Raw genomic sequence first — 57099 nt, forward strand, 5'->3', positions numbered from 1 at the left:
GCTGGTAAGAGAGCCTTACAGGCGCATCTGAAAAACCTCCGGCTATGCCGGAGGATATTTATTGGTGCATAAGCCGTTGCGGAACAGGCGCATAAATGCATACTTAATCGATTTTTATGCAAAATAAACCGGCTGACAAGGTAGAATGCTTTGCCTTGTCGGCCTGATTAATGGCACGATAGTCGCATCGGATCTGTAAAGATCTCCTGGAAAGACAGTCTGTTGAGGATAGTTATGAAAAAACTGGCGTTATCCCTTTCTCTGGTGCTGGCATTTTCCAGCGCTACCGCAGCATTTGCCGCTATTCCACAAAAGATTCGTATCGGTACCGATCCTACATACGCGCCGTTTGAATCCAAAAATGCACAAGGTGAATTGGTCGGCTTTGATATCGATCTGGCCAAAGAGCTGTGCAAACGTATCAACACACAGTGTACGTTCGTGGAAAACCCGCTGGATGCGCTGATTCCGTCTTTAAAAGCGAAGAAAATTGATGCCATCATGTCCTCGCTGTCCATCACTGAAAAGCGCCAGCAGGAAATCGCGTTTACCGACAAGCTTTACGCCGCTGATTCCCGTCTGGTGGTGGCGAAGAACTCTGATATTCAGCCGACCGTCGCGTCGCTGAAAGGCAAGCGCGTCGGCGTGCTACAGGGGACGACGCAGGAGACCTTCGGCAATGAGCACTGGGCGCCGAAAGGGATTGAGATCGTCTCTTACCAGGGGCAGGACAACATTTATTCCGATCTGACGGCTGGCCGTATTGATGCGGCGTTCCAGGATGAGGTCGCGGCCAGCGAAGGTTTCCTTAAACAGCCTGTCGGAAAAGACTATAAATTCGGCGGCCCGGCGGTGAAAGATGAGAAGTTATTCGGCGTAGGAACCGGTATGGGGCTGCGCAAAGAGGATAACGAGCTGCGCGAAGCGCTGAACAAAGCCTTTGCTGAAATGCGTGCTGACGGTACTTACGAAAAGCTGGCGAAAAAGTACTTTGATTTTGATGTTTATGGCGGTTAATCACCGTCGGTGCAGATAAAGCCCAAAGAATGTTGACTGTCTGCATTGCCTGATGGCGCTGTGCGTGTCAGGCCTACGGGGAGCATCGTAGGCCGGGCAAGGCACAGCCGCCATCCGGCGTGATGTGAGGCAAAAATGCAAAAGAGGCTTCTTACTTCACCACACACAACAGGACAGGCTGAATGTTGTACGGGTTTTCAGGCGTAATTTTACAGGGCGCGATCGTCACGCTGGAACTGGCGCTCAGTTCCGTTGTGCTGGCCGTGCTTATTGGTCTCGTCGGCGCGGGGGCGAAGCTTTCGCAAAACCGGGTAACGGGGCTTATTTTTGAAGGGTACACCACCCTGATTCGCGGGGTGCCGGATCTGGTCTTAATGCTGCTGATATTTTACGGATTGCAAATCGCGCTTAACGTGGTGACCGATTCGCTGGGTATCGACCAGATAGATATTGATCCGATGGTGGCCGGTATTATCACCCTTGGTTTCATCTACGGCGCCTATTTTACCGAAACCTTTCGCGGCGCGTTTATGGCGGTGCCGAAAGGCCATATCGAGGCGGCGACGGCTTTTGGTTTTACCCACGGGCAAACCTTCCGGCGGATTATGTTCCCGGCGATGATGCGTTACGCCCTGCCGGGGATCGGCAATAACTGGCAGGTGATACTCAAAGCGACGGCGCTGGTGTCGCTGCTGGGCCTGGAAGATGTCGTCAAAGCCACGCAGCTTGCCGGTAAAAGCACCTGGGAGCCTTTCTATTTTGCCGTGGTCTGTGGACTTATCTACCTGGTATTTACCACCGTTTCCAATGGTGTGCTGCTCTTACTTGAGCGTCGCTATTCCGTGGGCGTGAAGAGGGCCGATTTGTGATTGAGATCATTCAGGAGTACTGGAAATCCCTGCTGTGGACGGATGGCTATCGTTTTACCGGCGTGGCGATTACGCTGTGGTTGTTAATTTCATCGGTGGTGATGGGCGGTCTTCTGGCGGTGGTTCTGGCGGTAGGTCGCGTTTCCAGTAATAAATTCATCCGTTTTCCCATCTGGCTGTTTACGTATATTTTTCGCGGCACGCCGCTGTACGTACAGCTACTGGTGTTCTATTCGGGGATGTATACGCTGGAGATAGTCAAAGGCACCGATCTTCTTAACGCGTTTTTCCGCAGCGGACTGAACTGTACCGTACTGGCGCTGACGCTGAATACCTGCGCGTACACCACGGAAATTTTCGCCGGGGCGATTCGCTCGGTGCCGCACGGTGAAATTGAAGCGGCACGGGCCTATGGCTTCTCGTCATTTAAAATGTATCGCTGCATTATTTTGCCGTCGGCATTACGCATCGCCTTGCCTGCCTACAGCAACGAAGTGATTTTAATGCTGCACTCTACGGCGCTGGCGTTTACCGCGACGGTGCCGGATTTGTTGAAAATCGCCCGCGATATTAACTCAGCGACTTACCAGCCGTTTACCGCGTTTGGCATTGCCGCCGTGTTGTATTTACTCATTTCGTATGTCCTGATAAGCCTGTTCCGTCGGGCGGAAAGACGCTGGTTGCAGCACGTGTCCTCTAAATAATTCGAGTAACATGATGTCAGAAAATAAATTACACGTTATCGATTTGCACAAACGCTACGGCGGTCATGAAGTGCTGAAAGGGGTATCGCTGCAGGCCCGCGCCGGAGATGTGATTAGCATCATCGGCTCGTCCGGCTCCGGTAAAAGCACTTTTTTGCGCTGTATTAACTTCCTCGAAAAACCGAGCGAAGGCGCGATTATCGTGAACGGTCAGAACATTAATCTGGTGCGCGACAAAGACGGGCAGCTCAAAGTGGCGGATAAAAATCAGCTACGCTTGTTGCGTACCCGCCTGACGATGGTGTTTCAGCACTTTAACCTCTGGAGCCACATGACGGTGCTGGAAAATGTGATGGAAGCGCCGATTCAGGTACTGGGATTAAGCAAGCACGACGCGCGCGAGCGGGCGTTGAAATATCTGGCGAAGGTGGGGATTGATGAGCGCGCTCAGGGCAAATATCCCGTCCATCTCTCCGGCGGCCAACAGCAGCGCGTTTCTATTGCGCGCGCGCTGGCGATGGAACCTGACGTTTTACTGTTCGATGAACCCACTTCGGCGCTCGATCCTGAACTGGTCGGCGAAGTGTTGCGCATCATGCAACAACTGGCGGAAGAAGGCAAAACGATGGTGGTGGTCACGCATGAAATGGGCTTCGCTCGCCATGTCTCTTCGCACGTTATTTTTCTGCATCAGGGGAAAATTGAAGAAGAGGGCGATCCGGAGCAGGTGTTCGGCAATCCGCAAAGCCCGCGTTTACAGCAATTCCTGAAAGGCTCGCTGAAATAAAAGAAGCCCGGCGGCGCATCGCTTACCGGGCAGGATACGGCGCTTTGGGAACTAGCGAATCACATCCGCCAGCGCCTCTTCTAAATCATACCAGCGAAATGCGAATCCGGCGGCTTCAAGCCGTTTTGGCAGCGCCCGCTGTCCGCCCAGCACCAGCACTGACGACTCTCCCATCAATAAGCGAATTGCCGTCGCCGGAATGCGAATAATCGCCGGACGACGCAGCGCGCGACCCAGCGCATGAGCAAAATGCTCATTATGGACGGGATACGGCGAGACCATATTGAAGGGACCGCGAAGATCGTTATCCAGCAGCCACAGAATACCGTTGACCATATCGTCGATGTGAATCCAGGCCAGATATTGCCGACCATTACCCACCGGACCGCCGAGTCCGAGGCGAAACGGCGGAACCATTTTCCCCAGAATCCCGCCTTGCGGCGCCAGGACAACGCCGGTACGCAGCAGGCAGACGCGGGTCTGATCGCTCTGCGCACGACAGGCAATCTGTTCCCAGCGGGCGCAAAGTTTATGCGTAAATTCGTTGTGCGGCGGCTCATCTTCAGTGACGACAACGTCGCCCAGATCGCCGTAATAGCCCGTGGCGGAGCCGGATATCAACACCGAGGGCGGCGTAGCGCTGGCATGAATTAAATCCACCAACTTTTGCGTGATAGCCCAGCGGCTTTGGCACAACCGTTCTTTTTGTTGCAACGTCCAGCGCTTGTCGGCAATCGGTTCGCCCGCCAGATTGATGATGGCATCAATCTCATTGAGGTGCTCACGTTCCGCCAGCCCTTTCCATAATGTCACTCTGGAATCGAGAATCTGACGCGCGTTATCGGGATTGCGCGTAACGACCGTCACCTGGTGCCCCAGTGTTAACAGCCGGGGAATGAGATGACGACCTATCAGGCCCGTACCGCCGGTAATCAGAATCTGCATATGACCTCCAGAGTAGGGAGGATTTCCTCTTCCCTAATGTCAGTTTTTTAATACGAATAAGGGTGCCGGACGCAGGTTTTTTCCGTGTATACACCTCTACATCATACATGATGTATGCTACCGCGTTACGCTTTCGTACTGTTACAGTGCAGTTGCGCTTGTAACAGTGCGCGCGCTGTCGCAGGACGCGTGCGAATGCGTTCAAACCAGTTATACACCGCCGGGTAGGTATCAAGATCGATTCGCTGACGCTGATGTGCGTTAACCCACGGCCAACTGGCGATATCCGCAATACTGTAGTGGTCGCCGCCCAGCCACGGGGAGGTTTCCAGGCGTTTATTCAGGACGTTGTATAAGCGTTGCGTTTCAACCTGATAGCGTTCAATCGCATAGGGGATGGCCTGCGGCGCAAAGTGGTTAAAGTGGTGATTCTGGCCCAGCATCGGCCCTAACCCGCCGACCTGCCAGAACAGCCATTGCAGCGTGGTATGGCGTTCACGCAGCTCCCCGCTAAGCAGTTTGCCGCTTTTTTCCGCCAGGTAGAGAAGAATTTCGCCGGATTCAAAAAGACTAAGCGGTTGACCGCCGTCTGCCGGGGCGTGATCGACGATGGCAGGAATTTTATTATTGGGAGAGATAGCCAAAAAATCAGGGCGAAACTGATTGCCCTTGCTGATATCTATTTTTAGCAAACGATACGCCAGCTCCGCCTCTTCCAGAAACAGCGTTATTTTATGCCCGTTGGGCGTGGGGGCGTAGTAAAGGTCAATCATTTTGGCTCCTGCATGTGCGTAAAGAGTCTGGGCTGAATTAAGTATAGAAAGCCTCCTGATGTGTGTGAGTTTTCATCAGGTGACAGCAGGCGAAAGACGCTATATTTTGGGAAGAAACTTAATACGCCCTCAAGAGGACATTATGAGTAAGCCTGTTATTGTGCTGTGGTCGGATGCGAACTTTTTCTCTCCCTACGTCTTGTCCGCCTGGGTGGCATTACAAGAAAAAGGGCTTTCCTTTACTCTGAAAACCCGCGATCTGGACCAGGGAGAACATCTGCAACCTGGCTGGCGGGGATATGCGCTGACGCAGCGCGTACCGGTGCTTGAGGCCGACAATTTTGAGCTGAGCGAGTCGTCCGCTATTGCGGAATACCTGGAGGAGCGTTTCGCACCGCCGCAGTGGGAGCGTATCTACCCGCACGATTTACAAAAACGCGCCCGCGCGCGACAGATTCAGGCGTGGCTACGCAGCGATTTACTGCCGCTTCGCGAAGAACGGCCTACCGACGTGGTGTTTGCCGGGGCGAAAAAAGCGCCGCTAAGCGAGGCTGGAAAAGCCAGCGCGGCAAAACTGTTTGCGACGGCTGAAGCGCTATTGGGGCAGGGGACGCAAAATTTATTTGGTGAATGGTGCATTGCCGATACCGATCTGGCATTGATGATCAATCGTCTGGCGCTGCATGGCGATGACGTGCCGGCGTCGCTGGCGGCGTATGCGACATTCCAGTGGCAGCGTGCTTCCGTACAGCGTTTTATTGCGCTTTCCTCGAAGCGTTCAGGCTGAAAATCTATTCATATTCCAGTATCATAACGCCGTTTTTCACAACGAGGAGTGAGCGATGAAACTGATGTTCGCATCGGACATTCATGGTTCTTTACCCGCCACGGAACGCGTGCTTGAGCGGTTCGCGCAAAGCGGCGCGCGTTGGCTGGTGATATTAGGCGATGTCCTTAACCACGGGCCGCGAAATGCGCTGCCTGAAGGCTATGCGCCCGCCCAGGTCGCCGAACGCCTGAACGCGGTGGCGACGCAAATCATTGCCGTGCGCGGCAACTGCGATAGCGAAGTGGATCAGATGCTGCTGCATTTCCCGATAACTGCGCCGTGGCAGCAAATATTGACGCAAGAGAGGCGGCTATTTTTAACGCATGGGCACCTCTTCGGGCCGACGAATCTGCCCGCTCTGCATACTGGCGATGTGTTGGTTTATGGTCATACGCATCTGCCGGTGGCGCAACAGCAGGAAGGACTGTATCACTTTAATCCTGGGTCAGTGAGCATCCCGAAAGGCGGGTATGCGGCAAGCTACGGTATTCTGGATGATAATGTGTTGAGCGTAATCGCACTCAATGATCAAAGTATCATTGCGCAGGTTGCAATTAACTCGTAATTTACCTCACAAACGTAAATGCGCCGTAAGAGCGCCAGAAATAAGAAGGTTTCCTGATGGTGGAACAGCGTCGTTTGGCAAGTACGGAATGGGTGGATATTGTGAATGAAGACAATGAAGTCATTGCACAGTCCAGCCGGGAACAGATGCGTGCGCAACGCTTACGGCATCGTGCGACGTATATCGTCGTTCATGATGGTATGGGTAAAATTCTGGTGCAGCGTCGTACCGAAACAAAAGATTTTTTGCCCGGTATGTTAGATGCTACCGCAGGCGGCGTGGTCCAGGCTGATGAGCAGCTACTGGAATCTGCCCGCCGCGAAGCGGAAGAAGAGTTGGGTATTGCAGGCGTGCCGTTTGCCGAACACGGTCTGTTTTACTTTGAAGACCAACATTGCCGGGTTTGGGGCGCGCTGTTTAGCTGCGTTTCCCACGGGCCTTTCGCGCTTCAGGAAGATGAAGTCAGCGAAGTGTGTTGGCTGACCCCGGAGGAGATCACCGCGCGCTGTGATGAGTTTACGCCAGATTCGCTCAAAGCGCTGGCGCTGTGGATGACCCGCAACGCCAAAAACGAAGCCGCGCTCCAGGAGAAACCGGAAGAGACGGAATAAGCGTTTTAGCAGCTTTCCCGCATACATAAACTGGAGGCGATGGATTTCCGATCGCTCCAGTTTCCCTGATTTAACCTTTCCAACAGCGCCCGTCCGGCTTCACTGCCAATCTTACGGTGCGGTACGGCCATGGTGGTTAACGGCGGCTGGCAGACCCGGCTGACATCGCTATCGCCAAACCCGACCACCGCTAAATCGTCCGGAACTTTGATCCGCCGTCGTTGGCACTCGTATAACGCGCCGCAGGCCAGCTCATCCGATACGCATACCAGCGCGTCTAGCTCCGGCCACGCCAGTAAAAACTCCGGCAGTTGCGACGCGCCGGTAGAAAAATTGGGCGGCAAGGCGGCATTAATCACCCGGTTTGGCGACATATGGTGGCGAAGCATCGCTTTGTACCACCCGTGCAGATGTTGCTGAAAAATCCACTGCTCCTGATTGGCGCATAGCAGCCCGATATTCTGATAACCGCGCTGAATCAGCATTTCCGTCAGCTCATACATTGCCGCAACGTTATCAATACCGATATTCATATCAATAGGATCGCTGCGAATCGCGCCCATCTCCATCACCGGGATAGAGGCATTTTTCAGCCACTGGCGCACGGTAGTGCTATGTTCGACGCTAAGCAGAATCGCCGCGGCAATGTTGGAGGCCAGCAGCGTTTCGAGCAGCTTCTCCTCTTGTTCCACGCGATGCTGCGATTCCGCCAGCATAATCTGGTAGCCAGCGGGCTGTAAAATTTGTTGCAGCCCGGCGAACATTTCAGAACACCCCGCTTCCGCAAGGTTCGGTACGACCATTGCGATGGTGTGCGAGGAGGCAGACGCCAGCGCGCTGGCGGCGAGATTAGGCATATAGCCCAGCTCATGCACTGCCGCTTCGATTTTTTCCCGGAGTTTATCAGAGACCTGTTCCGGCGTGCGTAAGGCTCGTGATACGGTCATCGTGCCTACACCGGCAAGTTGGGCTACATCGGCGATAGTCACTTTACCGGTACTGCGCCGTTTACGGGGTATCGACATACAAATTCCTGCGTCATTACAACATGTTGAGATGCTTTTTTATTGTCGTTCTTTGCTTCGCATGACTGGCAGTATACGCCTTAAATCCGCTTTTTTGCTGTGATTTCACACCATGATTTTAATTTGATAGCGCTATCACAATTCTGAGTAATAGTCGCTGGTAGCGCTATCTTTGTGATAACGATCGCAGCTAATATCGAATGGCTTGAATAAAGTTTGTTCATAATTTCATACACCGTGGGGGCGAATAACATGCTGGGAACCTGGTTATCTGACGCAACCATCACGCTACGGGAGAGCGTGGAAACGTGGCCGCAGGCGCTGGAAATTTGCGGCAAACCCCTGCTGGACGCAGGTGTTATCGCACCGGAATACCTTACGGCGATTGTTCAGCAGCACCAAAAGCTTGGGCCGTATTATGTATTAGCGCCAGGGTTAGCGATGCCGCATGCGAGGCCGGAAGAGGGGGCGAAAGGGTTAGGTTTATCGTTACTGAAACTACAGCGCGGCGTTTCATTTGGCGCAGACGAATTTGATCCGGTTGACATCATTATTATGCTGGCGGCGCCTGATAAGCACAGTCATATCGAAATGATATCGGCGCTGGCGGAATTATTTTCCAGTGATGTAGATATGGAAAAATTACATCAGGCAAAAAACCTGGAGGACATTAAAACGATTATTGACCGTTTCTGATTTTATTCCATTTTCTTGCGGTAAATAACATTGCGCCCGTGCGTGATGCAGACCAACTCTACTTTTAAAAGGTGACAATAATGAAAATCATGGCAATTTGCGGTTCCGGCCTGGGTAGTAGTTTTATGGTAGAAATGAACATTAAAAAAGTATTAAAGAAACTCAATATTGACGCTGAAGTGGAACACTCCGATCTCTCATCGGCCACGCCCGGGGCCGCCGATCTTTTTGTAATGGCCAAAGATATTGCGGCCAGCGCTAGCGTACCGGAAAGCCAACTGGTGGTGATCAATAACATCATCGACATCAACGAACTGGAAACGCAGCTGCGCGCATGGTTCGCTAAACAATAATTATTGCTGGCGAGGTGGATATGTTTATCCTTGAAACGCTGAATTTTGTTGTTGATATTTTAAAAGTGCCCTCGGTGCTTGTAGGATTAATTGCGCTGATTGGTCTGGTGGCGCAGAAAAAAGCGTTTTCCGATGTGGTAAAAGGCACGATTAAAACCATTTTAGGTTTTATTGTGCTTGGCGGCGGCGCAACCGTACTGGTGGGTTCATTAAATCCGCTAGGGGGTATGTTTGAACACGCTTTTAATATTCAAGGCATTATTCCTAATAATGAAGCGATAGTTTCAATCGCGCTGGAGAAATATGGCGCGTCCACGGCGTTAATTATGGCATTTGGTATGGTGGCCAATATTGTCGTGGCGCGCTTTACGCGTCTTAAATATATCTTTTTGACCGGGCATCACACCTTTTACATGGCCTGTATGATTGGCGTAATCCTGACCGTGGCGGGGTTTGAGGGCGTAGGGCTGGTCTTCACCGGATCGCTGATCCTGGGGCTGGTGATGGCCTTCTTCCCGGCGTTGGCCCAACGTTATATGAGGCGGATTACCGGTACCGATGACATTGCGTTTGGTCACTTCGGTACCCTGGGATATGTGCTTTCCGGCTGGATTGGCAGCCTGTGTGGTAAAGGCTCCCGCTCCACGGAAGAGATGAACCTGCCGAAAAACCTCAGTTTTTTACGCGACAGTTCTATCTCGATTTCGCTGACCATGATGATTATCTATCTGATCATGGCAGTCAGCGCAGGGCGTGAGTATGTCGAAGCGACGTTTAGCGGCGGGCAAAACTATCTGGTGTACGCCATCATCATGGCAATCACCTTCGCCGCCGGCGTATTCATCATTCTGCAAGGCGTCCGTCTGATTCTGGCGGAAATTGTTCCGGCCTTTACCGGCTTTTCAGAAAAACTGGTGCCAAACGCGCGTCCGGCGCTGGACTGCCCGGTGGTGTATCCCTATGCCCCTAACGCGGTACTGATTGGCTTCCTGTTCAGTTTTCTCGGTGGGCTGGTGGGGCTGTTCCTGCTGGGACAGATGAAGCTTGTGTTAATCCTGCCAGGCGTTGTGCCGCACTTCTTTACCGGCGCGACCGCAGGCGTCTTTGGCAATGCCACCGGCGGTCGCCGCGGGGCGATGATCGGCGCATTTGCTAATGGTCTATTAATCACTTTCCTGCCAGTACTGTTACTGCCGGTTCTCGGCGCGATCGGCTTCGCCAATACCACGTTCTCGGATGCTGACTTTGGCGTAATCGGTATTTTGCTGGGTAACCTGGCGCGTTATCTGTCGCCGATGGCTATCACGGGGCTGGTGGTGGCGCTATTCGCGCTACTGGTGGCGTACAACGTGTTGGCCAAAAACAAAAAAGTGAATGCCGAAGTGCAGGAAAATAGCGGAGCGAAAGAATGAACGTAACCGAAATCACCCAACTGGCGCGCGACATTCGCGTCGCCACGCTCAAATCCTTAAACCATCTTGGCTTTGGTCACTATGGCGGCAGCATGTCGGTAGTGGAAACTCTGGCGGTTCTGTACGGCGCGGTGATGAAAATCGACCCTGCCGACCCGGACTGGCCGGAGCGCGATTACTTCGTACTGTCGAAAGGCCATGCGGGCCCCGCGTTGTACAGTACCCTGGCGATTAAAGGCTATTTCCCGCGCGAAGAGCTGAATACGCTTAACCAGAACGGCACCCGTCTTCCCAGCCATCCGGATCGGCTAAAAACGCGCGGCGTGGACGCCACGACCGGCTCACTGGGACAGGGCATCTCTATTGCGGGCGGTATGGCGCTGTCGCATAAACTGGCGCGGCGATCCAACCGGGTATTTTGCATTGTCGGCGATGGCGAGCTCAATGAAGGGCAGTGCTGGGAGGCGTTTCAGTTTATTGCCCACCACCGCCTGAATAATCTGACCGTTTTCATTGACTGGAATAAACAGCAGCTTGACGGCGAACTGGAGGAGATTATCAATCCATTCGATCTGGAAGGGAAATTCCGCGCGTTTGGTTTCGATGTCGTCACCGTCAAAGGCGATGATATCGCCGGACTACTGGCGGTGGTTCAGCCAGTGCCGCCCGCTGATGCCCGGCCAAGGGTAGTGATCCTTGACAGCATTAAAGGGCAGGGGGTGCCATGCCTGGAGCAGTTAACGAATTCTCACCACTTACGCCTGACGGATGGCATGAAGCAGACGCTCAATGAGGCCATTCATCAACTGGAGGTCATGCATGATTAAGCTTGCGCCCGCAGGGCTTAAAGACGATATCGAAATGCGCAAAGTTTACGCCGGTTTTGTCGCCGGGCAGATTGAGGCCGGAAGCCCAATTATTGCGCTTGAGGCTGATTTAATGAGCTCAATGGCGATGGACAGCGTGGCGCGTGACTACCCGCAGCATGTCATTAACTGCGGTATTATGGAGGCGAATGTGATTGGCACTGCGGCGGGGCTGGCGCTGACCGGCCGCAAACCGTTTGTGCATACTTTTACCGCTTTTGCCAGCCGTCGCTGTTTTGATCAGCTCTTTATGGCGCTGGATTATCAGCGTAACAACGTCAAAGTGATCGCCTCCGATGCCGGAGTGACGGCGTGCCATAACGGCGGCACCCATATGTCTTTTGAAGATATGGGGATTGTTCGCGGGCTGGCGCACTCCGTAGTACTGGAGGTGACGGATGCGGTGATGTTCGCGGATATTTTACGCCAGCTAATGGACCTGGACGGTTTTTACTGGCTGCGTACCATCCGTAAGCAGGCGCGGAGTATCTATGCGCCAGGCTCTACCTTTACCATTGGCAAGGGCAACGTACTGCGCGAGGGCGATGATATTACGCTTATCGCCAACGGCATTATGGTGGCGGAGGCGCTGGAGGCGGCGCGCCAACTGGAGCAGGAAGGCGTGAGCGCCGCAGTCATTGATATGTTCACCTTAAAGCCTATCGATCGCATGTTGGTGAAAAACTACGCGGAAAAAACGCGGCGTATCGTCACGTGTGAAAACCACAGCATCCATAATGGACTGGGATCAGCGGTGGCGGAAGTGCTGGTGGAAAACTGCCCGGTGCCGATGCGCCGTGTTGGCGTCAAAGAGCGTTATGGGCAGGTAGGAACGCAGGATTTCTTACAACAAGAGTACGGACTCACCGCCGCAGCGATTGTAGAAGCCGCGAAATCACTGCTTTAATCATGGAGATATTGCCGGATGGCGCTGATGCTCATCCGGCATTTTAGATCAATGATATCCCATCATCTGCGCGCCAATGACGACCACGCTGGACATAATAAACAGTAGTCCCAGCAGCGACGCCCCCACTTTCAGCCAGTTGCGAAAATCGACCCGGCACACGCCCAGTGTGGCCATCAGCGAGGCCGATGTCGGATAGATAATATGGCTGAAGCCATCGCCAAACTGGAAGGCCAGAACAGTCACCTGACGGTTAACGCCGACCAGATCGCCGAGCGGCGCCAGTAATGGCATGGTTAATGCCGCCTGACCCGAACCGGACGTGACAAAGAAATTAAATACCGCCTGGAAGAGCAGCATAAACCAGGCGGCGATAGCATTATTAAGCCCGCTGATGCCATGCGCGATACTGTTAAGCAGCGTATTGAGCACGCTGGGTTCCCCGGCTTCGCCGTTGCCGACCAGCAGCAGAATGCCTTTGGCAAAACCCACCAGCAAGGCGGGCGCGATCATCATCCTCGCCCCTTCGGTGAATGAGGACGCCATCACGTTGATCGTCATACCGTTGAGGCGGAAGATAACGCCAATGAGGCCGATCACCACGCCCATGGTGAAAAACTGGCTGGCGATCTCCGGAATAAACCAGGCGTGGACAATCACGCCCCAGACGACCCAAATCATTACGCCGGTCAGGACCAGCAGTACCAGCCAGTCACCGAAGGTGAAAGGGCGCTGGACGACTTCATCCTGCTGTTCGCGGAAATAGCGATCGGATTCGTGGACGCGGGAAAGCAGCGGATTCTTTTTCACGCGTGAGGCGTAGACCAGCGTAAAAACCAGCCCAATCAGCGTGGCGACAATCCAGACCACAATACGCAGCCCGGAGCCGGAAAGTACCGGCACGCCGGCAATCCCCTGGGCGACGACTACGCAAAAAGGGTTCATCCACGAACTGGCAAAGCCAATTTGGGTGGCGATATAGGTCACCAGGACGGTGGTAATGCTGTCATAGCCCAGCCTGACCATCAGCGGGGCTATGATAATTGCAAAGGCGACCGCCTCTTCGCCCATGCCAAATACGGCGCCCCCTAACGAAAAGAGGACAAATAGCACCGGAATAAACAGGACTTCGTTGCCCCGCGTGTGGCGAATAAGCGCCAGAATGCCGTTATCCACGGTGCCGGTACGCATCACGATGCCGAATGCGCCGCCAATCACCAACATAAACATAATAATGCCGACGGCAGTGCCGAATTTCGATCCGGATGTTAACCCTTCAAACGGAAAATTCATCAGCCCTGGTCTTTCATCGCCGGTAGTGAAAAATTGTACGCGATGATACTGCGCTTCCCCGGCCTCATTGGTCACAATGCGAAAAGAGTGCGGGTCGACGACTTTGCGGGTTTTTGTCTGACCATCGACCTGATACTGCACTTCCTGGCTATCAAACATCCCAACGGGGACGACCCAGGTGGCGATACTGGTTAAAATGGCGACAAAAAAGATGATGACCAGCGTATCGGGCATTGCCCATTTTCTGGCTGTTTTTGATTCTGTAACGACAGACATGACAGACTATCCCTGTTGCAAAGCAAAGAGGCTAAGTATGAGAAGAAGGGAATAGTTATTCATTGATGCAGCGCAGTTAAGCAAAAAATTCCGCTTTGCAGGGTAAATAGCAGAATGCCGGATGGCGATGCTAACGCGTCTTATCCGGCCTACAACGGTATTTCACCTGTAGGCCGGACAAGGCGTTCACGCCGCTATCCGGCATTATCTTTTACTGTTACTGCTGCTGTTGAGAAGCCTGGATCGCCGTCAGGGCGATGGTGTAGACGATATCGTCAACCAGCGCGCCACGGGACAGGTCGTTCACCGGCTTGCGCATACCCTGCAGCATCGGCCCGATGGAGATCAGGTCGGCAGAACGCTGTACCGCTTTGTAGGTGGTGTTACCGGTGTTCAGATCCGGGAAAATGAACACGGTAGCGCGACCCGCAACCGGCGAGTTCGGCGCTTTGGATTTCGCTACGTCAGCCATGACCGCGGCGTCGTACTGCAACGGACCGTCGATCATCAGGTCAGGACGTTTTTCCTGCGCCAGACGCGTCGCTTCACGTACTTTCTCTACGTCGCTGCCCGCGCCAGAGGTGCCGGTGGAGTAGGAGAGCATTGCCACACGCGGTTCGATGCCGAAGGCAATGGCGGAATCCGCAGACTGAATCGCGATTTCTGCCAGCTGCTCTGCAGTCGGGTCTGGGTTGATTGCGCAGTCGCCGTAAACGTAAACCTGTTCCGGCAGTAGCATAAAGAACACAGAAGAGACCAGGGAGCTACCCGGCGCCGTTTTAATAAGCTGCAGCGGCGGACGGATGGTGTTGGCGGTGGTATGAACCGCGCCGGAAACCAGACCGTCGACTTCGTCTTGCTCCAGCATCAGCGTGCCGAGCACCACGTTGTCTTCCAGCTGTTCGCGGGCAACCGGTTCGGTCATGCCTTTGCTCTTACGCAGCTCAACCAGGCGAGCGACATAGCTTTCACGCACCACTTCCGGATCGACGATTTCAATACCTGCGCCCAGCTCAACGCCCTGAGATGCCGCGACGCGGTTGATTTCATCCGGGTTGCCCAGCAGTACGCAAGTGGCGATGCCGCGTTCAGCGCAGATTGCCGCCGCTTTGACGGTACGCGGTTCGTCGCCTTCCGGCAGCACTACGCGTTTACCGGCTTTACGCGCCAGCTCAGTCAGTTGGTAGCGGAACGCCGGCGGAGAGAGACGACGGCTACGCTCGGAAGTGGCGGTCAGCGACTCGATCCAGTCAGCGTTAACGTAGTTCGCGACGTATTCCTGAACTTTCTCGATGCGCTCATGGTCATCAACCGGGACTTCCAGATTGAAGCTTTGCAGGCTCAGCGAAGTCTGCCAGGTGTTGGTGTTCACCATAAAGACCGGCAGACCGGTGGCGAATGCGCGTTCGCACAGTTTAGAAATGCGCGCGTCCATTTCATAGCCGCCGGTCAGCAACAGGGCGCCGATTTCTACGCCGTTCATCGCGGCCAGGCAAGCTGCGACCAGTACGTCCGGACGGTCAGCGGAGGTCACTAACAACGATCCTGCGCGGAAATGTTCCAGCATATGCGGAATACTACGCGCGCAGAACGTGACGGATTTAACGCGGCGGGTTTTGATATCGCCTTCGTTAATGATGGTGGCGTTCAGGTGACGCGCCATATCGATAGCGCGGGTCGCAATCAGGTCGAAGCTCCACGGCACCGCGCCCAGAACCGGCAGCGGGCTGGATTCCTGCAGTTTAGCAGGATCGATTTTGATCACCTGTGCTTTGGAAGAGTCGTCAAAAATCTCCGACAGATCCGGGCGAGTACGGCCTTGTTCATCAACCGGCGCATTCAGTTTGTTGATGATAACGCCGGTGATGTTGGTGTTTTTCGCGCCGCCGAAGCTGCTGCGCGTCAATTCGATACGCTCGTTCAGCTGTTCTGGCGTGTCGGTCCCCTGAGACATGACAAAAACGATTTCCGCATTCAGCGTTTTCGCGATTTCATAGTTCAGAGACTGAGCGAACTGATGTTTACGGGTCGGAACCAGACCTTCAACCAGCACCACTTCCGCGTCTTTGGTATTCGCATGGTAGTTCGCGATGATCTCTTCCATCAGCACGTCTTTCTGGTTGCTGGAGAGCAGAGATTCAACGTGGCTCATCTTCAGCGGTTCAGCCGCCGGCAGGGTAGAGTTCGCGCGAACGATAGTGGTGGTCTGGTCAGGCGCATCGCCGCCAGCGCGAGGCTGGGCGATAGGCTTAAAGACGCTCAGACGAACGCCTTTGCGTTCCATAGCACGGATGACGCCGAGGCTGACGCTGGTCAGGCCGACGCTGGTTCCGGTAGGGATCAGCATAATAATACGGGACACGGTTTATCCTCTTTCGTTACCGTCTTTTGGGGACGGGTTACAAAACAGCACCGCCAGCGAGGCTGGCGGTGTGAAATCAGGCAGTCAGACGGCTCGCGTCCTGCGCGATAACCAGTTCTTCGTTGGTTGGGATCACCACCGCCGGACGGGTACCTTCTTTGTTGATGAAACCAGATTTGCCGAAGCGGGCCGCCAGGTTACGTTCGTGGTCGACTTCAAAGCCCAGCACGCCCAGTTTACCCAGAGACAGTTCGCGAACCATCGCGGCGTTTTCACCGATACCGCCGGTGAACACGACTGCATCCAGACGACCGTCCATCAGAGCGGTGTAAGAACCGATGTACTTCGCCAGGCGGTGGCAGTAAACGTCCATCGCACGTTTAGCGTCTTCTTTGGTGGCGTAGTTGTCTTCAACATAACGGCAGTCGCTGGTCACTTCAGTCAGACCCAGCAGACCGGACTCTTTGGTCAGCATTTTGTTGATCTGATCCACGCTCATGCCCAGAGTGTCGTGCAGGTGGAAGATAATCGCAGGGTCGATATCGCCGGAACGGGTACCCATGACCAGGCCTTCCAGCGGGGTCAGACCCATAGAGGTATCCACGCATTTACCGTTACGGATAGCGGAAACAGAACCGCCGTTGCCCAGGTGGCAGGTGATAATGTTCAGTTCTTCTACCGGCTTGTTCAGCATTTTTGCCGCTTCCTGAGTTACATAGAAGTGGCTGGTGCCGTGTGCGCCATAGCGACGAACGCCGTGTTCTTTATACAGGCTGTACGGCAGGGCATACAGGTAAGATTCTTCCGGCATGGTCTGATGGAAGGCGGTGTCGAATACTGCAACGTTTTTATCTTTCAGCTGCGGGAAAGATTTCAGCGCTTCGGCGATACCAATCAGGTGAGCCGGGTTATGCAGCGGTGCGAAAGAGGCGGAATCTTTGATGCCCTGAATGACGGACTCATCAATGACTACGGAACTGGTATACTTCTCGCCGCCGTGTACGATACGGTGACCAATTGCAGTTAACTGCGCAGACAGTTCTGGTTTTTGTGCCAGAATAGTGTTAACGATAAAGTTCAGCGCTTCACTGTGAGCGGCGCCTGCACCTAAAGCCGCTTCTTGTTTACTGCCGTCCATTTTCCATTTGATGCGTGCTTCTGGCAGATGGAAACATTCGGCTAAACCAGAAAGGTATTCATCACCATTAACTGCATCAATAATTGCAAATTTCAGTGAAGAACTACCGCAGTTCAGAACCAGTACTAACTTACTCGACATGGAAGTACCTATTTATGATACGTGGCTAAAAAAACGTCAGTGAGCCATAGAGCGTAGCGCATGATAGCCCTGACATTTATGATTAACATCATGCGCAGGAGTTTTTTTGGGCATGATGGAAGAAATACCTTTGAGTCTATGCCATTTTGCGTATTTTTCAGCCAATGGCATACTATGTGTAATATTGACGACTCAATGATTTTAAACTACCGGCCTTTGACAGGCCGACACAGGATACCTGATAGTGGGTATCGAAGACAAAATGTTTTGAACGTTGTCCCTCGCAGTTGTTGTTTTGCACAAATTTTTTAAATTTTATATGTGAAGTTGAGGTAGGCCATGTCGACACCGGATAATCGCTCCGTAAATTTTTTTAGCTTATTTCGCCGGGGGCAGCACTACGCGAAGACGTGGCCGATGGAAAAACGGCTGGCGCCCGTTTTCGTCGAAAACCGCGTCATTCGTATGACGCGCTATGCCATACGATTTATGCCGCCTGTCGCCGTTTTTACATTATGCTGGCAGATAGCGCTGGGCGGTCAGTTAGGTCCGGCCGTGGCGACCGCCCTGTTCGCCCTGAGCTTGCCTATGCAGGGATTATGGTGGTTAGGGAAACGTTCCGTGACGCCGTTGCCGCCTTCAATCCTTAACTGGTTTTACGAAGTTCGCGGTAAATTGCAGGAGGCTGGACAAGCGCTGGCACCGGTAGAAGGAAAGCCGGATTACCAGGCATTAGCTGACACGCTTAAGCGCGCCTTCAAACAACTGGATAAAACTTTCCTGGATGATTTGTAATTGACCCCGGATTACGCATATAAAAGAAGGCATACCAATGCCTTCTTTTTTTCATCGCTATAGCGTGATACAGGAGTTCAAAATGGAAATGACCAACGCGCAACGTCTGATTTTGTCTAACCAGTACAAAATGATGACGATGCTCGATCCCACCAACGCCGAGCGTTACCGTCGCTTACAAACAATTATTGAACGCGGCTACGGCCTGCAGATGCGCGAGCTGGATCGCGAGTTTGGCGAGCTGACGGAAGAGACCTGTCGTACCATCATCGATATTATGGAGATGTACCATGCGCTGCACGTCTCCTGGACCAACCTCAAAGATACGCAAGCCATCGACGAACGTCGCGTCACCTTCCTGGGGTTTGACGCTGCGACGGAAGCGCGTTACCTCGGCTATGTCCGTTTTATGGTGAATATAGAAGGACGCTACACTCACTTTGACGCCGGGACGCACGGCTTTAATGCCCAGACGCCGATGTGGGAAAAATACCAGCGGATGTTGAATGTCTGGCATGCCTGCCCGCGTCAGTACCACCTGAGCGCGAATGAAATCAATCAAATCATTAATGCCTGAGGAGGCTCGCGTGCAGTGTAAAGGTTTTCTGTTTGATCTGGATGGAACGTTGGTTGACTCATTACCTGCCGTCGAACGCGCGTGGTGTAGCTGGGCCGATCGTTTTAACCTTGCTCATGATGAGGTGCTGGGCTTTATTCATGGCAAACAGGCGATCACCTCGTTGCGGCATTTTATGGCGGGTAAATCGGAGGCGGAAATTGCCGCTGAGTTTACGCGCCTGGAGCAAATAGAAGCCACTGAAACCGCAGGGATCACCGCGTTGCCGGGGGCAGTCGATTTACTCAATCACCTGAATAAAGCGGGCATTCCGTGGGCTATCGTCACTTCCGGTTCAATGCCGGTCGCGCGTGCGCGCCATCAGGTCGCGGGCCTTCCAGCGCCAGAGGTGTTTGTCACCGCCGAACGAGTCAAACGCGGCAAACCGGAGCCGGATGCGTATTTGCTGGGCGCACAACTGCTTGGCCTGGCCCCTCAGGAGTGCGTCGTAGTAGAAGATGCCCCGGCTGGCGTGCTGTCCGGGCTGGCTGCGGGCTGCCACGTCATTGCGGTCAATGCGCCGGCCGACACGCCGCGTCTGGCGGATGTTGATTTTGCGTTGGATAGCCTGACGCAATTATCGGTCGCTAAACAACCAAACGGCGATGTGGTGGTGTTAAGAAAGACCTGATCATGATATCGCCCCGCTTTGGCGGGGCATATTTATGGCAGAATCGCGTTATCTTCTCATCTGACAAGGATATGTTGTGAACGGTGAATTGATTTGGGTTCTCTCTTTACTGGCGATTGCCGTCGTGTTGTTTGCGACGGGCAAAGTACGTATGGATGCGGTGGCTTTATTCGTCATTGTTGCTTTTGTCCTTAGCGGTACCTTGACCCTTCCGGAAGCCTTCTCCGGCTTTAGCGATCCGAATGTCATTCTTATCGCCGCCTTATTTATTATTGGCGACGGCCTCGTGCGCACCGGCGTTGCGACGGTGGTCGGTACCTGGCTGGTTAAAATGGCGGGCAGCAGTGAAATCAAAATGCTGGTTTTACTGATGATCACCGTCGCCGGACTTGGCGCTTTCATGAGTTCAACCGGCGTGGTGGCGATTTTTATCCCCGTTGTTCTTAGCGTTTCTATGCATATGCAGACCTCGCCTTCGCGCCTGATGATGCCGCTGAGTTTTGCCGGGCTTATCAGCGGAATGATGACGCTGGTGGCGACGCCGCCGAACCTGGTGGTTAACAGTGAACTGCTGCGTGAAGGCCTGCACGGGTTCAACTTTTTTAGCGTGACGCCGCTGGGGATAGTGGTGTTGGCGCTCGGCATTGTTTATATGCTGGTGATGCGCTTCATGCTAAAAGGCGATGCGCCCGGACAACAGGCCGGTAAGCGTCGCACTTTCCGCGATCTTATCCGCGAGTACCGTCTGACGGGGCGCGCTCGGCGTCTGGCGATTCGCCCCGGTTCGCCGATGGTGGGACAGCGGCTGGACGACCTTAAACTGCGCGAACGTTACGGCGCCAATGTCATCGGCGTTGAACGCTGGCGGCGCTTTCGGCGGGTTATCGTCAATGTGAACGGCGTATCGGAGTTTCGCGCTCGCGACGTTCTGCTGATTGATATGTCGGCGGCGGAGGTTGACCTCAGAGAGTTCTGCGCCGAGCAACTGCTGGAACCGATGGTATTGCGTGGAGAATATTTTTCCGATCAGGCGTTGGATGTTGGCATGGCGGAAATTTCGCTTATTCCGGAGTCTGAACTGATAGGCAAGTCGGTGCGTGAAATCGCCTTCCGTACACGTTACGGGCTGAATGTGGTCGGCCTGAAACGCGACGGCGTCGCGCTGGAAGGATCGCTGGCCGATGAACCGTTATTGATGGGCGATATCATTCTGGTTGTGGGGAACTGGAAGTTAATCAGCCTGCTGGGGCAAAAAGGCCGCGACTTTGTGGTGCTGAATATGCCGGTCGAGGTCAGCGAAGCCTCTCCTGCGCACAGCCAGGCGCCGCACGCCATTTTCTGCCTGGTACTGATGGTGGCGCTGATGTTGACCGATGAAATTCCCAACCCGATCGCGGCGATTATCGCCTGCCTGCTGATGGGTAAATTTCGCTGTATTGATGCTGAAAGCGCGTATAAAGCGATCCACTGGCCGAGTATTATCTTGATTGTGGGTATGATGCCATTTGCGCAGGCGTTGCAAAAAACCGGCGGCGTCTCTCTGGTCGTGCAAGGGTTAATGAATATCGGCGGCGGCTATGGGCCGTATATGATGCTGGGATGCCTGTTCGTGCTGTGTGCCGTCATAGGACTGTTCATTTCTAACACGGCAACGGCGGTGCTGATGGCGCCGATTGCGCTGGCGGCGGCGAAATCGATGGGGGTGTCGCCCTATCCGTTTGCGATGGCGGTGGCGATGGCGGCATCCGCCGCCTTTATGACGCCGGTTTCATCGCCGGTCAATACTCTGGTTCTGGGGCCGGGAAACTATAGCTTTAGCGATTTTGTGAAGCTTGGCGTGCCGTTCACGCTTATTGTGATGGCGGTTTGTATTGTGATGATTCCGATGTTGTTTCCGTTTTAACCCCAGGCTGGAAAAGGCCTGATGGCGCTGCGCTTATCAGGCCTACGGGAAGAACGGTAGGCCGGATAAGGCGTTAGCCGCCATCCGGCAACTAAAGCGGTGAATCCTGGCTTATCTCGTCAAGAGAGAGATGGAAACTTGGTACGAACACCGCCATAAAATAGTCCATCTCCTGGCTGCGACGTAATTCCAGCGTTTTTTCCAGCCGCGTTTTTGCCAGTCCAAACTCATTGTTTCCCGCCGATAGCTCCTCCAGGCATTTCAGGTAGGCGCAAAGCGCATCGGCCTGTTTTACGATTGCCTGTTCTTCTTCGCTCCAGGCATTCTCATCAATAAGCGGTGCGAAAATATCGCGTAATTCATCCGGCGCCATATCAACCAGCTTTTGCTGGGCGATTTTTTCGATCGCTTTATATTCCTGGGCTATCTGGGAATTAAAATATTTTACCGGCGTCGGCAGATCGCCGGTCAGTACTTCCGAGGCATCATGATACATCGCCAGAAGCGCGATGCGTTCAGCATTGAGCTGACCGCCAAATTTACGGTTTTTTATCGCCGCCAACGCATGGGCGACCATCGCCACCTGCAGACTATGTTCGGAGACGTTTTCCGTACGCACGTTACGCATCAGCGGCCAGCGGTTAATCAACTTCATGCGGGAGAGATGGGCGAAAAAATGGCTCTGCTTCATAGATTACCTTTTGTTTTCACTGCGGCAGACTTCATTGTGCGGGGAGGGGGATGAAGATGCAATTCAGGCTACCGAAGTAGCCTGAATTTAAGATTATTGATGGTAACCGGAGAGGAAACGCCCAAAGCGGTTGATGGCCATCTCCAGGTCATCTTCACGCGGTAGCGTCACAATGCGGAAGTGATCCGGCCACGGCCAGTTAAAGGCGGTACCTTGCACCAGCAGCACCTTTTCCTGTAGCAGGAAGTCCAGCACCATCTTCTGGTCGTCGTGAATATTAAAACGTTTAGCGTCGATCCTGGGGAACATGTACAACGCGCCGCGCGGTTTTACGCAGGAAACGCCGGGAATATCGTTAATCAACTCCCAGGCTCGGTTACGCTGTTCATACAGTCGACCGCCCGGCAGAATAAATTCGCTAATGCTTTGATAGCCGCCGAGCGCGGTCTGAATAGCATGTTGCGCCGGGACGTTGGCGCACAGGCGCATTGAGGCTAACATCTCCAGCCCTTCAATATAGCCTTTCGCATGTTTTTTCGGCCCGTTCAGCACCATCCAGCCCTGGCGGAAGCCGGCGACGCGATAGGTTTTAGACAAACCATTAAAGGTGATGGTCAGCAGATCAGGCGCCAGTGCGGCGATAGAGTGATGCTCGGCATCGTCATAGAGAATCTTGTCATAAATTTCATCGGCGAAGATGATGAGATTATGCTCGCGCGCAATGTTGACAATTTCCATCAACAATTCTTTAGAATAGACGGCGCCAGTAGGGTTGTTTGGATTAATAATGACAATACCACGCGTACGTGGGGTGATTTTGGCGCGGATATCGTCAAGGTCCGGGAACCAGTCGGAAGATTCATCGCAAAGATAATGTACCGCCTTGCCGCTGGAGAGCGATACCGCCGCTGTCCATAACGGATAATCGGGCGCGGGAACCAGCATTTCATCGCCACTGTTAAGCAACGCCTGCATCGCCTGAACGATCAGCTCGGAAACGCCGTTACCGATATAGATATCTTCCACGGTTACATCGCGCATTCCACGGGCCTGATAATGCTGCATAATCGCTTTACGGGCGGAATAAAGCCCTTTCGAGTCGCAATATCCTTGCGCCGTCGGCAAATTACGAATGACATCGACCAGAATTTCGTCCGGCGCTTCGAATCCGAAGGGGGCGGGGTTGCCGATATTCAGTTTAAGAACTTTATTACCTTCTTCCTCAAGGCGTTTCGCTTCTTTCAGAACGGGGCCACGAATGTCATAACAGACATTTTCGAGTTTGCTGGATTTTTCAATGGGGGACATGAATCTTGACCTTTTAGCTGTTATTGCCACTCCCTGCCGTGGAAGTCAGCACGAAACAATGTACTCCCACGACGGTGAGTTTTGAAGAGTGAACAGAAGAAGATTTTGTTTATTTTTAACGCGCTTTCGTGCTGTTTAAAACTTCATAAAATCATTTGGTTAGATGCATTTTCTATTTTTGTCTGTATGTGTAGTGTTTTATTCTATATGATTGCGCGTAATGTGGTTTTTTATGTTGTCAGAAATTATCTGTTTTATGAGAGATAAGCATTCATCATTAGTGTCGCGCTGGCTATTTCGGAAATACTGAGTATTAAAGGTAAAATGAGAAGGTTAGACCTTTCCGGCGGCGGGGGGTGTGAAACTATTGTTAAGTATAATTAATGAATGGTAGAAATCTTAATTAATTATTATTTAATATTTAAAAAGCATTTACTAAAGTCGTAATAATATCTTTCTGGTCCGATTAGTATAACATATCCAAGGTTAAGATTATTCGTAATAATACTTATAAATATAGCGGTTTTAGGTTAAGATAATGATCCGAAACGGGGGCGTAGTCTGCGTTGTCTGCTAATTATCATGACGCGATTTTATACATAACCTATTGTTCAATATATTGTTTTTGTATCTGTGCGTCTCGGTAAACTATTTGACGCTTGTTACAAGATTTACACGTCCATCATTAGCAGAAATCTGTAGACGCCTAAAGGTATGACACATTCTCTTTGATATATCCCAATCAGTTGCATTTGGTATTATATCAGTAAGTAAGAGAAGTGTTTTGGTCGTATTTTCAATTACATTCTAACATTTACCTGGGTAACCAGGCGGTACTGCGAAGGATGCACATTACAAATGGAATTGCTTGTTTCTGAATGCACAGCATTAACCAGGTCAGCCCGATATGACCCGCCAGTAAGTGAAAAATTATGATAAATGCAAATCGTCCGATAATTAACCTCGATCTCGATCTGCTGAGAACGTTCGTGGCCGTTGCCGATCTGAACACCTTCGCCGCGGCGGCGGCGGCGGTATGTCGTACTCAGTCTGCGGTCAGTCAGCAAATGCAGCGTCTTGAGCAACTCGTGGGAAAGGAATTGTTCGCCCGCCATGGTCGTAACAAACTTTTGACCGAACACGGTATCCAGCTTCTGGGGTACGCCAGAAAAATCCTGCGTTTTAATGATGAGGCGTGTTCATCATTAATGTTCAGTAATCTTCAGGGAGTGTTAACAATCGGCGCTTCTGATGAATCAGCTGATACTATCCTGCCTTTTTTGCTTAGCCGAATCAGCTCGGTTTATCCGAAACTCGCGCTTGATGTACGGGTAAAACGCAACGCCTATATGGTGGACATGGTTAAATCGCAGGAAGTAGATTTGGTGGTGACGACTAACCAACCTCATTCGCTGGACTGTCTGAATTTGCGGACCTCGCCCACCCATTGGTATTGTGCGGCTGAGTATGTTTTGCAAAGGGGAGAGCCCGTACCATTAGTCCTGCTGGACGATCCCAGCCCATTCCGCGATATGGTGCTGGAGACGCTAAATGCAGCGGGTATTCCCTGGCGGCTGGCCTATGTGGCGTCTACATTACCGGCGGTACGCGCGGCCGTTAAAGCCGGTCTTGGCGTAACGGCTCGACCTGTCGAAATGATGAGTCCCGACCTTCGCGTGCTGGGCGCGGCAGACGGATTACCGCCTTTGCCGGATACGGAATATCTGTTGTGCCGCGATCCCAATAGCCAGAACGAGCTGGCGATGGTGATTTTCCATGCGATGGAAAGCTATCAAAACCCATGGCATTACAACCAGTTTTCTGCAGAGGGCGGAGATGATCCGCTGATGGTGGAAGGGGGTTTTGAGTAGCTCGCAGGCAAAAGGCGCTAAGTCGTAAATGTAAAAAAGAGCCGCTGGCGATGAAAAAACGCTCAGTGGCTCTTTTTTTGTGCCCATCTGTACGCGCTTAACCGCACAAATTGTAAAAGTTGCGGTAAATCAGCCAGTAGCGATTCGCAGTTCAATGTGGGTAAAAAATAACCAGAACATCCATTTTATGAATTTGCATGTTAAAAAACTAGAGAAATTGTTGCTGTTTTAGGGGGTGAATTAACAAAAGCGTGTCACAGATCAAGAAAATACTCCCATTTAGGGGGAGGCATCTTCACAAATTCCTGTCAAAATAGGTGTGTGTTATTTCTTTTGCTTCACAACGGACACGATTCAACAACATAAAATCCCCCCTGGTCGAAGAGTCATTTTCTCCAGGATGGCACTTAATGTTAATGATGATGAATTGATGTAAATTAATGTGAAGGAACTTTTGTTAAAGTTGACAAAAGGTTATAGAAAGGAGTAAAAAACCACATCAATTAGCTGTTTTTATCATTTTCTACAGTAATTGTAGGGTTTTTTTTATTCCTCCCCATGAATCGATGTGGCGCCCATCTGCCGTAAAGAGCAGAGAAACTGGCGCTACTTTTGATGAGTAAGCAATGAGTATGTCAACATCCACTGAAGTCATCGCTCATCACTGGGCATTCGCTATCTTTCTTATCGTTGCCATTGGCCTGTGCTGCCTGATGCTGGTAGGCGGTTGGTTTTTGGGCGGTCGCGCACGCGCGAGGCACAAGAACGTTCCGTTTGAATCAGGTATCGACTCGGTCGGCACCGCCCGCTTACGCTTGTCTGCCAAGTTTTACCTGGTAGCCATGTTCTTCGTTATCTTCGACGTTGAAGCGCTGTATCTGTTCGCATGGTCGACTTCTATCCGCGAAAGCGGCTGGGTTGGCTTTGTGGAAGCTGCAATTTTTATTTTTGTGTTACTGGCTGGTCTGGTTTATCTGGCGCGTATTGGCGCGTTGGACTGGACGCCCGCGCGTTCACGCCGCGAGCGTATGAACCCGGAAACGAACAGTATCGCTAATCGTCAACGCTAACCGCGAGGCATTAAGATGGATTATACGCTCACCCGCATAGATCCTAACGGTGAGAATGACCGTTACCCCCTGCAAAAACAGGAGATCGTAACTGACCCCCTGGAGCAGGAAGTTAACAAAAACGTGTTCATGGGCAAACTGCATGACATGGTTAACTGGGGCCGTAAAAACTCAATTTGGCCCTACAACTTCGGCCTTTCTTGCTGCTATGTAGAGATGGTGACCTCTTTTACCGCAGTGCATGACGTCGCCCGTTTCGGCGCGGAAGTGCTGCGTGCGTCGCCACGTCAGGCTGACCTGATGGTGGTGGCCGGTACCTGCTTTACCAAAATGGCCCCGGTTATTCAGCGTCTGTATGACCAAATGCTGGAGCCAAAATGGGTCATTTCTATGGGCGCCTGCGCCAACTCCGGCGGCATGTACGATATTTATTCGGTAGTGCAGGGCGTTGATAAGTTTATCCCGGTGGATGTGTATATCCCTGGCTGTCCGCCGCGTCCGGAAGCGTATATGCAGGCGTTGATGCTGCTGCAAGAATCGATTGGCAAAGAGCGCCGTCCGCTCTCATGGGTGGTGGGCGATCAGGGCGTGTATCGCGCCAATATGCAGCCAGAACGCGAACGTAAACGCGGCGAGCGTATTGCCGTCACGAACCTGCGTACCCCGGACGAGATTTAATTTGCGCCTGTCGGCAGCAGCACTTCACTTCGCTAACCACTATTTTAATAGCGCGAAGCACTGCCGACCACCACGGACCATTTGCAATGGTGAACAATATGACCGACTTAACCGCGCAAGACGCTGCATGGAGTACCCGCGATCATCTTGATGATCCGGTTATCGGCGAACTGCGCAACCGTTTTGGGCCGGATGCCTTTACCGTTCAGGCGACCCGCACCGGTATCCCCGTTGTTTGGGTCAAGCGTGAACAACTACTGGAGGTTGGCGATTTCTTAAAGAAACTGCCGAAACCTTACGTCATGCTGTTTGACTTACACGGCATGGATGAACGCCTGCGTACGCACCGTGACGGGTTACCCGCCGCGGATTTTTCCGTTTTCTACCACCTGATTTCCATTGAGCGTAATCGCGATATCATGCTCAAGGTGGCGTTGTCTGAAAACGACCTGCGCGTGCCGACCTTCACTAAACTTTTCCCTAACGCCAACTGGTACGAGCGTGAGACCTGGGAGATGTTTGGCATTGATATCGAAGGCCACCCGCACCTGACGCGCATCATGATGCCGCAAACCTGGGAAGGCCATCCGCTGCGTAAAGATTATCCGGCGCGCGCGACCGAATTCGACCCGTTTGAGCTGACCAAAGCTAAGCAGGATCTGGAGATGGAAGCGCTGACCTTTAAGCCGGAAGACTGGGGGATGAAGCGCGGGACTGACAACGAGGACTTTATGTTCCTCAACCTCGGCCCGAACCACCCGTCCGCGCACGGTGCGTTTCGTATTATCCTGCAACTTGACGGTGAAGAAATCGTCGACTGCGTGCCGGATATCGGTTATCACCACCGCGGCGCCGAAAAAATGGGCGAGCGCCAGTCCTGGCATAGCTACATTCCCTATACCGACCGTATCGAATATCTCGGTGGTTGCGTCAATGAAATGCCGTACGTGCTGGCGGTAGAAAAGTTGGCAGGGATCACCGTCCCGGATCGTGTGAACGTCATCCGCGTGATGCTCTCCGAACTGTTCCGCATTAACAGTCATCTGCTGTACATCTCGACCTTTATTCAGGACGTCGGCGCGATGACGCCGGTCTTCTTTGCCTTTACCGACCGGCAGAAAATTTATGACCTGGTGGAAGCCATTACCGGTTTCCGTATGCACCCGGCCTGGTTCCGTATCGGCGGCGTCGCGCACGACTTGCCGCGCGGTTGGGATCGCCTGCTGCGAGAGTTCCTTGAGTGGATGCCGAAGCGTCTGGATTCTTACGAGAAAGCCGCGCTGCGTAACACCATTTTGAAAGGGCGTTCGCAGGGCGTTGCCGCTTACGGCGCGAAAGAGGCGCTGGAGTGGGGCACCACCGGCGCAGGGCTGCGCGCGACCGGGATCGACTTCGACGTGCGTAAATGGCGTCCATACTCTGGCTACGAAAACTTTGACTTTGAAGTGCCGGTGGGCGGCGGCGTTTCCGACTGCTATACCCGCGTGATGCTGAAAGTGGAAGAGCTGCGCCAGAGTCTGCGCATTCTTCAGCAGTGCCTCGATAACATGCCGGAAGGCCCGTTCAAAGCGGATCACCCGCTGACCACGCCGCCGCCGAAAGAGCGCACGCTGCAACATATCGAAACCCTGATCACCCACTTCCTGCAGGTCTCCTGGGGCCCGGTGATGCCGGCGCAGGAGTCCTTCCAGATGGTGGAAGCGACGAAGGGGATTAACAGTTACTACCTGACCAGCGACGGCAGCACTATGAGCTACCGTACCCGCGTGCGCACGCCGAGCTTTGCGCACCTGCAGCAGATTCCCTCGGCGATCCGCGGTAGCCTGGTTTCCGACCTGATTGTCTATCTGGGTAGTATCGATTTTGTTATGTCAGATGTGGACCGCTAATTATGCACGAGAATCAACAACCACAAACCGAGGCTTTTGAGCTGAGTGCGGCAGAGCGTGAAGCGATAGAGCACGAGAAGCACCACTACGAAGACCCGCGTGCGGCGTCCATTGAAGCGCTGAAAATCGTTCAGAAGCAGCGTGGCTGGGTGCCGGACGGCGCGATCTACGCTATTGCCGATGTGCTGGGTATTCCGGCGAGCGACGTCGAAGGCGTCGCCACATTCTACAGCCAGATCTTCCGTCAGCCGGTCGGTCGCCACGTGATTCGCTACTGCGACAGCGTGGTGTGCCATATCACCGGCTATCAGGGGATTCAGGCCGCGCTGGAAAAAAATCTCAACATCAAACCGGGGCAGACGACCTTTGATGGTCGCTTTACGCTGCTGCCGACCTGCTGCCTGGGGAATTGCGATAAAGGGCCGAACATGATGATTGATGAGGATACTCACAGCCATCTGACCCCGGAAGCCATTCCTGAACTACTGGAGCGGTATAAATGAAAAACGTTATCCGTACTCCCGAAACCCACCCGCTGACCTGGCGTCTGCGCGATGACAAACAGCCGGTCTGGCTGGATGAATATCGTAGCAAAAACGGCTACGAAGGCGCGCGTAAGGCGCTGACCGGCCTGTCTCCGGATGAAATCGTCAGCCAGGTAAAAGACGCCGGTCTGAAAGGGCGCGGCGGCGCGGGCTTTTCCACCGGTCTGAAGTGGAGCCTGATGCCGAAAGATGAATCCATGAACATCCGTTACCTGCTGTGTAACGCCGATGAAATGGAGCCGGGCACCTATAAAGACCGTCTGCTGATGGAACAGCTGCCGCACCTGCTGGTGGAAGGTATGCTGATCTCCGCGTTCGCGCTGAAAGCGTATCGTGGTTACATCTTCCTGCGCGGCGAATATATCGAAGCGGCTGTACATCTGCGCCGTGCGATTGCTGAAGCAACCGAGGCCGGGCTGCTTGGCAAAAATATCATGGGCACCGGGTTCGACTTTGAACTGTTTGTCCACACCGGGGCAGGGCGTTACATCTGTGGTGAAGAAACGGCGCTGATTAACTCCCTCGAAGGCCGCCGCGCGAACCCACGCTCCAAGCCGCCCTTCCCTGCGACCTCCGGCGTATGGGGCAAACCGACCTGTGTGAATAACGTCGAAACGTTGTGCAACGTCCCGGCAATCCTCGCCAACGGCGTGGAGTGGTACCAGAACATTTCGAAAAGCAAAGATGCGGGTACCAAGCTGATGGGCTTCTCAGGCCGCGTGAAGAATCCGGGCCTGTGGGAATTACCGTTCGGCACCACCGCGCGCGAGATCCTCGAAGACTACGCGGGCGGTATGCGCGATGGCCTGAAATTCAAAGCCTGGCAACCGGGCGGGGCGGGAACCGACTTCCTGACCGAGGCGCATCTTGACCTGCCGATGGAGTTCGAAAGCATCGGTAAAGCAGGCAGCCGTCTGGGCACCGCGCTGGCGATGGCGGTAGACCACGAAATCGGCATGGTGTCGCTGGTGCGTAACCTGGAAGAGTTCTTTGCCCGCGAATCCTGCGGCTGGTGTACGCCATGCCGCGACGGGTTGCCGTGGAGCGTGAAAATTCTGCGCGCGCTGGAGCGTGGCGAAGGCCAGCCGGGGGATATCGAGACACTTGAGCAACTGTGTCGTTTCCTCGGACCGGGTAAAACCTTCTGCGCGCATGCGCCGGGCGCGGTTGAGCCACTGCAAAGCGCAATTAAGTATTTCCGCGAAGAATTCGAAGCTGGCATCAAGCAGCCGTTCAGCAATACCCATTTAATCAATGGTATTCAGCCGAACCTGCTCAAAGAGCGCTGGTGAGTTAACGATTTTTAATTTGGAAGCATGCTAATGGCTACGATTCATGTAGACGGCAAAGAATATGAGGTCAACGGCGCGGACAACCTGCTACAGGCATGTCTGTCCCTCGGCCTTGATATTCCGTATTTTTGCTGGCACCCGGCGCTGGGAAGCGTCGGTGCTTGCCGCCAGTGTGCGGTGAAGCAATACCAAAACGCGGAAGATACGCGTGGTCGCCTGGTGATGTCCTGTATGACGCCAGCCACCGACGGTACCTTTATCTCTATTGACGACGAAGAAGCGAAACAGTTCCGTGAAAGCGTGGTGGAGTGGCTGATGACTAACCACCCGCACGACTGTCCGGTCTGTGAAGAGGGCGGTAACTGCCATCTTCAGGATATGACCGTGATGACGGGGCACAGTTTCCGTCGCTACCGTTTCACCAAACGTACCCACCGCAACCAGGATCTGGGGCCGTTCATCTCGCACGAAATGAACCGCTGCATCGCCTGCTACCGTTGTGTGCGTTACTACAAAGATTATGCCGACGGCACCGATCTGGGCGTCTATGGCGCGCATGACAACGTCTACTTCGGGCGTCCGGAAGATGGTACGCTGGAAAGCGAATTCTCCGGTAACCTGGTCGAGATTTGCCCGACCGGCGTCTTCACCGATAAAACGCACTCCGAGCGTTACAACCGTAAATGGGACATGCAGTTTGCGCCGAGCATCTGCCAGCAGTGTTCCATCGGCTGTAACATCAGCCCGGGCGAGCGCTATGGCGAATTACGCCGTATCGAAAACCGTTACAACGGTACCGTTAACCACTACTTCCTCTGCGACCGCGGTCGTTTCGGCTATGGCTATGTGAACCTGAAAGACCGTCCGCGTCAGCCGGTTCAGCGCCGTGGCGACGACTTTATTACTCTCAACGCCGAGCAGGCGATGCAGGGCGCGGCGGATATTCTGCGCCAGTCGAAGAAAGTGATCGGTATCGGTTCGCCACGCGCCAGCATTGAGAGCAACTTTGCGCTGCGTGAGCTGGTTGGTGCGGAAAACTTCTACACCGGTATCGCGCGCGGCGAGCAGGAACGTCTGCAACTGGCGCTGAAAGTGCTGCGTGAAGGCGGAATTTACACCCCGGCGCTGCGGGAGATCGAATCTTATGACGCGGTACTGGTCTTGGGTGAGGATGTCACTCAGACCGGCGCGCGCGTTGCGCTGGCGGTACGCCAGGCGGTGAAAGGTAAAGCGCGTGAAATGGCGGCGGCGCAGAAAGTGGCCGACTGGCAGATTGCGGCCATCCTTAACATCGGCCAGCGTGCCAAACATCCGCTGTTCGTGACCAACGTGGACGACACCCGTCTGGATGATATCGCCGCCTGGACCTATCGCGCGCCGGTGGAAGATCAGGCGCGCCTGGGCTTTGCGATTGCCCATGCGCTGGACAATACAGCGCCTGCGGTTGACGGTATCGACAGCGACTTGCAAAACAAAATTGATGTCATTGTGCAGGCGTTGGCCGGCGCGAAAAAACCGCTGATTATCTCCGGCACTAACGCCGGTAGCAGTGAGGTGATTCAGGCGGCCGCCAACGTGGCGAAAGCGCTGAAAGGCCGTGGCGCCGACGTCGGTATTACTATGATTGCTCGCTCCGTGAACAGCATGGGGCTGGGAATGATGGGCGGCGGTTCGCTTGACGATGCGTTGGGCGAGCTGGAAACCGGCAGCGCGGACGCGGTGGTGGTGCTGGAAAACGATCTCCACCGTCATGCAAGCGCTACGCGCGTGAACGCCGCGCTCGCCAAAGCGCCGCTGGTGATGGTGGTTGACCATCAGCGCACGGCGATTATGGAAAACGCGCATCTGGTGCTTTCCGCGGCAAGCTTCGCCGAAAGCGATGGTACGGTCATCAACAACGAAGGCCGCGCGCAGCGCTTCTTCCAGGTTTATGATCCGGCCTACTACGATAACAAGACGATTATGCTGGAAAGCTGGCGCTGGCTGCATTCGCTGCACAGCACCGTCGAAAACCGCGAAGTGGACTGGACTCAGCTTGACCACGTGATCGACGCGGTCATTGCCGCCATGCCGCAATTTGCCGGCATTAAAGACGCCGCGCCGGATGCGACCTTCCGCATTCGTGGGCAGAAGCTGGCGCGCGAACCGCATCGTTACAGCGGTCGTACGGCGATGCGCGCCAATATCAGCGTGCATGAACCACGTCAGCCGCAGGATAAAGACACCATGTTCGCCTTCTCAATGGAAGGGAATAACCAACCGACTGCCCCGCGATCTGAAATTCCGTTCGCCTGGGCGCCGGGCTGGAACTCCCCGCAGGCGTGGAACAAATTCCAGGATGAAGTGGGCGGCAAACTGCGTCACGGCGATCCGGGCGTGCGTTTGATTGAAGCGACTGAGGGCGGTCTGGATTATTTCACTACCGTGCCGGCAAGCTTCCAGGCGCAGGACGGTCAGTGGCGTATTGCGCCGTATTACCACCTGTTTGGCAGCGACGAATTGTCTCAGCGTTCTCCGGTCTTCCAGAGCCGTATGCCGCAGCCGTATATCAAACTTAACCCGGCGGATGCCGCGAAGTTGGGCGTCAATGCCGGGACGCGCGTCTCCTTTAGCTACGATGGCAATACGGTGACGCTGCCGGTTGAAATCTCTGAAGGGTTAGCGGCAGGGCAGGTAGGGCTGCCGATGGGTATGCCTGGCATCGCGCCGGTTCTGGCTGGCGCGCGTCTTGAAGATCTGCGGGAGGCGCAACAATGAGTTGGATTACACCGGATCTGATTGAGATCCTGCTGAGCATTCTCAAAGCGGTGGTGATTCTGCTGGTGGTCGTCACCTGCGGGGCCTTCATGAGCTTTGGCGAACGTCGTCTGCTGGGTCTGTTCCAGAACCGTTATGGACCAAACCGCGTTGGCTGGGGCGGCTCGCTCCAGCTGGTCGCGGATATGATCAAGATGTTCTTTAAAGAAGACTGGATCCCGAAATTCTCGGATCGCGTCATCTTTACCCTGGCGCCGATGATCGCGTTTACTTCGCTGCTGCTCTCCTTCGCCATTGTGCCGGTTAGCCCTAATTGGGTGGTGGCCGATTTAAACATCGGGATTTTGTTCTTCCTGATGATGGCCGGTCTGGCGGTTTACGCGGTACTGTTCGCCGGGTGGTCGAGTAACAACAAATACTCGCTGCTCGGCGCGATGCGCGCGTCTGCCCAGACGGTGAGCTACGAAGTGTTTCTTGGTCTTTCCCTGATGGGCGTGGTGGCGCAGGCCGGTTCATTTAATATGACCGATATCGTCAATAACCAGGCGCATCTGTGGAACGTGATTCCGCAATTCTTTGGGTTTGTTACTTTCGCCATCGCGGGCGTAGCGGTCTGTCACCGTCACCCGTTTGACCAGCCGGAAGCCGAGCAGGAACTGGCGGACGGTTACCACATCGAATATTCCGGGATGAAATTCGGTTTGTTCTTCGTGGGGGAGTACATCGGCATCGTCACCGTTTCCGCGCTGATGGTAACGTTGTTCTTCGGTGGCTGGCATGGCCCGTTCTTACCGCCATTCGTCTGGTTCGCGCTGAAAACCGCGTTCTTCATGATGATGTTCATTTTGATTCGTGCGTCGTTACCGCGTCCGCGTTATGACCAGGTAATGTCCTTCGGCTGGAAAGTTTGCCTGCCGCTGACGCTCATCAACTTGCTGGTAACGGCGGCTGTCATTCTGTGGCAGGCGCAATAAGGGACACAAAGACCATGACCTTAAAAGAATTATTAGTAGGTTTCGGCACTCAGGTACGTAGTATCTGGATGATCGGCCTGCATGCGTTCGCCAAACGCGAAACGCGGATGTATCCGGAAGAGCCGGTCTATTTACCGCCCCGTTACCGTGGTCGTATCGTGCTCACGCGCGACCCGGACGGTGAAGAGCGCTGCGTTGCCTGTAACCTGTGCGCGGTAGCCTGTCCGGTAGGCTGTATCTCTCTGCAAAAAGCGGAGACCAAAGATGGCCGCTGGTATCCGGAATTTTTCCGCATTAACTTCTCACGCTGCATCTTCTGCGGCCTGTGCGAAGAAGCGTGCCCGACCACGGCGATTCAGTTGACCCCGGACTTCGAACTGGGCGAATACAAACGTCAGGATCTGGTGTACGAAAAAGAGGATCTGCTGATTTCCGGTCCGGGCAAATACCCGGAATATAACTTCTACCGGATGGCGGGTATGGCAATCGACGGCAAAGATAAAGGCGAAGCAGAGAACGAAGCCAAGCCTATCGACGTCAAGAGCCTGTTACCGTAAGGAGAGGGCAATGGAATTCGCTTTTTATATCTGTGGCCTGATAGCCATCCTCGCGACCCTGCGAGTGATCACCCATACCAATCCGGTACACGCGCTGTTGTATCTGGTGATATCGCTACTGGCGATTTCCGGGGTGTTCTTTTCGCTGGGCGCTTATTTTGCCGGTGCGCTGGAAATTATCGTCTACGCAGGCGCCATCATGGTGCTGTTTGTGTTCGTGGTGATGATGCTCAACCTCGGCGGCAGCGAAATCGAACAGGAACGCCAGTGGCTGAAGCCGCAGGTGTGGATTGGTCCGGCGGTTTTGTCTGCCATTATGCTGGCGGTCATTGTGTACGCCATTCTGGGCGTTAACGACCAGGGCATCGACGGCACGCCGATTAGCGCGAAAGCGGTGGGCATTACGCTGTTCGGGCCTTATGTTCTGGCGGTCGAACTGGCGTCTATGCTGCTGCTGGCAGGCCTGGTGGTGGCGTTCCACGTCGGTCGTGAAGAGCGTGTGGGCGAAGTGCTAAGCAACCGCGCCGATGACCGCGCGAAAAGAAAAACGGAGGAGCGCGCATGATCCCCTTAACACATGGACTGATCCTCGCTGCGATTTTATTCGTCCTGGGTTTAACCGGTCTGGTTATCCGCCGCAATCTGCTGTTTATGCTGATCGGGCTGGAAATCATGATTAACGCCTCCGCGCTGGCCTTTGTGGTCGCCGGGAGCTACTGGGGCCAGACCGATGGTCAGGTGATGTACATTCTCGCCATCAGCCTTGCGGCTGCGGAAGCGAGTATTGGACTTGCGCTGTTGCTGCAACTCCATCGCCGTCGCCAGAACCTGAACATCGATTCAGTAAGTGAGATGCGTGGATGAACATGCTTGCCTTAACCATTATTCTGCCATTGATTGGCTTTGTACTGCTGGCGTTCTCTCGCGGACGCTGGTCGGAAAATCTCTCCGCGACCATTGGCGTGGGCTCCGTTGGTCTGGCGGCGTTGGTGACAGCGTTTGTCGGGATGGATTTCTTCGCCAACGGCAAACAGGCGTTCAGCCAGCCGCTGTGGACGTGGATGTCGGTCGGTAACTTCAACATCGGTTTTAACCTGGTGCTGGACGGCCTGTCGCTGACCATGCTTTCTGTGGTCACCGGCGTCGGCTTCTTGATCCACATGTTCGCGTCCTGGTACATGCGTGGAGAAGAGGGCTACTCCCGCTTCTTCGCTTATACCAACCTGTTTATCGCCAGCATGGTTGTTCTGGTGCTGTCCGATAACCTGCTGTTGATGTACCTCGGCTGGGAAGGCGTGGGCCTGTGCTCTTATCTGTTGATCGGCTTCTATTACAGCGATCCGAAGAATGGCGCGGCGGCAATGAAAGCCTTCGTGGTGACCCGTGTCGGTGACGTATTCCTCGCCTTCGCGCTGTTCATCCTCTACAACGAACTGGGCACGCTGAACTTCCGCGAAATGGTCGAGCTGGCGCCAGCGCACTTTGCTGACGGCAACAACATGCTGATGTGGGCGACGCTGATGCTGCTGGGCGGCGCGGTCGGTAAATCTGCGCAGCTTCCGTTGCAGACCTGGCTTGCCGACGCGATGGCCGGCCCGACGCCGGTCTCCGCGCTGATCCACGCCGCTACCATGGTGACCGCCGGTGTCTACCTGATCGCTCGTACCCATGGTTTGTTCCTGATGACCCCGGAGATTCTGCATCTGGTGGGCATTATCGGGGCGATTACGCTGGTCATGGCAGGTTTCGCCGCGCTGGTGCAGACCGACATCAAACGCGTGCTGGCCTATTCCACCATGAGCCAGATTGGCTACATGTTCCTGGCGCTCGGCGTACAGGCGTGGGATGCGGCAATTTTCCACCTGATGACGCACGCCTTCTTTAAAGCGCTGCTGTTCCTGGCGTCCGGCTCGGTAATTCTGGCCTGCCATCACGAACAGAACATCTTCAAAATGGGCGGTCTGCGTAAGTCGATTCCACTGGTGTATGCCTGCTTCCTGGTGGGGGGCGCGGCGTTGTCGGCGCTGCCGCTGGTCACTGCGGGCTTCTTCAGTAAAGATGAGATCCTGGCCGGGGCGATGGCGAACGGTCATATCAATCTGATGGTGGCGGGTCTGGTCGGCGCGTTCATGACCTCCCTGTACACCTTCCGGATGATTTTCATCGTATTCCACGGTAAAGAACAAATTCATGCTCATGCAGGGAAGGGGATTACCCACCATCTGCCGCTGATTGTCCTGATGATTCTGTCTACCTTTGTTGGCGCGCTGATTGTGCCGCCATTGCAGGGGGTGCTGCCGCAGACAACTGAACTGGCGCATGGTCGCGTCATGACCCTGGAAATTACCTCTGGCGTAGTGGCGATTGCCGGCATCCTGATTGCCGCATGGCTGTGGCTGGGTAAACGCACGCTGGTGACGTCGATCGCCAACAGCGCGCCGGGCCGTCTGCTGGGGACCTGGTGGTATAACGCCTGGGGCTTTGACTGGCTGTACGACAAAGTATTCGTCAAGCCATTCCTCGGTATCGCCTGGCTGCTGAAGCGCGACCCGCTTAATGCGTTGATGAACATTCCGGCTATCCTTTCCCGTTTTGCAGGCAAAGGCCTGGTACTGAGCGAGAACGGTTATTTGCGCTGGTATGTGGCATCCATGAGCATCGGCGCGGTTGTGGTGCTGGCGCTGCTGATGGTACTGCGTTGATCGTAAAGTGAATTTTATCCAAATTCGTTGAAAATCAGGCCTCTGTCAGAGGCCTTAAAAAGGAATAAAAATCGCCATGTTACTACCCTGGCTAATATTGATTCCCTTTATTGGCGGCTTCCTGTGCTGGCAGACTGAACGCTTTGGCGTGAAGGTGCCGCGCTGGATAGCGCTGATTACCATGGGACTGACGCTGGCGCTCGGTCTGCAATTGTGGTTGCAGGGCGGCTATTCACTGACGCAATCCGCCGGTATTCCACAGTGGCAATCTGAATTTGTCCTGCCGTGGATCCCGCGTTTTGGCATCTCTATCCATCTGGCGCTCGACGGACTGTCGCTGCTAATGGTGGTGCTGACCGGCCTGCTCGGCGTTCTGGCGGTGCTTTGCTCCTGGCGAGAAATCGAAAAATATCAGGGCTTCTTCCACCTGAACCTGATGTGGATCTTGGGCGGCGTTATCGGCGTGTTCCTGGCCATCGACATGTTCCTGTTCTTCTTCTTCTGGGAAATGATGCTGGTGCCGATGTACTTCCTGATAGCGCTGTGGGGCCACAAAGCTTCTGACGGGAAAACGCGTATCACGGCGGCGACCAAGTTCTTCATCTACACCCAGGCGAGTGGTCTGGTGATGTTGATTGCCATCCTGGCGCTGGTCTTTGTGCACTACAACGCGACCGGCGTGTGGACTTTCAACTATGAAGAGCTGCTGAACACGCCGATGTCCCACGGTGTGGAATATCTGCTGATGCTGGGCTTCTTCATCGCCTTCGCGGTGAAAATGCCGGTGGTGCCGCTGCATGGCTGGCTGCCAGATGCGCACTCCCAGGCGCCGACCGCCGGTTCCGTCGACCTGGCCGGTATCTTGCTGAAAACCGCCGCTTACGGTCTGCTGCGTTTCTCCCTGCCATTGTTCCCGAACGCGTCGGCGGAGTTTGCGCCCATCGCCATGTGGCTGGGCGTTATCGGCATTTTCTACGGCGCGTGGATGGCCTTTACCCAATACGACATCAAGCGCCTGATTGCTTATACCTCCGTTTCGCATATGGGCTTCGTGCTGATCGCTATCTACACCGGCAGCCAACTGGCGTACCAGGGCGCGGTGATTCAGATGATTGCGCACGGTTTGTCCGCAGCCGGTCTGTTCATTCTGTGTGGCCAGTTGTACGAACGTCTGCATACGCGTGACATGCGTATGATGGGCGGCCTGTGGGGCAAAATGAAATGGTTGCCTGCGCTGTCCATGTTCTTTGCGGTGGCGACGCTCGGGATGCCGGGCACCGGTAACTTTGTCGGCGAATTTATGATTCTGTTCGGCAGCTACCAGGTGGTGCCGATGATTACCGTGATCTCCACCTTTGGGTTGGTATTCGCCTCTGTATACTCGCTGGCGATGCTGCATCGCGCTTACTTTGGTAAAGCGAAGAGCCAGATTGCCAGCCAGGAACTGCCAGGGATGTCGCTGCGCGAGCTGTTTATCATTCTGTTGCTGGTGGTGCTTCTGGTACTGCTTGGCTTCTATCCGCAGCCGATTCTGGATACCTCGCATTCTGCGATGAGCAACATCCAGCAGTGGTTTGTTAATTCTGTTACTACTACAAGGCCGTAAATCGCCATGACAATAACTCCACAACACCTGATTGCGCTGCTACCGCTGCTGATCGTCGGCTTGACGGTGGTGGTTGTGATGCTCTCCATTGCGTGGCGACGCAATCACTTCCTCAATGCCACGCTGTCGGTCATTGGGCTTAACGCTGCTCTGGTTTCGCTTTGGTTTGTCGGCCAGGCCGGGGCAATGGACGTCACGCCGCTGATGCGCGTTGACGGCTTTGCGATGCTCTACACCGGGCTGGTGCTGCTGGCGAGCCTCGCCACCTGCACCTTTGCCTACCCGTGGCTGGAAGGCTATAACGATAACCAGGAAGAGTTCTACCTGCTGGTGTTAATCGCCAGCCTGGGGGGAATTCTGCTGGCGAATGCCAACCATCTGGCGGCGCTGTTCCTCGGTATTGAACTGATCTCGCTGCCGCTGTTCGGCCTGATTGGTTATGCTTTCCGCCAGAAGCGCTCGCTGGAAGCCAGTATCAAATACACCATCCTCTCCGCCGCCGCCTCGTCTTTCCTGCTGTTCGGGATGGCGCTGGTCTATGCGCAGTCCGGCAACCTGTCTTTCGAAGCGCTCGGTAAGAGCCTCGGCGATGGTATGCTGCACGAGCCGTTGCTGCTGGCGGGCTTTGGCCTGATGATTGTCGGTCTGGGCTTTAAACTCTCTCTGGTGCCGTTCCACCTGTGGACGCCAGACGTATACCAGGGCGCGCCTGCGCCGGTTTCCACCTTCCTGGCGACGGCGAGCAAAATCGCTATCTTCGGCGTGGTGATGCGTCTGTTCCTCTATGCGCCGGTAGGCGACAGCGAAGCGGTACGCGTGGTGCTGGGCATTATCGCCTTTGCCTCTATCATCTTCGGTAACCTGATGGCGCTGAGCCAGACCAACATCAAACGTCTGCTCGGTTACTCTTCTATCTCTCACCTCGGCTATCTGCTGGTGGCGCTGATTGCCCTGCAGAGCGGCGAGATGTCGATGGAAGCGGTTGGCGTTTACCTGGCCGGTTATCTGTTCAGCAGCCTCGGCGCGTTTGGCGTGGTCAGCCTGATGTCCAGCCCGTTCCGCGGCCCGGATGCCGATTCTCTGTACTCTTACCGTGGTCTGTTCTGGCACCGTCCGGTTCTTGCCGCGGTGATGACGGTGATGATGCTGTCGCTGGCAGGTATCCCGATGACGCTGGGCTTTATCGGCAAATTCTACGTGCTGGCGGTCGGCGTTCAGGCCAGTCTGTGGTGGCTGGTCGCCGCCGTGGTGGTGGGTTCCGCGATTGGTTTGTACTACTACCTGCGCGTTGCGGTGAGTCTCTACCTGCACGCGCCGCAGCAACCGGGACGCGACGCGCCGACAAACTGGCAGTACAGCGCGGGTGGGATCGTGGTGCTGATCTCCGCGTTGCTGGTGTTGGTACTGGGCGTCTGGCCGCAGCCGCTGATTAGCCTTGTGCAGTTAGCGACGCCGTTGATGTAAACAATAAGTAAAAACGAAAAACCCGCTTCACGAAGCGGGTTTTTTATTATCTGATGTAATACGTTGAAATAACTATGGATTGTAGGCCGGATAAGGCGCTTGCGCCGCCATCCGGCAGGTAAGGTCTCAGCGACCGGAATTTAACTTAGCAACTGCCGGCTTACCAACGGGCCGCTGACGTTTTGCGCCGCGCGCTCCATCACTTCCTGTATCACTGAAGAGAGTTCATTGATTTCAAATTTGGCGACGTAGCCGTCGGCCTTCACCTTACGCACATGATCTTCGTTGGCGCTGCCGGAAAGGGAAGAGTGAATAACGACCGGGATCTTTTTCAGCCGTTCATCGGTTTTAATTTTACGCGTTAACGTAAAGCCATCCATCTCCGGCATCTCAAGATCTGTCAGGACCAGCGCGATTTTCTCGCTAATTGGCTTACCTTCGGCCTCCGCTTCCTGCGTCAGTTGCTGGATTCTCTCCCATGCATCCTTGCCGGTCACATGCATCTGATGCGGAATTCCCATTGCGTTCAGCCCTTTTTCCAGCATCGCGCGGGCGACTTTGGAGTCTTCCGCCACAATGGCTACCGCGCCTGGGGTAATATAAAATTTATTGGTCTTCAGATTGGTGGCGCGCAGATCGTGGCTGGAGGGGACAATATCATAAAGGATCTGCTCAACGTCGAGCACCAGCGCCAGGTTGTTGGTTTCTTTGTTGTCATCCAGGCAGGCAATACTGGTGATGTAGCGACCGTTGACGGCTTTCTCGGCGGTATGCACCTGCTGCCAGTCAAGACGCATAATATTTTCTACCGACTCGACGGCAAATGCCTGTACGCTGCGCGCATATTCGGTGATCAGCAAAATATTCAGCCCGGTTTCCGGCTTGCAGCCCGCTACCGCTGGCAAATCAATCACCGGAATGACCTGATCCCGAATATTGACCATGCCCAATAGCGGCGCTTTCATGCCTGCCGGGCGCGTAAAGGCGGGCATCGGTACGATTTCGCGCAGCTTAAATACATTGATGCCGAACAGCTCTGACTTCTGTTCATGCAGCGATGTACCAAGACGGAATAACAGCAGCTCAAAACGGTTTGACAGGGTTAAATTGGCCCTGTCATCAATATCTTTCTGAAAATTGTCCATCCTCACCTCATTATGAAAGCCTGCCTTTTTTAGTGTTATCGGCAATGAGGACAAAAAATGGAGCGCTAAACCGGGAAAACAGAAAAATCGTAAGCCAGCTCCGTCGCCGGGAAAATAGCGCGGCATTCCGCCAGTAAGCGCTGACAGCCTTTATCGTCATAGCGTGAGCTAATATGGGTCATGATCAGCCGACCGACGTCAGCTTCCCGCGCCAGCGTCGCGGTTTGACGGGTGGAGCTGTGTCCGCGAGCGTTGGCTTTCTCCTCCATTGACGCATCCAGCGTGGTTTCATGTACCATCACATCCACGCCTTGCGCCAGCGCGAGGGCGGCCTCGCAGGGCGCGGTATCGCCGAAAATCGCCACTGATTTCCCGGCCACGGCGGGAGCAAGGTAGTCGGCGCCATTGATCTGCCTTCCATCGGCAAGCGTGACGGTTTTTCCTGCCTTCAACGCCTGAAACAGCGGGCCGGGCGTAACGCCTGCGGCTTTTAACGCCCTGGCATTCAGCGCGCCAGGCTTGTCATGTTCAACAACGCGATATCCGTAGCACTCCAGTGGATGCTCCAGCCTGAACGCGGTCACTTTACGCAGACCGTCGTCAAGAATATCGCCTGCGCTAATTTCTTCAATTTGCAACGGAAAATCGGTCCATGAACCGCTAAGGCGCAGTGTGGTTGCAATAAACTCACGCACGCCTTGAGGCCCGTATACGGTAAGCGGGTGGGGATTACCCGCCATCGACCGGCTGCATAGCAGACCCGGCAGGCCAAACAGATGATCTCCGTGAAGATGGCTGATAAAAATGCGCTCAAGCTTACCGGGATGAAACGCAGTATTAAGCATTTGATGCTGTGTCCCTTCGCCGCAATCAAAAAGCCATACTCCCGGCTGCGTTGGATGTTGCAGATGTAATAAAATTGCCGTTACATTGCGTGAGCGCGTGGGAACGCCTGCGGACGTACCTAAAAAAATTAATTCCATCTTGTCCATACACGTTTGGTTATCGTTTAACCCAAGATTACCACAACACAGGAGCGCATCATGATTGACTGGCAGGATCTCCACCATAGCGAACTTACCGTTCCTCAACTTTACGCGTTACTCAAATTGCGCTGCGCGGTCTTTGTGGTAGAACAGCGCTGTCCTTACCTGGATGTGGATGGCGATGATTTAGTCGGCGACAATCGGCATATTCTGGGCTGGCATCAGGATGAGCTGGTGGCGTATGCGAGGATTCTGAAAAGCGATAACGAATCAGACCCGGTTGTCATTGGCCGGGTGATCGTCAGCGATGCCTGGCGAGGGGCGAAACTGGGCCAGCAATTAATGGCGAAAACGCTGGAATCTTGTGGGCGGCACTGGCCGGATAAGCCGCTATATCTGGGGGCGCAGGCGCATCTGCAACCTTTTTATGCGCGGTTTGGTTTTATTCCCGTCACCGATGTTTATGACGAAGATGGCATTCCGCACCGGGGAATGGCGCGGGAGGTTCATCAGGCATAAACCGAAACCGTTGACTATAGTTAGGAGCAGGTGTTAACACAACGGAGAATGAGAATGTCATATCAATTTGGTGAATCACGTGTTGATGATGATCTGACTTTGCTCAGCGAAACGCTGGAAGAGATTTTACGTTCCTCAGGCGATCCCGCCGATCAAAAATACATTGAGCTGAAAGCCCGCGCGGAACAAGCGCTGGAAGAGGTGAAAAACCGCGTAAGCCATGCGTCGGATAGCTATTATTACCGGGCAAAGCAGGCCGTTTATAAAGCAGATGACTACGTTCATGAAAAACCCTGGCAGGGTATTGGCGTAGGCGCGGCGGTAGGACTGGTACTTGGACTGCTGCTGGCGCGGCGCTAAATCCCCCCACTGAACAGAATTGCAACCCTCCCTAAATGAGGTACTGCTTTTTTAGGGCAGTACCCCGTATAATGTGGGGTTTTTAGCAGGGAGGGTCCGCGTGCATTCTATTACTACTGCGCTGGAAAATCTGACGCGTCAGCTATCGCAAGAGATACCGGCGACGCCAGGGCTTCGCGTTTTCGATGCGCCTTTCCCTTTAAACGATGCCTTCGATGCATTGAGCTGGCTGGCCAGCCAGTCATCCTTTCCGCAATTCTACTGGCAACAGCGTAATGGCGACGAAGAGGCTGCCGTTCTCGGGGCAATCACCGTTTTTTCATCGCTCGATCTGGCGCAACGGTTTTTACGTCAGCACGCGCAGTCTGACCTGCGTATTTGGGGGCTGAATGCGTTCGAGCCGAAAGAGGGCTACTTATTGCTGCCGCGGCTGGAGTGGCGACGTAGCGGGGGTACGGCGACCTTACGCTTACATCTGCACAGTGACGTTTCGCTACGCGATGATGCGCGCCAGGCGAAAGCGTTTCTCGCTTCTCTGGTCGGTATTAAGCCTGTTCCGGCGCTGCGCCTTTCGCTCACGAGCGAACAGCACTGGCCGGACAAAGACGGTTGGGTGAAGCTGATTCAGCAGGCCACCCACACCATTGCGCAAGAGGCGTTTGATAAAGTTGTGCTGGCGCGGGCCACCGACTTACAATTCTCCCGTCCGGTCAATGCCGCCGCGATGATGGCGTCCAGTCGTCGTTTAAATCTCAACTGCTACCACTTTTTTATGGCCTTTTCCGCCGATACCGCCTTTCTGGGATCATCGCCGGAGCGGCTCTGGCGGCGGCGTGAAACGGCGCTGCGTACCGAAGCTCTGGCCGGGACGGTGGCGAACCATCCGGATAACCATAAAGCCTGGCAGCTTGGCGAATGGTTAATGAAAGACGATAAAAACCAGCGAGAAAATATGCTGGTTGTCGAAGACATCTGCCAGCGACTGCAAAACTGTACCCACTCGCTGGATGTGCTGCCGCCGCAGGTGCTCAGACTGCGCAAGGTACAGCATTTGCGCCGCTGTATCTGGACGGCGCTTAATCAGGCAGACGACACGCTCTGCCTGCACCAGTTACAGCCTACCGCAGCGGTCGCGGGGATCCCTCGTGAACCCGCGCGTTGTTTTATAGAACAACATGAGCCGTTCGAACGTGAATGGTATGCCGGGTCGGCAGGCTATCTCTCCACGCGGCAAAGTGAGTTTTGCGTGACGTTACGTTCAGCCAAAGTGACGGCCAATGTGGTGCGATTGTATGCCGGCGCGGGAATCGTCCGCGGCTCCGATCCGGAGCAGGAATGGCAGGAAATAGATAATAAAGCGGCCGGGTTACGTACCTTATTGCAGATGGATGTGTAATGAGTCACATATTCCCGACCCATATCAATAATCCATTTTTGCAGCTCTTTATACTTAGTCCCAATGATTGATACCGGACAAACTCATGTCAGTAAGTGCATTTAACCGGCGCTGGGCGGCGGTCATCCTGGAAGCCTTAACCCGTCATGGCGTCAGGCATGTTTGTATCGCCCCTGGTTCCCGTTCCACGCCGCTCACGTTGGCGGCGGCAGAGAATCCTGCTTTTATTCACCATACGCACTTTGATGAGCGTGGGCTTGGTCATCTGGCGTTAGGGCTGGCGAAAGTCAGCCAACAGCCGGTTGCCGTTATTGTCACTTCAGGTACCGCCGTGGCGAACCTCTATCCGGCGCTGATTGAGGCGGGTCTGACGGGCGAGAAGCTCATTTTACTTACCGCCGATCGCCCGCCGGAGCTGATTGACTGCGGCGCCAACCAGGCGATCCGTCAGGCGGGGATGTTTGCCTCGCACCCCTCCCAAACTCTGTCGTTGCCGCGTCCCACGCAGGATATTCCGGCGCGCTGGCTGGTGTCGACCATCGATAATGCGCTCGCCATGCTTCATGCGGGCGCGCTGCACATTAACTGTCCTTTTGCCGAACCGCTGTATGGCGATATGAATGATACCGGTCTGGTCTGGCAGCAGCGTCTCGGCGACTGGTGGCAGGATGAAAAACCCTGGCTGCGCGAAGCGCGTCGACTGGCAAGCGACAAACAGCGCGACTGGTTCTTCTGGCGACAAAAACGCGGCGTCGTTGTCGCCGGGCGTATGAGCGCGGAAGAAGGCAAAAAAGTGGCGCAGTGGGCGCAAACTCTGGGATGGCCATTAATTGGCGACGTATTGTCGCAAACCGGGCAGCCGCTGCCGTGCGCCGACCTGTGGCTCGGCAACGCCAAAGCGGTGACCGAACTGCAGCAGGCGCAGATTGTCGTCCAGCTTGGCAGTAGCCTTACCGGAAAACGCTTACTGCAATGGCAGGCAACCTGCGAGCCGGAAGAGTATTGGGTAATCGACAATATTGAAGGTCGTCTGGACCCGGCGCACCATCGTGGACGCAGACTGGTAGCGAAAATCGCCGACTGGCTGGAGATGCATCCGGCGGAAAAACGTAAACCGTGGTGTGTAGAGATCCCGCGTCTGGCGGAACTGGCGTGGCAACGGGTGGTCGCGCAGCGAGACACCTTTGGCGAAGCGCAGCTGGCGCACCGTATCCGCGACTATCTGCCGGAGCAGGGGCAATTGTTCGTGGGCAATAGTCTGGTGGTGCGTCTGATCGACGCGCTGTCACAGTTGCCGGCCGGCTATCCGGTATACAGCAATCGCGGAGCGAGCGGCATTGACGGTCTGCTTTCCACAGCGGCGGGCGTGCAGCGCGCCAGCGCCAAATCGACGTTGGCTATCGTTGGCGATTTATCCGCGCTGTACGATCTTAACGCGCTGGCGTTACTACGTCAGGTATCCGCGCCGTTTGTGTTGATTGTGGTCAACAATAACGGCGGGCAGATCTTTTCCCTGCTGCCGACGCCGCAAAGCAAACGTGAGCGCTTTTATTTGATGCCGCAAAACGTCCATTTTGACCATGCGGCCGCCATGTTTAACCTGCGCTATCATCGCCCGGAAAACTGGGAAGAACTGGAGTCTGTGCTGGCTGGCGCGTGGCGAACCCCGGCGACAACGGTGATTGAGCTGGTGGTAAACGATACGGACGGCGCGCAGACGTTGCAGCAACTTTTGGCTCAGGTAAGCCATCTATGATGTTGCACGCGCAGCACATGCCCGGACAGCCTGGGGCGCCCTCGCTGGTTTTCCTGCACGGTTTTTCTGGCGATTGCCGCGAATGGCAGTCGGTTGGCGAACAGTTTCACGGCTGTTCGCGGCTTTATATTGACTTACCGGGACATGGCGGATCTACGGCTATTCCGGTCGGCGGCTTTGCCGATGTCATCAGATTACTGCGCGCTACGTTAATTAGTTACAACATACTAAAGTTTTGGTTAGTGGGATACTCTCTTGGAGGCCGGGTGGCGATGATGGCAGCCTGCCAGGGAATACCAGGCCTGTGCGGCCTGGTGGTCGAAGGCGGTCATCCGGGGCTGCAAAATGAACAGGCGCGCGCTGAAAGACGATTGTCCGACGGGCGCTGGGCAGAGCGTTTTCGTCGTGAACCCCTGACTGAGGTTTTTCACGACTGGTATCAGCAGCCGGTGTTCGCCTCGCTGACGGCGCAGCAAAGGCAGGCGCTGACGGCGCTGCGTAGCCAGAATAACGGCGAAACGCTGGCTGCGATGCTGGAGGCGACATCGCTTGCCGCCCAGCCGGATTTACGCGAGGCGCTCAACGCGCTGGCATTTCCGTTTTATTATTTATGTGGCGAACGCGACAGCAAATTCCGCGCCCTGGCGCAGGAAGTGGCGGCGACATGCCATGTTATTCGTAACGCCGGACACAACGCGCATCGGGAAAACCCCGCTGGCGTGGTAGACAGTCTGGCTCAGATTCTGCGTCTCTGACTAAAGGACACACTATGATCTATCCTGATGAAACAATGCTTTACGCACCGGTAGAATGGCACGACTGCTCGGAGGGTTACACCGACATTCGTTATGAAAAATCCACCGACGGTATTGCAAAAATCACCATTAATCGTCCGCAGGTGCGCAATGCATTTCGTCCGTTGACCGTCAAAGAGATGATTCAGGCGCTGGCGGATGCCCGCTACGACGACAACGTGGGCGTGATTATTCTGACCGGCGAAGGCGATAAAGCATTTTGCGCGGGCGGCGACCAGAAGGTGCGCGGCGATTACGGCGGTTATCAGGATGACTCCGGCGTGCATCACCTGAACGTGCTGGATTTCCAGCGCCAGATTCGCACCTGTCCAAAACCGGTTGTCGCGATGGTCGCGGGGTATTCCATCGGCGGTGGTCATGTGCTGCACATGATGTGCGACCTCACCATCGCGGCGGAAAACGCCATCTTCGGCCAGACCGGTCCGAAAGTCGGCTCCTTTGACGGCGGCTGGGGCGCTTCATATATGGCGCGTATCGTTGGTCAGAAGAAAGCGCGTGAAATCTGGTTCCTGTGCCGCCAGTACGATGCGCAACAGGCGCTGGACATGGGGCTGGTTAACACCGTTGTGCCGCTGGCGGATCTGGAAAAAGAGACCGTGCGCTGGTGCCGCGAAATGTTGCAAAACAGTCCGATGGCGCTGCGTTGCCTGAAAGCGGCGCTGAATGCCGATTGTGACGGTCAGGCCGGGCTGCAGGAGCTGGCGGGCAACGCCACCATGCTGTTCTATATGACTGAAGAAGGGCAGGAAGGCCGTAACGCCTTTAACCAGAAGCGTCAGCCTGACTTCAGCAAATTCAAACGGAACCCATAATGCGTAGCGCGCAGGTATACCGCTGGCAGATCCCCATGGACGCGGGGGTGGTTCTGCGCGACAGGCGGTTAAAAACTCGTGACGGGCTGTATGTTTGTCTGCGTGACGGCGAGCGTGAGGGATGGGGAGAGAGCTCCCCGCTGCCGGGCTTCAGTCAGGAAACGTGGGAAGAGGCGCAGACGGCGCTCCTGACATGGGTGAACGACTGGCTTCAGGGGAGCGAGGGATTACCGGAGATGCCTTCGGTCGCGTTTGGCGCAAGCTGCGCGCTGGCGGAACTGACTGGCGTCTTGCCGGAGGCGGCGGACTATCGCGCTGCGCCGTTATGCACTGGCGATCCTGACGATTTGGTGCTACGGCTTGCCGATATGCCCGGCGAGAAAATCGCTAAGGTCAAAGTGGGTCTCTATGAAGCGGTACGCGACGGCATGGTGGTTAATTTGCTGCTGGAGGCGATCCCGGATCTGCATCTGCGTCTGGATGCGAATCGCGCCTGGACGCCGCTAAAAGCCCAACAGTTCGCAAAGTATGTTAATCCGGACTACCGCGCTCGTATCGCCTTTCTCGAAGAACCGTGTAAGACGCGGGATGATTCCCGCGCCTTTGCCCGTGAAACCGGCATCGCGATTGCCTGGGACGAAAGTCTGCGCGAAGCGGATTTCACCTTTGAAGCCGAAGAGGGCGTCAAGGCTGTGGTTATCAAACCTATGCTGACCGGATCGCTTGATAAAGTGCGTGAGCAAGTCGCTGCCGCCCATGCGTTGGGACTGACGGCGGTCATCAGCTCTTCGATCGAGTCCAGCCTCGGCCTGACGCAACTGGCGCGGATTGCCGCCTGGTTGACGCCGGGAACGCTGCCCGGACTGGATACCTTGCATCTGATGCAGGCGCAACAGGTTCGTCCCTGGCCCGGTAGCGCGTTGCCTTGTCTGAAGCGTGATGAGCTGGAACGACTGTTATGACATTCACGGACTGGCCGTGGCGCCACTGGCGTCAGGTTCGCAGTCAGGCGCCCGCTCTGCGCCTGAACGATGAAGTGCTAAGCTGGCGCGCCCTTTGTGAGCGTATTGATGCGCTGGCGGGCGGGTTTGCCGCGCAGGGCGTACGGGAGGGCGATGGTGTCCTGCTGCGCGCCGGGAATCAGCCGCGCACTCTGTTGGCATGGCTTGCGCTGATGCAGTGCGGCGCGCGGGTTCTGCCCGTCAACCCGCAGTTGCCCCAGACATTGCTGGAGGCGCTGGTGCCGAAGTTAACGCTGCGTTTTGCGCTGACACTGGAAGGCGAAAACGCGTTTTCCGGATTAACCGCGTTGCAGATACAAAAGAGCACAGCGGCGTATGCCGTGGCCTGGCAACCGCAGCGTCTGGTTTCTATGACGCTGACATCGGGTTCCACAGGATTGCCAAAAGCGGCTGTACATACGTGCCAGGCGCATCTTGCCAGCGCGCAGGGGGTGCTTTCGCTAATGCCGTTTGGCCCTCAGGATGACTGGCTGCTATCGCTGCCGCTGTTTCATGTATCCGGGCAGGGTATTATGTGGCGTTGGCTCTTCGCCGGGGCGCGCATGACGGTACGCGATAAGCAACCGCTGGAGCAGATGCTGGCAGGGTGTACTCATGCTTCGCTGGTGCCGACGCAGCTATGGCGGCTGCTGGCGAATCGGGCGGCGGTGACGCTGAAAGCCGTTTTGCTCGGCGGCGCGGTGATTCCGGTTGAACTCACCGACCAGACCAGCAAACAAGGGATTCGTTGCTGGTGCGGGTATGGGCTAACGGAGTTCGCGTCTACGGTATGCGCCAAAGAGGCCGATGGTTCGGATGATGTTGGCGCGCCGCTCCCCGGAAGAGAGATCAGGATCGTCGATAATGAAGTCTGGCTGCGCGCCGCCAGTATGGCGGAAGGTTACTGGCGTGATGGCAAACTGATCCCGCTGGTTAATGACGAGGGTTGGTTTGCCACGCGCGATCGCGGCGAGCTGAACCACGGCAGGCTAACCATCGCCGGGCGGCTGGACAACCTGTTCTTTAGCGGCGGCGAAGGCATTCAGCCGGAGGAAGTCGAACGCGTTATTAACGCGCATCCGCTGGTGCAACAAGCCTTCGTCGTGCCGGTAGAAGATAAAGAGTTTGGTCATCGTCCCGTTGCGGTTGTGGAGTATGCATCGCAGGCCGGAGACGTGAACCTCGCTGAATGGGTTCGCGATAAGCTGGCGCGTTTTCAGCAGCCGGTTCGCTGGTTGACACTGCCGTCAGAACTGAAAAACGGAGGGATTAAAATATCTCGCCGTGCGCTCCAGCAGTGGGTGTGTGAGAGCTGTAAAAATTAATGTTAGGTTAATATACAACCATTCCATCGCTATTGCCGTTTTGTTTATCCGTTGATGTGTAACGTGTTATGAACAATCAGCGTGAAACGGGGGCGCTATGGAATGGTTGGTTAAGAAATCGCATTATGTCAAAAAGAGGGCGTGCCATGTTCTGGTGCTGTGCGATAGCGGCGGTTCGCTAAAAATGATCGCCGAGGCGAATTCCATGATATTACTGAGTCCCGGCGATATCCTGTCGCCTTTACAGGATGCGCAGTATTGTATTAATCGGGAAAAACACCAGACCTTAAAAATCGTTGATGCACGCTGTTATTCCTGCGACGAATGGCAGAGGTTGACGCGCAAGCCTTCATGATCTGGCGGGCAGAAAAATCAGCATTACCCCCGCCATAATACACAATACGCCGAGCATCGCTTTTAGGCTGAAAGCGCCTTGCAAACCGGGTAACAGCATTGAGGCTACCCAGACAAGCACATAGCTGAGACTCAGTAGCGCATAGGCTTTGCTGAGCGCGAGCGTGTGTAATGTTTTATGCCAGCAGAAGACGGAAACCAGATACCCCGCCAAACCGGCGAATAGCGCCAGGGTCGCGGCATTAAATGCGCCCAGTCCGGAAATAAACGCCAGTGGATGCGCTATCGATGGCAGCCGCATCATGGCGAATCCTAAACTCAACTGGGCGAGGGAGGCAATCGCAACGCTTATCAGTCCCCACATTACGCCCATTATGCCGCACTCCCCAGAATGATAATGCCGCTGATAATTAATGCGACGCCCAACCAGTGGCGGGGCGGAACCTGTTCATGCCAGATTTTCCATGCCGCCAGCGTGACCCAGACAAAATTCAGACTCAACATCGGGTAAGCAATTCCCACCGGCAGGGTTTGTAGCACCAGCAGCCACAGCACCATCGCTGCACCCATGCATATCAGCGCCAGGCCCAGCCACAGCATCAGGTGGCGGCGGCGTCCGCCTGTCGTCAATGGCCGTGTTGCTTGCTTCTGGCAGAGCTGACCGCCAACGCTGAGCAGACTGGCAAGCACCAGAACGACGCCGATCATTTAGGCCGATACTGAATTAACACCAGACGCCCCTGATAATCAATATTGTCTGCAGGGGGAAGGGAAAGAGCGCTGATGTCTTCATCTTTGGCTATTGAAAGTACTAGCGTAATAATGCCCTCCTGACGATGCTGGTTGAGCCAGGCGTTAAAATCGTCGGCTTTAACGAATTTATCCTGCACATCAGGATAGCTAAGACCATACCTGAGTTCGCCCGCGTGTCCGTAGAGCATAATATCGTCTCGTTTCAGACTCCAGGCCAGTCCGGCGGCGACGCCCACATTGTCGGCAAGAATATAGCGGCTTGATGCCAAAGACGCCTGGGTCATTTCGACAAAAAACTGTGGCTGTTTGGACTCCATCACCCTGTCGGGGACGGAAAAGCCGAACAGCAGCGCCAGTCCCAGCGGACAAAACGCGGGTAATAGGTATTTTTGGCTATGACAGAGGCTATACCAGCCCACAAACGCCCAAACAGTAAAGACGCCCCAGACGCAAAAAACTTTATAAGTTTCGATATGCGTCCACACCGGCGATTTCAGCGGGCCCCATGAGGAGACGACAAACGCTGCGACGATCCCGACTAACCCGAACACCAGGTTGATCCCGCCGTTGACACGTAGCGCGGTAACGCCTTCTTTTACGTTATGCAGGACGAAGCGCGCCATGAGTATCGCTATCGGTGCGAAACAGGAAAGAACATAGGTGGGCAGTTTCCCTTTCGCAATGCTGAAAAAGAGAAGCGGCATGATCGTCCATCCGAGCAAATAGAATGCGCCGTTTCGCTCGCGCCAGCCCAGTTTAAGCGCGCCAGGCAGTAATCCCAGCCACGGTAAACTTCCCGCGATCAGTACCGGCAGATAGTACCAGAAAGGGGCCTTATGCTGGGCATCGCTCATGGCGAATCGCTGGATATGCTCCACCCAGAAAAAGTAATGCCAGAAATCGGCTTCGCGTCGCGCAATGGCGATCGCCCAGGGAAGGACAACCACAAAGCAGCTCAAGACCGCTAGCCAGCCGTAAAGCAAAAAGTCCTTCCAGCGTTTCTGGACAATAACCCACGGCAGCACGCTCACCACCGGTACGGCCAGGGCGAGGAAGCCTTTAGTTAATACACCCAGACCGCAGGTTGCGCCCAGTAGCAAAAACATCCCAATCTTGCCCGTTCGGGTCGTGGCCTGCATCCCCTGCCAGAAACAACACATCCCGGCCGTAAGCCAAAGCGCGATCATCGGGTCGAGTACCGCATACGTCCCGATACTGTAAACGGCAAAGAGGGAGAGAAAGATCACGGAGGCGAGCAACGCGGTACGTTTATCCCGCCATAAGCGGAATGTCAGCCACGCCACCAGCGCTGCGGCCAGTAATGTCGTTAAAATAGCACCAGCCCGCACGCCAAAATTGGTGGCGCCAAAAAGCCACTGACCCAGACTGTTTATCCAGTAACCGGCTATCGGTTTTTCAAAATAACGTAATCCCAGAAAATGCGGCACGATCCAGTCGCCAGACGCCAGCATCTCCCGACTTATTTCGGCATAGCGCGTTTCATCCGGCTGCCAGAGCAGGCGGCTATTGACAGGAATAACATAGTAGAGCGCAATAAACGCGGCGAAAGCCAGATAATAGCGTATCGATTTCATCATGAGGCGCTCGCTGCCTGTTGGCACCCCAGCCAACCTTCACGGCCAGGGATGTGTCCACGTACAATTTGCCCCAACGGCAGAGACTCAGGCGATGTCGGCAGCAGTTCGCCCAGAGGACAAAAGGTGATCCCCGCGTCACGTGCACGAACGAGCAAATCTTCAAACAGCGTCTGATAGACAATACCTTCGACTTCCGCATGGATGGTATATACCGGCGTGCCTTTGTCCTGCAACATACGGGAAATAATCCAGGTATTGAACGACTGCGCCTGAACCGCGGGGCCGATAACCTCATCCCACGTGGGTAAGGTGACCGGGATTTGCGGCGTCCCTGTCTGGCCCGGCATCAGTAGCGGACGGAATAAGGTGGTTCCACGGCAATCGCTGTTATACCGCAGGTTGAACGGTTCTTTCGCACGAACAACGCGCCCATCCGCTCGCCAGCCGGCCGCGGCTGAGCAGGTGACGGGTTTTCCGATAATGGCCTCAAGCGCCGTTATGCCGCGCGCGATATCTTCTTCAAGCTGGCGGATACTCCAGTGGCCGCTGTGAGTCTGCCACGCATGGTGATCCCAGGCATGTAGTCCCGTCTCATGGTATGTTGCCGTTTCACGAATAATCCCGGCATTGGCGTTGCCGATATTTTTTCCCGGCCAGGCAGTACCGGCCAGCAGAATATCCCAACCGTAGAGCGAAGCGGCGTTTGAACGTAGCATTTTCCATAAAAATCGCGGTTTTATCAGACGCCAAAGATGACGTCCCATATTGTCCGGCCCGACGCTGAAGAAAAAGCTGGCCTGAACGCCGTGGCGATGCAATGTCGCCAGCAGCCGGGGGACACCTTCACGCGTTCCTCGCAAGGTATCAACATCAATGCGTAAACCGACTTTCGTCATGATGCGCGTTCCGCGATATCTACGCTGCGCAAAAAGAAGTCCAGCGTTTCTTCAACCGTATCCCGCATCGCAATAGACGGTTCCCAGTCCAGACAGCGCCTGGCATTGTCGATACTGGGTTTCCGGTGTGCGACATCCTGATAACCCTTGCCGTAATAACTACGGCTTTCGACGACCTGGAAACCGGCAAACGGTGGGAAATGGCAGCGCAGCGGATGCTTATCAAAACTGTCGAGCAACAGCGTCGCCAGTTCCTGAATACTGGCTTCGTTGTCAGGATTGCCGATATTAATGATTTTGCCATCGCACCGATCGCCATCATTCACAATAATGCGGAATAAGGCTTCGATCCCGTCACGAATATCGGTGAAACAGCGCTTCTGCTGACCGCCGTCGATAAGCTTTATCGGCGTCCCTTCTACCAGGTTCAGAATCAACTGCGTTATCGCGCGTGAACTGCCGATACGCGCCGCGTTCAGGCTATCCAGCCGCGGCCCCATCCAGTTAAAGGGACGGAAAAGCGTGAAGCGCAATCCCTCTTTTTCGCCATAAGCCCAAATCACCCGGTCGAGAAGCTGTTTGGAAACGGAGTAAATCCAGCGTGGCTTATTCACCGGACCGACGATCAGATTCGATTTGTCCTCGTCAAAAGAGGCGTCCGTACACATGCCGTACACTTCAGAGGTAGACGGGAAAACCACGCGTTTACGGTATTTCACGCAATAACGGATAATCCGCAGGTTTTCTTCAAAATCAAGTTCAAAGACGCGCAGCGGGTTGCGGGTGTATTCAATCGGGGTAGCAATCGCTACCAGCGGCAGTACGACATCGCATTTTTTGACATGATATTCGATCCATTCTGAGTGGATGCTGATATCTCCCTCCACGAAATGAAAGCGAGGGTGGAGCAGGAATCGGCTAATGGCGTTGCTGCCGATATCCATACCGTAGACCTCGTAATTCTCTTCATTCAGTAACCGTTCGGTCAAATGATTGCCGATAAAACCGTTGACGCCGAGGATGAGAACGCGAATGCGACGTTTACCGCTGGTCGCTGGTGGACGGTTCAAACGCGCGCCCGCCACCAGACCAAGCGTCTGTGCAAGCTGCGAGCCCTGTACAGTAATACCGTCTCCGGCCTGGCCGGTAATAATCTCCAGCGCGCCATCGGCGCAGGCGACCCGCAGCGGAGAGACCGAAATTACCGAGCCGGGAAGCGCGCCCTGCGCATCCGGACAAATTCGGGAAGACCAGATAGTGAATTTTTGCGAGCCGTTATAGCTGAACGCGCCGGGCCAGGGGGCGGCTACTGCCCGCACCAGGTTATGCACCGTGGAAACCGGTTTGTGCCAGTCGATAAGGCCATCTTCCGGCCTGCGGCGACCATAATATGTAGCGTCAGATTCACGCTGAGGAACAGAAGGTATATCGCCGCATTTCATGGTGGGCAGGACGCTATTAAGCAACTGGCGCGCGGCCTGACATAGCTTATGATGCAGGGTAAGCGCAACATCGTCCTGCGCAATAGCGACGTGTTGACTGGCGACAATCTCTCCGGCGTCGGCACGTTTGACCATACGATGCAGCGTTACGCCCGTTTCGCTTTCGCCGTTAACCAGAACCCAGTTTAGCGGCGCACGGCCACGATAGGCAGGCAATAGAGAACCGTGCAGATTGAACGCGCCAGCCGGGGCGAGGTGCAGAATTTCTTCGCTTAACAGGTTACGGTAATAGAACGAAAAAATAATATCCGGCGCAAGTTCAGCGATGCGGTCGACCCAGATAGGATGATTTACGTTATCCGGCGCATAAACCGGAATCCCTAATTCTGCCGCCAGCCGGGAGACGGAGCCAAAAAAGGTGTTTTCCGCAGGATTGTCGGCATGAGTGAAAATCGCGGCAATCTCATACCCGGCATCCAGTACGGCCTGCACACCCTGACATCCCATATCGTGATAGGCAAAAATAACGGCTTTCATTGGTGACTTTCCTCAGTAAACGGCGTGCTTTCCGGGTAGATAACTTGTTGAACAAAATAGCGGGGGCGGGCGCGGACATCGTTATAAATGCGACCGATGTATTCGCCCAGCAGTCCCATACCGATGAATTGCGCGCCGATGAAGGTAAACAGGACGGCAAAGAGCATAAATACGCCTTCCGCCGCCCACTGCGGTCCCAGCGCCAGGCGAAGTACAATAAGCAATACCGACAGGCTAAATCCGCCGATGGCGATAACACTGCCCAGCAGGCTCAACAGGCGCAGCGGCGTCGTCGTCAGGCAGGTCACCAGGTCATACATCAGGTTAATGAGACGCATAAAACTGTATTTAGAGTCGCCAAATTCACGTTCAGCGTGATGCACCGGGATCTCGGTAGCCCGACGAGCGAAAATGTTGGCCAGAATAGGGATAAAGGTGCTGCGTTCATGGCAGCGCAACATAGTATCGATAATAGGGCGGCGATAG

The 57099-nt window shown here is 54.6% G+C and carries 56 protein-coding genes (1 of these 56 only partly in view); 40 read left to right on the top strand and 16 right to left on the bottom strand.

The features are described from left to right. Nucleotides 1–234: 234 nt before the first annotated feature. The 4 genes from hisJ to hisP all read left to right on the top strand — a co-directional run bounded on the left by hisJ (nt 235) and on the right by hisP (nt 3377). Nucleotides 235–1017, top strand: coding sequence for a histidine ABC transporter substrate-binding protein HisJ (hisJ, locus tag ACLD3P_RS18130; protein WP_000731868.1), 783 nt, complete (start codon nt 235–237; stop codon nt 1015–1017). 182 nt (nt 1018–1199) lie between these two features. Continuing rightward, nucleotides 1200–1886: a histidine ABC transporter permease HisQ gene (locus tag ACLD3P_RS18135; protein ID WP_000965498.1), complete on the top strand. Its 687-nt coding sequence runs from the start codon at nt 1200–1202 to the stop codon at nt 1884–1886. Beyond that, the gene (hisM, locus tag ACLD3P_RS18140; protein ID WP_023219864.1) at nt 1883–2590 is read left to right on the top strand and encodes a histidine ABC transporter permease HisM; all 708 of its coding nucleotides are present in this window, start codon (nt 1883–1885) and stop codon (nt 2588–2590) included. Before ACLD3P_RS18135 ends, hisM begins: the two co-directional genes overlap by 4 nt. Before the next feature lie 13 nt (nt 2591–2603). After that, on the top strand, nt 2604–3377 hold the full coding sequence (gene hisP / locus ACLD3P_RS18145) for a histidine ABC transporter ATP-binding protein HisP (RefSeq protein WP_001293591.1): 774 nt from the start codon (nt 2604–2606) through the stop codon (nt 3375–3377). Between the two features lie 51 nt (nt 3378–3428). On the opposite strand, the gene ACLD3P_RS18150 is transcribed toward hisP, so the two are convergent. Further along, complete coding sequence (locus tag ACLD3P_RS18150; protein ID WP_411006554.1) at nt 3429–4322, bottom strand: TIGR01777 family oxidoreductase; 894 nt, start codon at nt 4320–4322, stop codon at nt 3429–3431. Between the two features lie 125 nt (nt 4323–4447). After that, on the bottom strand, nt 4448–5095 hold the full coding sequence (yfcG, locus tag ACLD3P_RS18155; RefSeq protein ID WP_079947891.1) for a GSH-dependent disulfide bond oxidoreductase: 648 nt from the start codon (nt 5093–5095) through the stop codon (nt 4448–4450). Between the two features lie 142 nt (nt 5096–5237). Here yfcG and yfcF point away from each other — a divergent pair, with 142 nt between their 5' ends. Genes yfcF through yfcD form a run of 3 tightly spaced genes read left to right on the top strand, consistent with a single transcriptional unit; the run spans nt 5238 to nt 7100 of the window. Next, nucleotides 5238–5882 (top strand): glutathione transferase, encoded by a 645-nt coding sequence (yfcF, locus tag ACLD3P_RS18160; RefSeq protein ID WP_000043010.1) that lies wholly within the window; start codon nt 5238–5240, stop codon nt 5880–5882. Between the two features lie 55 nt (nt 5883–5937). After that, a complete protein-coding gene (gene yfcE, locus ACLD3P_RS18165) occupies nt 5938–6489 on the top strand; it encodes a phosphodiesterase (RefSeq protein ID WP_000772458.1) in 552 nt (183 codons plus the stop codon). Nucleotides 6490–6545: 56 nt separating this feature from the next. Then, a complete protein-coding gene (gene yfcD / locus ACLD3P_RS18170) occupies nt 6546–7100 on the top strand; it encodes an NUDIX hydrolase YfcD (RefSeq protein ID WP_000230215.1) in 555 nt (184 codons plus the stop codon). 5 nt (nt 7101–7105) lie between these two features. Here yfcD and ACLD3P_RS18175 read toward each other — a convergent pair whose 3' ends face one another. Then, the gene (locus tag ACLD3P_RS18175) at nt 7106–8125 is read right to left on the bottom strand and encodes a LacI family DNA-binding transcriptional regulator (protein WP_000026949.1); all 1020 of its coding nucleotides are present in this window, start codon (nt 8123–8125) and stop codon (nt 7106–7108) included. A gap of 252 nt (nt 8126–8377) precedes the next feature. On the opposite strand from ACLD3P_RS18175, the gene ACLD3P_RS18180 reads away from it, so the two are divergent. The 5 genes from ACLD3P_RS18180 to ACLD3P_RS18200 all read left to right on the top strand — a co-directional run bounded on the left by ACLD3P_RS18180 (nt 8378) and on the right by ACLD3P_RS18200 (nt 12359). After that, nucleotides 8378–8821 (top strand): PTS sugar transporter subunit IIA, encoded by a 444-nt coding sequence (locus tag ACLD3P_RS18180; protein WP_076935016.1) that lies wholly within the window; start codon nt 8378–8380, stop codon nt 8819–8821. Between the two features lie 80 nt (nt 8822–8901). Further along, nucleotides 8902–9174 (top strand): PTS sugar transporter subunit IIB, encoded by a 273-nt coding sequence (locus ACLD3P_RS18185; protein WP_000699818.1) that lies wholly within the window; start codon nt 8902–8904, stop codon nt 9172–9174. A gap of 20 nt (nt 9175–9194) precedes the next feature. Further along, nucleotides 9195–10586, top strand: a complete 1392-nt coding sequence (locus ACLD3P_RS18190; protein ID WP_001542443.1) for a PTS ascorbate transporter subunit IIC — start codon at nt 9195–9197, stop codon at nt 10584–10586. Then, a complete protein-coding gene (locus ACLD3P_RS18195) occupies nt 10583–11413 on the top strand; it encodes a transketolase (protein WP_001103272.1) in 831 nt (276 codons plus the stop codon). Before ACLD3P_RS18190 ends, ACLD3P_RS18195 begins: the two co-directional genes overlap by 4 nt. Next, entirely contained in the window at nt 11406–12359 is a 954-nt protein-coding gene (locus tag ACLD3P_RS18200) for a transketolase family protein (RefSeq protein WP_000593025.1), read from the top strand. The genes ACLD3P_RS18195 and ACLD3P_RS18200 overlap by 8 nt, the downstream gene beginning before the upstream one ends. Nucleotides 12360–12407: 48 nt before the next feature. Here ACLD3P_RS18200 and yfcC read toward each other — a convergent pair whose 3' ends face one another. The 3 genes from yfcC to ackA all read right to left on the bottom strand — a co-directional run bounded on the left by yfcC (nt 12408) and on the right by ackA (nt 17569). Further along, nucleotides 12408–13928, bottom strand: coding sequence for a putative basic amino acid antiporter YfcC (yfcC, locus tag ACLD3P_RS18205; protein ID WP_000117931.1), 1521 nt, complete (start codon nt 13926–13928; stop codon nt 12408–12410). Nucleotides 13929–14145: 217 nt separating this feature from the next. After that, nucleotides 14146–16290, bottom strand: a complete 2145-nt coding sequence (gene pta, locus ACLD3P_RS18210; RefSeq protein ID WP_000086690.1) for a phosphate acetyltransferase — start codon at nt 16288–16290, stop codon at nt 14146–14148. Between the two features lie 76 nt (nt 16291–16366). Then, nucleotides 16367–17569, bottom strand: a complete 1203-nt coding sequence (ackA, locus tag ACLD3P_RS18215) for an acetate kinase (protein WP_000095689.1) — start codon at nt 17567–17569, stop codon at nt 16367–16369. Nucleotides 17570–17908: 339 nt separating this feature from the next. Between ackA and yfbV the strand changes: the two genes are divergently transcribed. The 4 genes from yfbV to ACLD3P_RS18235 all read left to right on the top strand — a co-directional run bounded on the left by yfbV (nt 17909) and on the right by ACLD3P_RS18235 (nt 21514). Further along, entirely contained in the window at nt 17909–18364 is a 456-nt protein-coding gene (yfbV, locus tag ACLD3P_RS18220; RefSeq protein ID WP_000106617.1) for a terminus macrodomain insulation protein YfbV, read from the top strand. 82 nt (nt 18365–18446) lie between these two features. After that, nucleotides 18447–18941: a YfbU family protein gene (locus ACLD3P_RS18225; protein ID WP_000426135.1), complete on the top strand. Its 495-nt coding sequence runs from the start codon at nt 18447–18449 to the stop codon at nt 18939–18941. Next, the gene (locus ACLD3P_RS18230; RefSeq protein ID WP_001555201.1) at nt 18934–19611 is read left to right on the top strand and encodes a sugar phosphatase; all 678 of its coding nucleotides are present in this window, start codon (nt 18934–18936) and stop codon (nt 19609–19611) included. The genes ACLD3P_RS18225 and ACLD3P_RS18230 overlap by 8 nt, the downstream gene beginning before the upstream one ends. A 76-nt stretch (nt 19612–19687) precedes the next feature. Then, nucleotides 19688–21514 (top strand): SLC13 family permease, encoded by a 1827-nt coding sequence (locus ACLD3P_RS18235; RefSeq protein WP_001012857.1) that lies wholly within the window; start codon nt 19688–19690, stop codon nt 21512–21514. Nucleotides 21515–21605: 91 nt separating this feature from the next. On the opposite strand, the gene yfbR is transcribed toward ACLD3P_RS18235, so the two are convergent. Further along, nucleotides 21606–22205, bottom strand: coding sequence for a 5'-deoxynucleotidase (gene yfbR, locus ACLD3P_RS18240; RefSeq protein ID WP_000813882.1), 600 nt, complete (start codon nt 22203–22205; stop codon nt 21606–21608). Nucleotides 22206–22298: 93 nt separating this feature from the next. Beyond that, on the bottom strand, nt 22299–23513 hold the full coding sequence (gene alaA / locus ACLD3P_RS18245; protein ID WP_000074540.1) for an alanine transaminase AlaA: 1215 nt from the start codon (nt 23511–23513) through the stop codon (nt 22299–22301). Nucleotides 23514–24445: 932 nt separating this feature from the next. Here alaA and lrhA point away from each other — a divergent pair. The 15 genes from lrhA to nuoN all read left to right on the top strand — a co-directional run bounded on the left by lrhA (nt 24446) and on the right by nuoN (nt 40918). Then, the gene (gene lrhA / locus ACLD3P_RS18250) at nt 24446–25384 is read left to right on the top strand and encodes a transcriptional regulator LrhA (RefSeq protein WP_000606288.1); all 939 of its coding nucleotides are present in this window, start codon (nt 24446–24448) and stop codon (nt 25382–25384) included. 79 nt (nt 25385–25463) lie between these two features. Continuing rightward, nucleotides 25464–25616 (top strand): hypothetical protein, encoded by a 153-nt coding sequence (locus ACLD3P_RS18255; RefSeq protein WP_001121022.1) that lies wholly within the window; start codon nt 25464–25466, stop codon nt 25614–25616. Between the two features lie 394 nt (nt 25617–26010). Further along, nucleotides 26011–26454 carry an NADH-quinone oxidoreductase subunit NuoA gene (nuoA, locus tag ACLD3P_RS18260; RefSeq protein ID WP_000062993.1) on the top strand — a complete coding sequence of 148 codons (444 nt, stop codon included), beginning with the start codon at nt 26011–26013 and terminating at the stop codon, nt 26452–26454. 15 nt (nt 26455–26469) lie between these two features. Beyond that, complete coding sequence (nuoB, locus tag ACLD3P_RS18265; RefSeq protein WP_000386728.1) at nt 26470–27132, top strand: NADH-quinone oxidoreductase subunit NuoB; 663 nt, start codon at nt 26470–26472, stop codon at nt 27130–27132. An 86-nt stretch (nt 27133–27218) separates the two neighbouring features. Then, nucleotides 27219–29021, top strand: coding sequence for an NADH-quinone oxidoreductase subunit C/D (nuoC, locus tag ACLD3P_RS18270; RefSeq protein ID WP_000247855.1), 1803 nt, complete (start codon nt 27219–27221; stop codon nt 29019–29021). Between the two features lie 2 nt (nt 29022–29023). Next, nucleotides 29024–29524, top strand: coding sequence for an NADH-quinone oxidoreductase subunit NuoE (nuoE, locus tag ACLD3P_RS18275; RefSeq protein WP_000545038.1), 501 nt, complete (start codon nt 29024–29026; stop codon nt 29522–29524). Next, a complete protein-coding gene (gene nuoF, locus ACLD3P_RS18280) occupies nt 29521–30858 on the top strand; it encodes an NADH-quinone oxidoreductase subunit NuoF (RefSeq protein WP_000800048.1) in 1338 nt (445 codons plus the stop codon). The genes nuoE and nuoF overlap by 4 nt, the downstream gene beginning before the upstream one ends. Before the next feature lie 30 nt (nt 30859–30888). Beyond that, nucleotides 30889–33615, top strand: a complete 2727-nt coding sequence (gene nuoG, locus ACLD3P_RS18285) for an NADH-quinone oxidoreductase subunit NuoG (RefSeq protein WP_001518099.1) — start codon at nt 30889–30891, stop codon at nt 33613–33615. Then, entirely contained in the window at nt 33612–34589 is a 978-nt protein-coding gene (nuoH, locus tag ACLD3P_RS18290) for an NADH-quinone oxidoreductase subunit NuoH (RefSeq protein WP_000118515.1), read from the top strand. The genes nuoG and nuoH overlap by 4 nt, the downstream gene beginning before the upstream one ends. Nucleotides 34590–34603: 14 nt before the next feature. After that, on the top strand, nt 34604–35146 hold the full coding sequence (gene nuoI / locus ACLD3P_RS18295) for an NADH-quinone oxidoreductase subunit NuoI (protein ID WP_000172747.1): 543 nt from the start codon (nt 34604–34606) through the stop codon (nt 35144–35146). Between the two features lie 10 nt (nt 35147–35156). Further along, on the top strand, nt 35157–35711 hold the full coding sequence (nuoJ, locus tag ACLD3P_RS18300; protein ID WP_411006555.1) for an NADH-quinone oxidoreductase subunit J: 555 nt from the start codon (nt 35157–35159) through the stop codon (nt 35709–35711). Next, nucleotides 35708–36010: an NADH-quinone oxidoreductase subunit NuoK gene (gene nuoK / locus ACLD3P_RS18305; RefSeq protein ID WP_000612687.1), complete on the top strand. Its 303-nt coding sequence runs from the start codon at nt 35708–35710 to the stop codon at nt 36008–36010. Before nuoJ ends, nuoK begins: the two co-directional genes overlap by 4 nt. Then, nucleotides 36007–37848: an NADH-quinone oxidoreductase subunit L gene (nuoL, locus tag ACLD3P_RS18310; RefSeq protein ID WP_001056582.1), complete on the top strand. Its 1842-nt coding sequence runs from the start codon at nt 36007–36009 to the stop codon at nt 37846–37848. The genes nuoK and nuoL overlap by 4 nt, the downstream gene beginning before the upstream one ends. A gap of 76 nt (nt 37849–37924) precedes the next feature. Further along, the gene (gene nuoM, locus ACLD3P_RS18315; protein ID WP_000926428.1) at nt 37925–39454 is read left to right on the top strand and encodes an NADH-quinone oxidoreductase subunit M; all 1530 of its coding nucleotides are present in this window, start codon (nt 37925–37927) and stop codon (nt 39452–39454) included. 6 nt (nt 39455–39460) lie between these two features. Next, entirely contained in the window at nt 39461–40918 is a 1458-nt protein-coding gene (nuoN, locus tag ACLD3P_RS18320) for an NADH-quinone oxidoreductase subunit NuoN (protein WP_000156669.1), read from the top strand. 140 nt (nt 40919–41058) lie between these two features. On the opposite strand, the gene ACLD3P_RS18325 is transcribed toward nuoN, so the two are convergent. Both ACLD3P_RS18325 and rbn read right to left on the bottom strand, forming a co-directional pair. Further along, nucleotides 41059–42063 carry a chemotaxis protein gene (locus tag ACLD3P_RS18325; RefSeq protein WP_058331728.1) on the bottom strand — a complete coding sequence of 335 codons (1005 nt, stop codon included), beginning with the start codon at nt 42061–42063 and terminating at the stop codon, nt 41059–41061. Nucleotides 42064–42128: 65 nt separating this feature from the next. Further along, the gene (gene rbn / locus ACLD3P_RS18330) at nt 42129–43046 is read right to left on the bottom strand and encodes a ribonuclease BN (RefSeq protein WP_000419094.1); all 918 of its coding nucleotides are present in this window, start codon (nt 43044–43046) and stop codon (nt 42129–42131) included. Between the two features lie 60 nt (nt 43047–43106). Here rbn and ACLD3P_RS18335 point away from each other — a divergent pair, with 60 nt between their 5' ends. From ACLD3P_RS18335 to pmrD, 9 genes are all read left to right on the top strand, one after another. Next, on the top strand, nt 43107–43568 hold the full coding sequence (locus ACLD3P_RS18335; protein WP_000568155.1) for a GNAT family N-acetyltransferase: 462 nt from the start codon (nt 43107–43109) through the stop codon (nt 43566–43568). A 54-nt stretch (nt 43569–43622) separates the two neighbouring features. Next, nucleotides 43623–43928, top strand: coding sequence for a stress response protein ElaB (elaB, locus tag ACLD3P_RS18340; RefSeq protein WP_001519663.1), 306 nt, complete (start codon nt 43623–43625; stop codon nt 43926–43928). A gap of 100 nt (nt 43929–44028) precedes the next feature. Beyond that, the gene (gene menF, locus ACLD3P_RS18345) at nt 44029–45324 is read left to right on the top strand and encodes an isochorismate synthase MenF (RefSeq protein ID WP_411006720.1); all 1296 of its coding nucleotides are present in this window, start codon (nt 44029–44031) and stop codon (nt 45322–45324) included. Between the two features lie 85 nt (nt 45325–45409). Continuing rightward, nucleotides 45410–47080 carry a 2-succinyl-5-enolpyruvyl-6-hydroxy-3-cyclohexene-1-carboxylic-acid synthase gene (menD, locus tag ACLD3P_RS18350; protein WP_000116385.1) on the top strand — a complete coding sequence of 557 codons (1671 nt, stop codon included), beginning with the start codon at nt 45410–45412 and terminating at the stop codon, nt 47078–47080. After that, a complete protein-coding gene (gene menH / locus ACLD3P_RS18355) occupies nt 47077–47835 on the top strand; it encodes a 2-succinyl-6-hydroxy-2,4-cyclohexadiene-1-carboxylate synthase (protein WP_000979145.1) in 759 nt (252 codons plus the stop codon). The genes menD and menH overlap by 4 nt, the downstream gene beginning before the upstream one ends. 14 nt (nt 47836–47849) lie before the next feature. Continuing rightward, entirely contained in the window at nt 47850–48707 is an 858-nt protein-coding gene (gene menB, locus ACLD3P_RS18360; protein ID WP_000640013.1) for a 1,4-dihydroxy-2-naphthoyl-CoA synthase, read from the top strand. Then, nucleotides 48707–49669, top strand: coding sequence for an o-succinylbenzoate synthase (menC, locus tag ACLD3P_RS18365; RefSeq protein WP_411006557.1), 963 nt, complete (start codon nt 48707–48709; stop codon nt 49667–49669). The genes menB and menC overlap by 1 nt, the downstream gene beginning before the upstream one ends. After that, a complete protein-coding gene (menE, locus tag ACLD3P_RS18370; protein ID WP_024798233.1) occupies nt 49666–51033 on the top strand; it encodes an o-succinylbenzoate--CoA ligase in 1368 nt (455 codons plus the stop codon). Before menC ends, menE begins: the two co-directional genes overlap by 4 nt. 97 nt (nt 51034–51130) lie before the next feature. After that, nucleotides 51131–51388 carry a signal transduction protein PmrD gene (pmrD, locus tag ACLD3P_RS18375; RefSeq protein ID WP_000455132.1) on the top strand — a complete coding sequence of 86 codons (258 nt, stop codon included), beginning with the start codon at nt 51131–51133 and terminating at the stop codon, nt 51386–51388. On the opposite strand, the gene arnF is transcribed toward pmrD, so the two are convergent. The 6 genes in view from arnF to arnC are tightly spaced (each overlapping or abutting the next) and all read right to left on the bottom strand, a layout consistent with a single transcriptional unit that may run on beyond the window. Beyond that, nucleotides 51383–51760, bottom strand: coding sequence for a 4-amino-4-deoxy-L-arabinose-phosphoundecaprenol flippase subunit ArnF (gene arnF / locus ACLD3P_RS18380; RefSeq protein ID WP_000538692.1), 378 nt, complete (start codon nt 51758–51760; stop codon nt 51383–51385). The two genes, pmrD and arnF, sit on opposite strands and share 6 nt — an antisense overlap. Then, on the bottom strand, nt 51760–52095 hold the full coding sequence (arnE, locus tag ACLD3P_RS18385; RefSeq protein ID WP_000580688.1) for a 4-amino-4-deoxy-L-arabinose-phosphoundecaprenol flippase subunit ArnE: 336 nt from the start codon (nt 52093–52095) through the stop codon (nt 51760–51762). The genes arnF and arnE overlap by 1 nt, the downstream gene beginning before the upstream one ends. Next, complete coding sequence (arnT, locus tag ACLD3P_RS18390; protein WP_131046819.1) at nt 52092–53738, bottom strand: lipid IV(A) 4-amino-4-deoxy-L-arabinosyltransferase; 1647 nt, start codon at nt 53736–53738, stop codon at nt 52092–52094. The genes arnE and arnT overlap by 4 nt, the downstream gene beginning before the upstream one ends. Further along, nucleotides 53735–54634, bottom strand: a complete 900-nt coding sequence (gene arnD / locus ACLD3P_RS18395; protein ID WP_024798133.1) for a 4-deoxy-4-formamido-L-arabinose-phosphoundecaprenol deformylase — start codon at nt 54632–54634, stop codon at nt 53735–53737. The genes arnT and arnD overlap by 4 nt, the downstream gene beginning before the upstream one ends. Beyond that, the gene (gene arnA / locus ACLD3P_RS18400; protein WP_411006558.1) at nt 54631–56613 is read right to left on the bottom strand and encodes a bifunctional UDP-4-amino-4-deoxy-L-arabinose formyltransferase/UDP-glucuronic acid oxidase ArnA; all 1983 of its coding nucleotides are present in this window, start codon (nt 56611–56613) and stop codon (nt 54631–54633) included. The genes arnD and arnA overlap by 4 nt, the downstream gene beginning before the upstream one ends. Beyond that, nucleotides 56610–57099: the final stretch of an undecaprenyl-phosphate 4-deoxy-4-formamido-L-arabinose transferase gene (gene arnC, locus ACLD3P_RS18405; RefSeq protein WP_000458893.1), read on the bottom strand. It continues 494 nt past the right edge of the window; the window shows 490 of its 984 coding nt (coding positions 495–984); its start codon lies beyond the right edge, outside the window; its stop codon occupies nt 56610–56612. Before arnC ends, arnA begins: the two co-directional genes overlap by 4 nt.

Origin of the sequence: Salmonella sp. 741265073_HBA, from assembly GCF_046569105.1 — a bacterium.
GTDB lineage: Bacteria > Pseudomonadota > Gammaproteobacteria > Enterobacterales > Enterobacteriaceae > Salmonella > Salmonella enterica.

Coding starts and splice junctions, on each gene's coding strand:
- arnT (WP_131046819.1), bottom strand. CDS start 53,738: ATGATGAAATCGATACGCTATTATCTGGCTTTCGCCGCGTTTATTGCG.
- ACLD3P_RS18175 (WP_000026949.1), bottom strand. CDS start 8,125: ATGTCGATACCCCGTAAACGGCGCAGTACCGGTAAAGTGACTATCGCC.
- nuoM (WP_000926428.1), top strand. CDS start 37,925: ATGTTACTACCCTGGCTAATATTGATTCCCTTTATTGGCGGCTTCCTG.
- menH (WP_000979145.1), top strand. CDS start 47,077: ATGATGTTGCACGCGCAGCACATGCCCGGACAGCCTGGGGCGCCCTCG.
- nuoK (WP_000612687.1), top strand. CDS start 35,708: ATGATCCCCTTAACACATGGACTGATCCTCGCTGCGATTTTATTCGTC.
- ACLD3P_RS18225 (WP_000426135.1), top strand. CDS start 18,447: ATGGAAATGACCAACGCGCAACGTCTGATTTTGTCTAACCAGTACAAA.
- yfcF (WP_000043010.1), top strand. CDS start 5,238: ATGAGTAAGCCTGTTATTGTGCTGTGGTCGGATGCGAACTTTTTCTCT.
- rbn (WP_000419094.1), bottom strand. CDS start 43,046: ATGGAATTAATTTTTTTAGGTACGTCCGCAGGCGTTCCCACGCGCTCA.
- ackA (WP_000095689.1), bottom strand. CDS start 17,569: ATGTCGAGTAAGTTAGTACTGGTTCTGAACTGCGGTAGTTCTTCACTG.
- nuoC (WP_000247855.1), top strand. CDS start 27,219: ATGGTGAACAATATGACCGACTTAACCGCGCAAGACGCTGCATGGAGT.
- ACLD3P_RS18135 (WP_000965498.1), top strand. CDS start 1,200: ATGTTGTACGGGTTTTCAGGCGTAATTTTACAGGGCGCGATCGTCACG.
- ACLD3P_RS18150 (WP_411006554.1), bottom strand. CDS start 4,322: ATGCAGATTCTGATTACCGGCGGTACGGGCCTGATAGGTCGTCATCTC.
- arnF (WP_000538692.1), bottom strand. CDS start 51,760: ATGGGCGTAATGTGGGGACTGATAAGCGTTGCGATTGCCTCCCTCGCC.
- arnE (WP_000580688.1), bottom strand. CDS start 52,095: ATGATCGGCGTCGTTCTGGTGCTTGCCAGTCTGCTCAGCGTTGGCGGT.
- ACLD3P_RS18200 (WP_000593025.1), top strand. CDS start 11,406: ATGATTAAGCTTGCGCCCGCAGGGCTTAAAGACGATATCGAAATGCGC.
- arnD (WP_024798133.1), bottom strand. CDS start 54,634: ATGACGAAAGTCGGTTTACGCATTGATGTTGATACCTTGCGAGGAACG.
- ACLD3P_RS18195 (WP_001103272.1), top strand. CDS start 10,583: ATGAACGTAACCGAAATCACCCAACTGGCGCGCGACATTCGCGTCGCC.
- nuoG (WP_001518099.1), top strand. CDS start 30,889: ATGGCTACGATTCATGTAGACGGCAAAGAATATGAGGTCAACGGCGCG.
- yfcE (WP_000772458.1), top strand. CDS start 5,938: ATGAAACTGATGTTCGCATCGGACATTCATGGTTCTTTACCCGCCACG.
- menB (WP_000640013.1), top strand. CDS start 47,850: ATGATCTATCCTGATGAAACAATGCTTTACGCACCGGTAGAATGGCAC.
- ACLD3P_RS18190 (WP_001542443.1), top strand. CDS start 9,195: ATGTTTATCCTTGAAACGCTGAATTTTGTTGTTGATATTTTAAAAGTG.
- ACLD3P_RS18185 (WP_000699818.1), top strand. CDS start 8,902: ATGAAAATCATGGCAATTTGCGGTTCCGGCCTGGGTAGTAGTTTTATG.
- menD (WP_000116385.1), top strand. CDS start 45,410: ATGTCAGTAAGTGCATTTAACCGGCGCTGGGCGGCGGTCATCCTGGAA.
- yfcD (WP_000230215.1), top strand. CDS start 6,546: ATGGTGGAACAGCGTCGTTTGGCAAGTACGGAATGGGTGGATATTGTG.
- nuoL (WP_001056582.1), top strand. CDS start 36,007: ATGAACATGCTTGCCTTAACCATTATTCTGCCATTGATTGGCTTTGTA.
- yfcC (WP_000117931.1), bottom strand. CDS start 13,928: ATGTCTGTCGTTACAGAATCAAAAACAGCCAGAAAATGGGCAATGCCC.
- nuoB (WP_000386728.1), top strand. CDS start 26,470: ATGGATTATACGCTCACCCGCATAGATCCTAACGGTGAGAATGACCGT.
- arnA (WP_411006558.1), bottom strand. CDS start 56,613: ATGAAAGCCGTTATTTTTGCCTATCACGATATGGGATGTCAGGGTGTG.
- alaA (WP_000074540.1), bottom strand. CDS start 23,513: ATGTCCCCCATTGAAAAATCCAGCAAACTCGAAAATGTCTGTTATGAC.
- ACLD3P_RS18180 (WP_076935016.1), top strand. CDS start 8,378: ATGCTGGGAACCTGGTTATCTGACGCAACCATCACGCTACGGGAGAGC.
- lrhA (WP_000606288.1), top strand. CDS start 24,446: ATGATAAATGCAAATCGTCCGATAATTAACCTCGATCTCGATCTGCTG.
- nuoF (WP_000800048.1), top strand. CDS start 29,521: ATGAAAAACGTTATCCGTACTCCCGAAACCCACCCGCTGACCTGGCGT.
- hisJ (WP_000731868.1), top strand. CDS start 235: ATGAAAAAACTGGCGTTATCCCTTTCTCTGGTGCTGGCATTTTCCAGC.
- pmrD (WP_000455132.1), top strand. CDS start 51,131: ATGGAATGGTTGGTTAAGAAATCGCATTATGTCAAAAAGAGGGCGTGC.
- nuoE (WP_000545038.1), top strand. CDS start 29,024: ATGCACGAGAATCAACAACCACAAACCGAGGCTTTTGAGCTGAGTGCG.
- menC (WP_411006557.1), top strand. CDS start 48,707: ATGCGTAGCGCGCAGGTATACCGCTGGCAGATCCCCATGGACGCGGGG.
- ACLD3P_RS18230 (WP_001555201.1), top strand. CDS start 18,934: ATGCCTGAGGAGGCTCGCGTGCAGTGTAAAGGTTTTCTGTTTGATCTG.
- ACLD3P_RS18335 (WP_000568155.1), top strand. CDS start 43,107: ATGATTGACTGGCAGGATCTCCACCATAGCGAACTTACCGTTCCTCAA.
- yfcG (WP_079947891.1), bottom strand. CDS start 5,095: ATGATTGACCTTTACTACGCCCCCACGCCCAACGGGCATAAAATAACG.
- nuoI (WP_000172747.1), top strand. CDS start 34,604: ATGACCTTAAAAGAATTATTAGTAGGTTTCGGCACTCAGGTACGTAGT.
- menE (WP_024798233.1), top strand. CDS start 49,666: ATGACATTCACGGACTGGCCGTGGCGCCACTGGCGTCAGGTTCGCAGT.
- yfbR (WP_000813882.1), bottom strand. CDS start 22,205: ATGAAGCAGAGCCATTTTTTCGCCCATCTCTCCCGCATGAAGTTGATT.
- nuoA (WP_000062993.1), top strand. CDS start 26,011: ATGAGTATGTCAACATCCACTGAAGTCATCGCTCATCACTGGGCATTC.
- nuoJ (WP_411006555.1), top strand. CDS start 35,157: ATGGAATTCGCTTTTTATATCTGTGGCCTGATAGCCATCCTCGCGACC.
- ACLD3P_RS18325 (WP_058331728.1), bottom strand. CDS start 42,063: ATGGACAATTTTCAGAAAGATATTGATGACAGGGCCAATTTAACCCTG.
- hisP (WP_001293591.1), top strand. CDS start 2,604: ATGTCAGAAAATAAATTACACGTTATCGATTTGCACAAACGCTACGGC.
- nuoH (WP_000118515.1), top strand. CDS start 33,612: ATGAGTTGGATTACACCGGATCTGATTGAGATCCTGCTGAGCATTCTC.
- nuoN (WP_000156669.1), top strand. CDS start 39,461: ATGACAATAACTCCACAACACCTGATTGCGCTGCTACCGCTGCTGATC.
- elaB (WP_001519663.1), top strand. CDS start 43,623: ATGTCATATCAATTTGGTGAATCACGTGTTGATGATGATCTGACTTTG.
- yfbV (WP_000106617.1), top strand. CDS start 17,909: ATGTCGACACCGGATAATCGCTCCGTAAATTTTTTTAGCTTATTTCGC.